At 70.0% G+C, this 56,058-nt stretch carries 53 protein-coding genes (2 of these 53 cut by a window edge); 24 read left to right on the forward strand and 29 right to left on the reverse strand.

Going from position 1 to position 56,058, the window contains the following annotated elements; all coding sequences use genetic code 11:
- Together ABZ848_RS00930 and ABZ848_RS00935 are read left to right on the forward strand one after the other, a co-directional pair.
- On the forward strand, nucleotides 1–840 hold the 3' portion of the coding sequence (locus ABZ848_RS00930; protein WP_360823123.1) for a 4-hydroxybenzoate 3-monooxygenase. It extends 336 nt beyond the left edge of the window; only the last 840 of its 1,176 coding nucleotides appear in the window; its start codon lies beyond the left edge, outside the window; it ends in the stop codon at nucleotides 838–840.
- 44 nt (nucleotides 841–884) lie between these two features.
- Nucleotides 885–2,519, forward strand: coding sequence for a methyltransferase (locus tag ABZ848_RS00935; RefSeq protein ID WP_360823125.1), 1,635 nt, complete (start codon nucleotides 885–887; stop codon nucleotides 2,517–2,519).
- 49 nt (nucleotides 2,520–2,568) lie between these two features.
- Here the strand turns inward: ABZ848_RS00935 and ABZ848_RS00940 are convergent, their stop codons facing one another.
- The 8 genes from ABZ848_RS00940 to ABZ848_RS00975 all read right to left on the reverse strand — a co-directional run bounded on the left by ABZ848_RS00940 (nucleotide 2,569) and on the right by ABZ848_RS00975 (nucleotide 12,754).
- Complete coding sequence (locus ABZ848_RS00940) at nucleotides 2,569–4,122, reverse strand: histidinol-phosphate transaminase (protein ID WP_360823128.1); 1,554 nt, start codon at nucleotides 4,120–4,122, stop codon at nucleotides 2,569–2,571.
- Between the two features lie 174 nt (nucleotides 4,123–4,296).
- The gene (locus ABZ848_RS00945) at nucleotides 4,297–5,451 is read right to left on the reverse strand and encodes an aldose epimerase family protein (protein WP_360823131.1); all 1,155 of its coding nucleotides are present in this window, start codon (nucleotides 5,449–5,451) and stop codon (nucleotides 4,297–4,299) included.
- Nucleotides 5,452–5,507: 56 nt separating this feature from the next.
- Nucleotides 5,508–6,755: a multiple monosaccharide ABC transporter permease gene (gene mmsB, locus ABZ848_RS00950; RefSeq protein WP_360823134.1), complete on the reverse strand. Its 1,248-nt coding sequence runs from the start codon at nucleotides 6,753–6,755 to the stop codon at nucleotides 5,508–5,510.
- A complete protein-coding gene (gene mmsA / locus ABZ848_RS00955; RefSeq protein ID WP_360823137.1) occupies nucleotides 6,752–8,302 on the reverse strand; it encodes a multiple monosaccharide ABC transporter ATP-binding protein in 1,551 nt (516 codons plus the stop codon). The genes mmsB and mmsA overlap by 4 nt, the downstream gene beginning before the upstream one ends.
- Nucleotides 8,303–8,355: 53 nt before the next feature.
- Complete coding sequence (chvE, locus tag ABZ848_RS00960) at nucleotides 8,356–9,462, reverse strand: multiple monosaccharide ABC transporter substrate-binding protein (RefSeq protein ID WP_360823140.1); 1,107 nt, start codon at nucleotides 9,460–9,462, stop codon at nucleotides 8,356–8,358.
- Nucleotides 9,463–9,509: 47 nt separating this feature from the next.
- Nucleotides 9,510–10,481, reverse strand: coding sequence for a hypothetical protein (locus ABZ848_RS00965; RefSeq protein ID WP_360823143.1), 972 nt, complete (start codon nucleotides 10,479–10,481; stop codon nucleotides 9,510–9,512).
- A gap of 114 nt (nucleotides 10,482–10,595) precedes the next feature.
- A complete protein-coding gene (locus ABZ848_RS00970; protein ID WP_360823146.1) occupies nucleotides 10,596–11,600 on the reverse strand; it encodes an alcohol dehydrogenase catalytic domain-containing protein in 1,005 nt (334 codons plus the stop codon).
- Nucleotides 11,597–12,754 (reverse strand): mandelate racemase/muconate lactonizing enzyme family protein, encoded by a 1,158-nt coding sequence (locus ABZ848_RS00975; protein WP_360823149.1) that lies wholly within the window; start codon nucleotides 12,752–12,754, stop codon nucleotides 11,597–11,599. The genes ABZ848_RS00970 and ABZ848_RS00975 overlap by 4 nt, the downstream gene beginning before the upstream one ends.
- 247 nt (nucleotides 12,755–13,001) lie before the next feature.
- Here ABZ848_RS00975 and ABZ848_RS00980 point away from each other — a divergent pair, with 247 nt between their 5' ends.
- Entirely contained in the window at nucleotides 13,002–13,832 is an 831-nt protein-coding gene (locus ABZ848_RS00980) for a hypothetical protein (protein WP_360823152.1), read from the forward strand.
- 51 nt (nucleotides 13,833–13,883) lie between these two features.
- Here ABZ848_RS00980 and ABZ848_RS00985 read toward each other — a convergent pair whose 3' ends face one another.
- Nucleotides 13,884–14,333: a MarR family transcriptional regulator gene (locus tag ABZ848_RS00985; protein ID WP_360823155.1), complete on the reverse strand. Its 450-nt coding sequence runs from the start codon at nucleotides 14,331–14,333 to the stop codon at nucleotides 13,884–13,886.
- Nucleotides 14,334–14,432: 99 nt separating this feature from the next.
- On the opposite strand from ABZ848_RS00985, the gene ABZ848_RS00990 reads away from it, so the two are divergent.
- Nucleotides 14,433–15,431, forward strand: a complete 999-nt coding sequence (locus tag ABZ848_RS00990) for an NADP-dependent oxidoreductase (RefSeq protein ID WP_360823157.1) — start codon at nucleotides 14,433–14,435, stop codon at nucleotides 15,429–15,431.
- Between the two features lie 115 nt (nucleotides 15,432–15,546).
- A complete protein-coding gene (locus ABZ848_RS00995) occupies nucleotides 15,547–15,966 on the forward strand; it encodes an organic hydroperoxide resistance protein (protein ID WP_360823160.1) in 420 nt (139 codons plus the stop codon).
- 64 nt (nucleotides 15,967–16,030) lie between these two features.
- On the opposite strand, the gene ABZ848_RS01000 is transcribed toward ABZ848_RS00995, so the two are convergent.
- On the reverse strand, nucleotides 16,031–17,182 hold the full coding sequence (locus ABZ848_RS01000; RefSeq protein ID WP_360823163.1) for a serine hydrolase domain-containing protein: 1,152 nt from the start codon (nucleotides 17,180–17,182) through the stop codon (nucleotides 16,031–16,033).
- Entirely contained in the window at nucleotides 17,179–19,728 is a 2,550-nt protein-coding gene (locus ABZ848_RS01005) for a M14 family zinc carboxypeptidase (protein WP_360823166.1), read from the reverse strand. The genes ABZ848_RS01000 and ABZ848_RS01005 overlap by 4 nt, the downstream gene beginning before the upstream one ends.
- Nucleotides 19,729–19,901: 173 nt before the next feature.
- On the opposite strand from ABZ848_RS01005, the gene ABZ848_RS01010 reads away from it, so the two are divergent.
- Together ABZ848_RS01010 and ABZ848_RS01015 are read left to right on the forward strand one after the other, a co-directional pair.
- Nucleotides 19,902–20,765 carry a hypothetical protein gene (locus ABZ848_RS01010; protein WP_360823169.1) on the forward strand — a complete coding sequence of 288 codons (864 nt, stop codon included), beginning with the start codon at nucleotides 19,902–19,904 and terminating at the stop codon, nucleotides 20,763–20,765.
- 33 nt (nucleotides 20,766–20,798) lie between these two features.
- Nucleotides 20,799–21,584 (forward strand): EI24 domain-containing protein, encoded by a 786-nt coding sequence (locus ABZ848_RS01015; protein ID WP_360823172.1) that lies wholly within the window; start codon nucleotides 20,799–20,801, stop codon nucleotides 21,582–21,584.
- On the opposite strand, the gene ABZ848_RS01020 is transcribed toward ABZ848_RS01015, so the two are convergent.
- Together ABZ848_RS01020 and ABZ848_RS01025 are read right to left on the reverse strand one after the other, a co-directional pair.
- The gene (locus tag ABZ848_RS01020; RefSeq protein WP_360823175.1) at nucleotides 21,574–22,851 is read right to left on the reverse strand and encodes a pyroglutamyl peptidase; all 1,278 of its coding nucleotides are present in this window, start codon (nucleotides 22,849–22,851) and stop codon (nucleotides 21,574–21,576) included. The genes ABZ848_RS01015 and ABZ848_RS01020 overlap by 11 nt on opposite strands.
- A gap of 138 nt (nucleotides 22,852–22,989) precedes the next feature.
- A complete protein-coding gene (locus ABZ848_RS01025; protein ID WP_360823178.1) occupies nucleotides 22,990–23,925 on the reverse strand; it encodes a LysR family transcriptional regulator in 936 nt (311 codons plus the stop codon).
- A gap of 58 nt (nucleotides 23,926–23,983) precedes the next feature.
- Between ABZ848_RS01025 and ABZ848_RS01030 the strand changes: the two genes are divergently transcribed.
- Nucleotides 23,984–24,373 carry a RidA family protein gene (locus ABZ848_RS01030; RefSeq protein ID WP_360823181.1) on the forward strand — a complete coding sequence of 130 codons (390 nt, stop codon included), beginning with the start codon at nucleotides 23,984–23,986 and terminating at the stop codon, nucleotides 24,371–24,373.
- A 24-nt stretch (nucleotides 24,374–24,397) separates the two neighbouring features.
- Entirely contained in the window at nucleotides 24,398–24,736 is a 339-nt protein-coding gene (locus ABZ848_RS01035; RefSeq protein WP_360823184.1) for a YrdB family protein, read from the forward strand.
- 9 nt (nucleotides 24,737–24,745) lie between these two features.
- Here ABZ848_RS01035 and ABZ848_RS01040 read toward each other — a convergent pair whose 3' ends face one another.
- The gene (locus ABZ848_RS01040; RefSeq protein WP_360823187.1) at nucleotides 24,746–25,324 is read right to left on the reverse strand and encodes a TetR/AcrR family transcriptional regulator; all 579 of its coding nucleotides are present in this window, start codon (nucleotides 25,322–25,324) and stop codon (nucleotides 24,746–24,748) included.
- Nucleotides 25,325–25,429: 105 nt separating this feature from the next.
- Between ABZ848_RS01040 and ABZ848_RS01045 the strand changes: the two genes are divergently transcribed.
- Nucleotides 25,430–27,871, forward strand: a complete 2,442-nt coding sequence (locus tag ABZ848_RS01045; RefSeq protein ID WP_360823189.1) for a glycoside hydrolase family 3 C-terminal domain-containing protein — start codon at nucleotides 25,430–25,432, stop codon at nucleotides 27,869–27,871.
- Between the two features lie 71 nt (nucleotides 27,872–27,942).
- Here ABZ848_RS01045 and ABZ848_RS01050 read toward each other — a convergent pair whose 3' ends face one another.
- Together ABZ848_RS01050 and ABZ848_RS01055 are read right to left on the reverse strand one after the other, a co-directional pair.
- Nucleotides 27,943–28,914, reverse strand: a complete 972-nt coding sequence (locus ABZ848_RS01050) for an aldose epimerase family protein (protein ID WP_360823192.1) — start codon at nucleotides 28,912–28,914, stop codon at nucleotides 27,943–27,945.
- Nucleotides 28,915–28,946: 32 nt separating this feature from the next.
- Nucleotides 28,947–29,831, reverse strand: a complete 885-nt coding sequence (locus tag ABZ848_RS01055; RefSeq protein WP_360823195.1) for an SGNH/GDSL hydrolase family protein — start codon at nucleotides 29,829–29,831, stop codon at nucleotides 28,947–28,949.
- A 280-nt stretch (nucleotides 29,832–30,111) separates the two neighbouring features.
- Between ABZ848_RS01055 and ABZ848_RS01060 the strand changes: the two genes are divergently transcribed.
- A complete protein-coding gene (locus ABZ848_RS01060; RefSeq protein ID WP_360823197.1) occupies nucleotides 30,112–30,606 on the forward strand; it encodes a DUF3145 domain-containing protein in 495 nt (164 codons plus the stop codon).
- A 66-nt stretch (nucleotides 30,607–30,672) separates the two neighbouring features.
- On the opposite strand, the gene ABZ848_RS01065 is transcribed toward ABZ848_RS01060, so the two are convergent.
- From ABZ848_RS01065 to ABZ848_RS01085, 5 genes are all read right to left on the reverse strand, one after another.
- A complete protein-coding gene (locus tag ABZ848_RS01065) occupies nucleotides 30,673–31,944 on the reverse strand; it encodes a beta-ketoacyl-[acyl-carrier-protein] synthase family protein (RefSeq protein ID WP_360823200.1) in 1,272 nt (423 codons plus the stop codon).
- An 82-nt stretch (nucleotides 31,945–32,026) separates the two neighbouring features.
- Nucleotides 32,027–32,275 carry an acyl carrier protein gene (locus ABZ848_RS01070; protein ID WP_015660680.1) on the reverse strand — a complete coding sequence of 83 codons (249 nt, stop codon included), beginning with the start codon at nucleotides 32,273–32,275 and terminating at the stop codon, nucleotides 32,027–32,029.
- 76 nt (nucleotides 32,276–32,351) lie between these two features.
- The gene (locus ABZ848_RS01075) at nucleotides 32,352–33,347 is read right to left on the reverse strand and encodes a ketoacyl-ACP synthase III (RefSeq protein ID WP_360823203.1); all 996 of its coding nucleotides are present in this window, start codon (nucleotides 33,345–33,347) and stop codon (nucleotides 32,352–32,354) included.
- Between the two features lie 21 nt (nucleotides 33,348–33,368).
- Complete coding sequence (locus ABZ848_RS01080) at nucleotides 33,369–34,286, reverse strand: ACP S-malonyltransferase (protein ID WP_360823206.1); 918 nt, start codon at nucleotides 34,284–34,286, stop codon at nucleotides 33,369–33,371.
- 89 nt (nucleotides 34,287–34,375) lie between these two features.
- Complete coding sequence (locus ABZ848_RS01085; RefSeq protein WP_360823209.1) at nucleotides 34,376–35,581, reverse strand: helix-turn-helix domain-containing protein; 1,206 nt, start codon at nucleotides 35,579–35,581, stop codon at nucleotides 34,376–34,378.
- Nucleotides 35,582–35,648: 67 nt separating this feature from the next.
- On the opposite strand from ABZ848_RS01085, the gene ABZ848_RS01090 reads away from it, so the two are divergent.
- On the forward strand, nucleotides 35,649–36,305 hold the full coding sequence (locus tag ABZ848_RS01090) for a pirin family protein (protein WP_360824299.1): 657 nt from the start codon (nucleotides 35,649–35,651) through the stop codon (nucleotides 36,303–36,305).
- On the opposite strand, the gene ABZ848_RS01095 is transcribed toward ABZ848_RS01090, so the two are convergent.
- Together ABZ848_RS01095 and ABZ848_RS01100 are read right to left on the reverse strand one after the other, a co-directional pair.
- Nucleotides 36,302–37,120 carry a serine hydrolase domain-containing protein gene (locus ABZ848_RS01095; protein WP_360823211.1) on the reverse strand — a complete coding sequence of 273 codons (819 nt, stop codon included), beginning with the start codon at nucleotides 37,118–37,120 and terminating at the stop codon, nucleotides 36,302–36,304. The genes ABZ848_RS01090 and ABZ848_RS01095 overlap by 4 nt on opposite strands.
- 19 nt (nucleotides 37,121–37,139) lie before the next feature.
- Nucleotides 37,140–37,610, reverse strand: a complete 471-nt coding sequence (locus ABZ848_RS01100) for a GNAT family N-acetyltransferase (protein ID WP_360823213.1) — start codon at nucleotides 37,608–37,610, stop codon at nucleotides 37,140–37,142.
- A gap of 111 nt (nucleotides 37,611–37,721) precedes the next feature.
- On the opposite strand from ABZ848_RS01100, the gene ABZ848_RS01105 reads away from it, so the two are divergent.
- On the forward strand, nucleotides 37,722–38,192 hold the full coding sequence (locus ABZ848_RS01105; protein ID WP_360823216.1) for a MerR family transcriptional regulator: 471 nt from the start codon (nucleotides 37,722–37,724) through the stop codon (nucleotides 38,190–38,192).
- Complete coding sequence (locus ABZ848_RS01110; RefSeq protein ID WP_360823219.1) at nucleotides 38,189–39,205, forward strand: aldo/keto reductase; 1,017 nt, start codon at nucleotides 38,189–38,191, stop codon at nucleotides 39,203–39,205. Before ABZ848_RS01105 ends, ABZ848_RS01110 begins: the two co-directional genes overlap by 4 nt.
- 89 nt (nucleotides 39,206–39,294) lie before the next feature.
- Here the strand turns inward: ABZ848_RS01110 and ABZ848_RS01115 are convergent, their stop codons facing one another.
- The 3 genes from ABZ848_RS01115 to ABZ848_RS01125 form a co-directional block, all read right to left on the reverse strand.
- A complete protein-coding gene (locus tag ABZ848_RS01115; protein WP_360823221.1) occupies nucleotides 39,295–40,155 on the reverse strand; it encodes a DUF4429 domain-containing protein in 861 nt (286 codons plus the stop codon).
- 57 nt (nucleotides 40,156–40,212) lie between these two features.
- Nucleotides 40,213–41,430 carry an alpha/beta hydrolase gene (locus ABZ848_RS01120; RefSeq protein WP_360823224.1) on the reverse strand — a complete coding sequence of 406 codons (1,218 nt, stop codon included), beginning with the start codon at nucleotides 41,428–41,430 and terminating at the stop codon, nucleotides 40,213–40,215.
- 92 nt (nucleotides 41,431–41,522) lie between these two features.
- A complete protein-coding gene (locus ABZ848_RS01125) occupies nucleotides 41,523–42,149 on the reverse strand; it encodes a TetR family transcriptional regulator (RefSeq protein ID WP_360823227.1) in 627 nt (208 codons plus the stop codon).
- A gap of 66 nt (nucleotides 42,150–42,215) precedes the next feature.
- Here ABZ848_RS01125 and ABZ848_RS01130 point away from each other — a divergent pair, with 66 nt between their 5' ends.
- Entirely contained in the window at nucleotides 42,216–43,835 is a 1,620-nt protein-coding gene (locus ABZ848_RS01130; protein ID WP_360823230.1) for an MFS transporter, read from the forward strand.
- Between the two features lie 261 nt (nucleotides 43,836–44,096).
- On the forward strand, nucleotides 44,097–44,375 hold the full coding sequence (locus ABZ848_RS01135; RefSeq protein ID WP_360823233.1) for a small hydrophobic protein: 279 nt from the start codon (nucleotides 44,097–44,099) through the stop codon (nucleotides 44,373–44,375).
- Nucleotide 44,376: 1 nt separating this feature from the next.
- Here ABZ848_RS01135 and ABZ848_RS01140 read toward each other — a convergent pair whose 3' ends face one another.
- Together ABZ848_RS01140 and aceE are read right to left on the reverse strand one after the other, a co-directional pair.
- Nucleotides 44,377–45,114 (reverse strand): potassium channel family protein, encoded by a 738-nt coding sequence (locus ABZ848_RS01140; protein WP_242760468.1) that lies wholly within the window; start codon nucleotides 45,112–45,114, stop codon nucleotides 44,377–44,379.
- A 34-nt stretch (nucleotides 45,115–45,148) separates the two neighbouring features.
- Nucleotides 45,149–47,896 (reverse strand): pyruvate dehydrogenase (acetyl-transferring), homodimeric type, encoded by a 2,748-nt coding sequence (aceE, locus tag ABZ848_RS01145; protein WP_360823237.1) that lies wholly within the window; start codon nucleotides 47,894–47,896, stop codon nucleotides 45,149–45,151.
- 365 nt (nucleotides 47,897–48,261) lie between these two features.
- On the opposite strand from aceE, the gene ABZ848_RS01150 reads away from it, so the two are divergent.
- The 6 genes from ABZ848_RS01150 to ABZ848_RS01175 all read left to right on the forward strand — a co-directional run bounded on the left by ABZ848_RS01150 (nucleotide 48,262) and on the right by ABZ848_RS01175 (nucleotide 52,683).
- Entirely contained in the window at nucleotides 48,262–48,693 is a 432-nt protein-coding gene (locus ABZ848_RS01150; RefSeq protein WP_133041255.1) for a DUF3052 domain-containing protein, read from the forward strand.
- Nucleotides 48,694–48,805: 112 nt separating this feature from the next.
- Entirely contained in the window at nucleotides 48,806–49,264 is a 459-nt protein-coding gene (locus ABZ848_RS01155; RefSeq protein ID WP_360823241.1) for a peroxiredoxin, read from the forward strand.
- Nucleotides 49,265–49,375: 111 nt separating this feature from the next.
- Nucleotides 49,376–49,951: a TerD family protein gene (locus ABZ848_RS01160; protein ID WP_242760480.1), complete on the forward strand. Its 576-nt coding sequence runs from the start codon at nucleotides 49,376–49,378 to the stop codon at nucleotides 49,949–49,951.
- Between the two features lie 116 nt (nucleotides 49,952–50,067).
- On the forward strand, nucleotides 50,068–50,646 hold the full coding sequence (locus ABZ848_RS01165) for a TerD family protein (protein WP_360823245.1): 579 nt from the start codon (nucleotides 50,068–50,070) through the stop codon (nucleotides 50,644–50,646).
- A 49-nt stretch (nucleotides 50,647–50,695) separates the two neighbouring features.
- A complete protein-coding gene (locus tag ABZ848_RS01170; protein WP_360823247.1) occupies nucleotides 50,696–51,844 on the forward strand; it encodes a DUF475 domain-containing protein in 1,149 nt (382 codons plus the stop codon).
- 101 nt (nucleotides 51,845–51,945) lie between these two features.
- Entirely contained in the window at nucleotides 51,946–52,683 is a 738-nt protein-coding gene (locus tag ABZ848_RS01175) for a Tellurium resistance (RefSeq protein ID WP_360823250.1), read from the forward strand.
- Between the two features lie 77 nt (nucleotides 52,684–52,760).
- Here the strand turns inward: ABZ848_RS01175 and ABZ848_RS01180 are convergent, their stop codons facing one another.
- Nucleotides 52,761–53,561 (reverse strand): TerD family protein, encoded by an 801-nt coding sequence (locus ABZ848_RS01180; protein WP_360823253.1) that lies wholly within the window; start codon nucleotides 53,559–53,561, stop codon nucleotides 52,761–52,763.
- 185 nt (nucleotides 53,562–53,746) lie between these two features.
- Between ABZ848_RS01180 and ABZ848_RS01185 the strand changes: the two genes are divergently transcribed.
- Together ABZ848_RS01185 and ABZ848_RS01190 are read left to right on the forward strand one after the other, a co-directional pair.
- Nucleotides 53,747–54,913, forward strand: coding sequence for an HpcH/HpaI aldolase/citrate lyase family protein (locus ABZ848_RS01185; protein WP_360823256.1), 1,167 nt, complete (start codon nucleotides 53,747–53,749; stop codon nucleotides 54,911–54,913).
- 26 nt (nucleotides 54,914–54,939) lie between these two features.
- Nucleotides 54,940–56,058: the 5' end (the start) of a phosphoribosyltransferase gene (locus ABZ848_RS01190; RefSeq protein WP_360824302.1), read on the forward strand. It continues 1,338 nt past the right edge of the window; only the first 1,119 of its 2,457 coding nucleotides appear in the window; it begins with the start codon at nucleotides 54,940–54,942; the stop codon falls past the right edge of the window.

Consider the following 56,058-nt stretch of genomic DNA (forward strand, 5'->3'; position numbering starts at 1 on the left):
CTCGTACGGGACCTGGTCGCCGAGTACCTGCGGCGCGGCGGTGAACTCCGGTTCGGGCAGGAGGTCGAGGAGATCTCCGAGGGCCGGGTGCGGGTGCGCGGCGGCCACGACGTGACGGCACGGTACGTCGCCGGGTGCGACGGCCACCGGGGCGTCGCACGCCGGACACTCACCGCACGAGGCACGCGCACCTCCCGCTGGGACCACGGCGTCTCCTGGCTGGCGGTCCTGGCCGAGGCCCCGCCGAGCATGACCGCCGTCGGATACGCCCTGCACGAGCGGGGGTTCGCCGGACACATGGCGCGTACGGCGAACATCACCCGCTACTACCTCCAGTGCCCGCGCGGCACCGACCCCGCCGAGTGGAGCGACGACCGGATCTGGACCGAGCTGGCGACCCGGATGCGCACGGCCGAGTTCGGCACGCTCCGCCAGGGCCCGGTCCTGGAGAAGGCGGTCGTCGACCTCCGCTCCGACGTACTGGAGAGCCCCGGCGCCGGGCGGCTGTGGCTGGCCGGCGACGCGGCCGGGCTCATCAGCCCCTCCGCGGCCAAGGGCGCCAATCTCGCCGTACTCCAGGCCGAGTTGCTGGCACGCGCCCTCACTCGGGCACTGACCCGCGGCGACGAGAGCGGACTCGCCCGGTACGCCGCGGACGCCCTGCCCCGCGTGTGGCGGGCTCACGAGTTCTCGCACTGGATGAGCGGCCTGCTGCACGGGCCCGCCGACGACGGCGCCGAGGCCCGCTACGGCCGCGCCCTCCAGTACGCCCGCCTGGAGAGCCTGCGCACCTCCCGCACCCACCAGGACTTCTTCGCCGAGAACTACACCGGCATCTGATCCCCAGCCCCCCGCATCCGTCCCACCATCCACCGGGAACCTTCATGAACCACCCCGTCGTACAGGCATGCCCGCTGGCCGAAGCCGACCTGCAACGGATCCGGCGCGCGGCCGACTATGTCCGTGCCCACGACACGGACCAGGTCCTGGCCGAACTGCTCCCCGACCTCACCGCCGAGGAACGGGCCGACGTCTCCCGCCACCTCGTCTTCGACCACACCGCGGTCCTCGTCTTCCCCGCCACGCTCGACGGCCTGCGCGAGGAACTGCGCCAACGCGGCCTGGAACCGGGCGAGTTGACCCCGAGCGTGGTCGTACGCGGCCGCCTGGCCCGCCGCTACGGCGCGGTGGTCGGCGAGAGCCCGGTAGGCATCGTCCATGTCGCCGTGGAGGGCCGCAGCGTCGAGGTCTTCGCGCTCCCCGTCCCGCCCGACTCCCCGTTGGAGGCGGTCGCCGCCGACGAACGCGCCGCGGGCCACGAATCACATCACGCCTTCGCCCTGACCTCACCTGGCCCGGTGGTCCCGGCCGGCCTGCGCACCCTGCTCCAGGAACGCGGCGGCGCGGTCCCGGACGGCGGTGGCCACAACGCCCACGAGAACGTGACGGTCCTCTACTTCCGCACCCGCACCCACCAGCGCTTCGAACTCCGCCTGCCCGGCCGCCACGCGCCCCTGCCCGACCCGGCGGTCTCCCTCCTCGGCGTCATGACCGGCGCGTGGGCCACGCAGGCGGTCGCCACGATGGCCGAACTCCACATCGCAGACCATCTGGCCGACACCCCGGGCGCCGGCGCGGACACCCTCGCCAAGCTCACGGACACCCACCCCGACGCCCTACGCCGCCTCCTGCGCTACCTCTCCACCCTCGGCCTGGTGACCTCGGCGGACGGCACCTACCACCTCACCGCGGCGGGCCAACCCCTGCGCACGGGAACGGACTTCTCCCTCCACCCCCTGGCCCTCCTCTACGGCGGCCTGTTCTACGACTCCTTCGCCGGCCTCACCCACGCGGTCCGCACCGGCGAGGAGGCCTTCGCGCACCGCTATGGCCGACACCACTTCACCTACCTGGCCGAACACCCCGAACTCGGCGACCTCTTCCACCGCGCGATGGCCGCCAGCACCGAGATGTTCGCCCCGGTACCGCACTTGCTGGACTTCACCGACGTCCACCAGGTGATCGACGTGGGCGGCGGAAACGGCGAGCTGCTGGGCCGAGTTCTCCGGGCCCACGCCCACGTGAAGGGCGTACTCCTGGAGCAGCCGGGGGCGTTGGAGGCGGCACGTTCCAACTTGGCGGACCTGACGTCCCGTTGCACCTTCATGCCGGGCGACTTCACGGAGGCGGTCCCGCCGGGAGGAGACGTCTACCTGCTGTCCCGGGTACTGCACGACTGGGACGACGACCGCTGCTTGACGATCCTCCGCAACTGCGCGGAGGCAATGCGCCTGGGAGCCCAACTCCTGGTAGTGGAACGCCTGTTGCCGACCCGAGAGGGCACACCTTCCCCCGCGGTCGCCTGGGACGTCCACATGCTGTGCAACGTAGGCGGCCGCGAACGGGACGAGAACCACTACCGACGGCTGTTGGAGGAAACGGGCTTCGAGATGCGGGATTGTTCTGCACTGCCACTAGGCGGATGGCTGATCAACGCCGTGCGAGTAGCGCCCCGTTAGGGGCGCGGGGAACTGCGCGACCAGCCCCCACACACCCGCACCCAACCGACTACGCCCCCGCCGCACTGGGCCAACTCTGCGCATTGGGCCACCCGGTAGCGGGAGCCGGAGCCAACCCCGGCCCGGTAGTCCCCCGAACCTGCGCCGCCGTAAGCCCCCCACGAGCCGGAACCCCAGGCGGCGTAGGCCCAGCAGGCATAACCGGCTCAGGCGCAGGCATGGGCATAGGCATAGGCGCCTGCATAGCAGCCGGCATGGGCGCCGCAGGCATAGGCGCGGGCATGGGCGTCGGCATGGGGGTCGGCATAGGCATAGGCGCCGCAGGCATCGGCGGCTGCATGGGAACCGGCTCAGGCGCCGCAGGCACAGGCATCTGCACAGGCATCTGAATCCCCGCCCCGTTCGTCTCGCCCACGATCCGGTCCACGGCCGCCGTACCCGAGCTGTAGCTGGTCCCGGCGCCCAGCTCGGGCACGGCGGCTCCCCTCCTGGTCCCGTAGAGCACCTGTTCCATGCCGGACACCAGGCGACGCACGTCCGTCTGGGGGCGCACCACGAGTCTCAGGAAGCGGCTGGACGAACCGATCTTGTTGCCGCACTCACGGACCAGGATGCGGTGCTCGGTGAGCAGCCGGTCCCGGACCACGGTGCCTTCGGCGCCCACGGGGAGGCGTACGAAGAGGAAGTTGCCCTGCGAGGGGTACACGGTCAGCCCCGGCAGCGCGGAGAGCTGGCTGGCCATGTCGAGGCGGTCCCGGCGCACCTGGAGCAGGCTCTGCGCGTACTCGGGCCCGTGCTCCTTGAGCATGAACACCACGTACTCGGCGAAGGCGTTGAGGTTCCACTTGGGGAGCATGGAACGGACCCGGCCGGCGAGCGCGGGGTTGGCGACCATGTAGCCGAAACGTATGCCGTGCAGGCCGAAGTTCTTGCCGAGGCTGCGCAGCACGATGACGTTGGGCCGGATCATCGCCTCCTGGACGACGCTCGGCTCCTGCTCGGCGTCGGCGAACTCCAGGAACGACTCGTCGATGATCACGAGGTCGAGGTCGGCCATCGCGTCCATGAACTGCACGAGCGCGTGCTTGTGGAGGAAGCCGCCGTCGGGGTTGTTCGGGTTGCAGATCACGGCGACCTTGGTGCCGCGGGCGCGGATGAACTCGGCGTACTGCGCGAGGTCGAGGGCGAAGCCGCTGGACTCCTGGAGCGGGAACATGTCGACCCGCTTGCCGGTCTCCATGGGCTGGTCGGTCCAGCGGCCGAAGGTGGGGACGGGGATGGCGAGGGACTCGCGGACCATCAGATGGTCGATCCAGGTGATGAGCTCGGTCGAGCCGTTGCCCATCGCCACGGCCTGCGGCGGGAGTTGGAGCAGGGTGCACAGTTCGGCGGTGATGGTGTCGGCGCTGCTCGGGTAGTACGTGACGATGTCCCGCAGTCGCGCCGACATGGTGTCCATCATGGCCGGGGTGGGGAAGTAGGGATTGCAGGGGATACAGAAGTCGATCGGGCCGGCCCCGTCGCCGCCTTCCCGGGTCAACGCCGCCATCGACGGGCTGTGAGCCGCGGTGCTGCGGAACAGCGAGGTGACGTTGTCGGCCATGGAACCTCCGTATGGGGCGGGCCCGGCCGGGGACTTCCGGGCCCGTCGTGTCTGGGTGGCCCGCGCGGGGGAGCACGGGCCGCCCTTACATACGGATGCCTGTGAGGCGCTGTTCAACCGCTGTGGGTTCGACGGGAAATTGTGAAGCTCCTGTGAACCCGGCGGGGTGTCCGCCTACGCGGAGAACGTGTGGACCGTGGTGGTCCGGTACGTCTGCCCAGGTCGCAGCACTGTCGACGGGAAGTTCGCGTGGTTCGGCGAGTCCGGGAAGTGCTGTGTCTCCAGGCACAGGGCATCACCCTGGCGGTAGGTCTTGCCGCCGGTGCCGGTGAGGGTGCCGTCGAGGAAGTTGCCGGAGTAGAACTGCAGGCCCGGCTGGTCGGTGGCGATCTTCAGGGTGCGGCCGGAGCGCGGGTCGCGCAGGGTCGCGACATGCTCGGGCTTGGCCGTGATGCCCTTGTCGAGCACCCAGTTGTGGTCGTAGCCCTTGGCCTGCACCTGCTGGACGTGGCCGTCGCGGATGTCGCGGCCGATCGTCTTGGTCTTGCGGAAGTCGAACGGGGTGCCGGAGACCTTCGCCAGTTCACCGGTCGGGATGAGGCCCGTGTCGGTGGGCGTGTAGCGGCCGGCGGCGATCGAGAGCTCGTGGTCCTCGATCGTGCCGCTGCCCTCGCCGGCGAGGTTCCAGTACACGTGGCTGGTGAGGTTGACCACGGTGGCCTTGTCGGTGGCGGCCTCGTAGTCGATGCGCCAGTCGCCGTGCTTGGTGAGGGTGTACGTCACCTTCGCCTTGAGCGTGCCCGGGTAGCCCATCTCGCCGTCGATGCTGGTGTAGTGCAGTACCAGACCGACGTCGGAGCCCTTGGTGAACGGCTCCACGTCCCAGATGTGCTTGTCGAAGCCCTGCGTACCGCCGTGCAGGCTGTTCACGCCGTCGTTCACGGACAGCTGGTAGGTCTTGCCGTCCAGGGTGAACTGGCCCTTGGCGATGCGGTTGCCGTACCGGCCGATCAGGGCGCCGAAGTACGGGGTCTTGGCGACGTAGTCCTCGATGTTGTCGAAGCCCAGGGAGACGTTGGCGTAGTGGCCGCGCCGGTCCGGGATCTCCAGGCCCTGGACCACACCGCCCCAGTTGAGGACCTTGAGCCGCGTGCCGCCGTTCTCCAGCGACCAGCGGTAGACCTTCGTGCCGTCCGCGAGCTTGCCGAAGAGCTCCTTCACCGGCTTCCTGCCTCCCGAGGCAGCCTCGGCCGTACCCGTGCCGAGGGTGGTGGCGGCGATACCCGCTGCCGCGGCGCCCGCGATGACTGTGCGTCTGTTCAGTTCCATGTGCGGCTCCCGTAAAGGGGTGGGGCCCCGCCGTGCGGACGGGGCCCGAGCTGGACTTACGAACCGGACTTGCGCTTGTTCCACACATCGAACCCGACCGCGGCCAGCAGGGCGAGGCCCTTGATGACCTGTTGCCAGTCGGTGCCGACGCTGAGGAGGTTCATACCGTTGTTCAGCACGCCGAGGACCAGACCACCGATGATCGCGCCCAGGACGGTACCCACACCGCCGCTCATGGACGCGCCACCGATGAACGACGAGGCGATGGCCTCGAGTTCGAAGTTCAGGCCCGCCTTCGGCGAGGCCGCGTTCAGACGGGCGGCGACCACCAGACCCGCCAGGGCCGCGAGCACGCCCATGTTCAGGAAGACAAGGAAGGTGACCTTCTTGTCCTTGACGCCGGACAGCTTGGCCGCCGGCAGGTTGCCGCCGATCGCGTAGATGTGGCGGCCGAAGACGGCGTTGCGCATGACGTAGCCGTACCCGACCACCAGCACACCGAGGACGATCAGGATGATCGGCGCGCCCTGGTAGCTGGCGAGGATCATGGTGACCGCGATGATCGCGGCGGCGATGGCGACGAGCTTGAGCAGGAAGGCGTTCCTGGGCAGCACGTCGAGGGAGAACTCCTGCTCGCGCTTGCGGTCGCGGACCTCCTGGTACACCACGAAGGCGAGGAGCACGATGCCCAGGAGGAGCGTCAGGTTGTGGTAGTTGGTGTTCGGGCCGACCTCGGGCAGGAAGCCGTTGCCGAGCTTCTGCAGACCGTCCGGGAACGGGCCGAGGGTCTGGCCCTGCAGGAAGATCTCCGTCAGACCGCGGAAGAGCAGCATGCCGGCGAGGGTGACGATGAAGGACGGTATGCCGAGATAGGCGATCAGGAAGCCCTGTAGTGAGCCCGCGACCGCGCCCACCAGCAGGCAGAGCACCAGCGCGACCGGCCAGGCCACGCTGTGCTGGACCGTCAGCACGGCGGCGAACGCGCCCACGAACGCCGTCAGCGAGCCGACCGACAGGTCGATGTGACCCGCGATGATCACCAGCATCATGCCGATCGCGAGGATCAGGATGTAGCTGTTCTGCAGCACCAGGTTGGAGACGTTGCGCGGCAGCAGCAGGTCGCCGCCGGTCCACACCTGGAACAGGACCACGATCAGGCCGAGCGCGATCAGCATGCCGTACTGCCGCATGTTGCGGCGCAGCCCGCCCAGGATCAGCTGCAGCAGGCTGCCGTCGGCGGTCGTCCCCCCGCTCTTGCCGGGCGGCGCCGAGGCCGGGACCTTGTCCGTCACTTCGGTGCTCATCGGGTTACCTCTTTGTCCTTCGTCATCTGGCGCATCAGCACTTCCTGCGTGGCCTCCGCGCGCGGGACCTCGCCCGTGAGCCGTCCGGCGGCCATGGTGTAGATGCGGTCGCACATGCCGAGCAGTTCGGGCAGCTCGGAGGAGATGAAGACGACCGCCTTGCCCTCGGCGGCCAGCTGGTCGATGACCGTGTAGATCTCGTACTTGGCGCCGACGTCGATACCGCGCGTCGGCTCGTCCAGGATCAGCACCTCGGGACCCGCGAAGATCCACTTGCTGAGGACGACCTTCTGCTGGTTGCCGCCGGACAGCCGGCCCACCGTCTCGAAGACGGTCGGCGCCTTGATGTTCATCGACTTGCGGAAGCGCTCGGCGACCTTCCGCTCCTCGTGCTCGTCGACCACACCGCGCCTCGCGACCTTGCCCAGGGCGGTCAGCGAGATGTTCCGGTTGATGTTGTCGATGAGGTTGAGGCCGTAGTGCTTGCGGTCCTCGGTGACGTACGCGATGCCGTGCTCGACCGCCTCGGCGACGGTCTTCGTGCGGATCTCCCTGCCGTCCTTGAAGACCTGGCCGCCCGCGTGCCGGCCGTAGGTGCGCCCGAACACGCTCATCGCGAGCTCGGTGCGCCCTGCGCCCATCAGGCCCGCGATACCGACGATCTCCCCGCGCCGCACGTTGATCGACACATCGTCGACCACCTTGCGCTGCTGGTCGATCGGGTGGTGCACGGTCCAGTTGCGGATCTCCAGGGCGGGTGCCGCGTCCGCCTCGCCCTCGTACGGGGTGCGGTCGGGGAAGCGGTGGTCGAGGTCGCGGCCGACCATGCCGGAGATGATCCGGTCCTCGGTGGTCTCCGGCGCCTTGACGTCCAGGGTCTCGATGGACCGGCCGTCACGCAGGATCGTCACCGAGTCGGCGACCCGCCGGATCTCGTTGAGCTTGTGGGAGATGATGATCGAGGTGATGCCCTGCTTCTTCAACTCCAGGATCAGGTCCAGGAGTTTGCCGCTGTCCTCGTCGTTGAGAGCCGCGGTCGGCTCGTCGAGGATGAGCAGCTTCACCTTCTTCGAGAGCGCCTTGGCGATCTCCACCAGCTGTTGCTTGCCCACGCCGATGTCGGCGATCCGGGTCTCCGGGTGGTCGGACAGACCCACCCGGCGCAGCAGTTCGGTGGCGTGCTTGAGCGTCTCGTTCCAGTTGATGAACCCGCCGGAGGCGTGTTCGTTGCCGAGGAAGATGTTCTCCGCGATCGACAGGAACGGCACCAGGGCCAGTTCCTGATGGATGATCACGATGCCGTGGTGCTCGCTCGCCCGGATGTCCTTGAACGAGCAGACCTCTCCCTCGAAGAGGATCTCGCCCTCGTAACTGCCGTGCGGATGGACGCCGGAGAGCACCTTCATCAGGGTGGACTTTCCGGCGCCGTTCTCACCGCAGATGGCATGGACCTCGCCCTGACGGACGGTCAGCGTGACGTCCGACAGCGCTTTGACGCCGGGAAAGGTCTTGACGATCGAGCGCATTTCCAGGACGGGTCCCGCCATGGTGTGCCCTTTCAAACCGTAGGAATGGCCGGTCTTCTCACCGGCAAGGACGACTAGTTGAGCTCGGCGGCCGTGTAGTAGCCGGTGTCGACCAGCGCCTCCTTGTAGTTGCTCTTGTCGACGCTCACCGGCTGCAGCAGGTAGGCCGGGACGACCTTGGTGCCGTTGTCGTAGGTCTTGGTGTCGTTGGTCTCCGGCTTCTTGCCGTTGAGCACGTCGTCGACCATGTTCGCGGCGACGTCCGCGAGCTTGCGGGTGTCCTTGTAGACGGTCTGCGTCTGCTGGCCCGCGATGATCGACTTCACCGAGGCGAGCTCGGCGTCCTGGCCGGTGATGACCGGCAGCGGCTTGCTGGAGGAGCCGTAGCCGTCCGACTTCAGGGCGGCGAGGATGCCGATCGAGATGCCGTCGTACGGCGAGAGGACCGCGTCCACCTTCGCGCTGCTGTACGTGGAGGTCAGGATGTCCTCCATGCGCTTCTGGGCGGTGGCGCCGTCCCAGCGCAGCGTGGTGACCTGGGTGAGCTTGGTCTGGCCGGACTTGACGACGAGCTTCTTGCTGTCGATGTACGGCTGGAGCACGCTCATCGCGCCGTTGAAGAAGTACTTGGTGTTGTTGTCGTCGTTGGAGCCGGCGAACAGCTCGATGTTGAAGGGGCCCTTGCCGCTCTTCAGGCCCAGCTTGTCGACGATGTAACTGGCCTGCAGCTCACCGACCTTGGTGTTGTCGAAGGACGCGTAGTAGTCCACGTTCTTCGTGCCGAGGATGAGGCGGTCGTAGGCGATCACCGGGATCTTGGCGTCCGCGGCCTGCTGCAGCACGTTGTTGAGCGACTTGTTGTCGATGGCGGCGACGATCAGGCCCTTGACGCCCTGCGTGATCAGGTTCTCGATCTGCGAGACCTGCTGGTCGGGGTCGTCCTCGCCGTAGACCAGCTTGGTCTTGTAGCCCTTGGCCTCAAGGTCCTTGACGACGTTCTTGCCGTCGGCGATCCAGCGCTCGGAGGACTTGGTGGGCATCGCGATACCGATGGTGCCGCCCTTGGCACTTCCCGAGCTCTCCTTGCTGCCGCCCTCACTGCTCTGACCGCAGGCGGACAGCGTGAGGGCGAGGGAGGCGGCTCCGGCTATGAGGGTGAGGGCGCTTCTACGAGTGCGCATGGTGATCAGTCCCTGTTCTTCTCGACGTTGAGAGGTGGAGAGGTGGTTCAGGCCTCGGTGGGAAAGCGGTTGAGCGTTCCGGGCAACCGGGAGCCGAGCGGCGCCATGTCGCCGTCCGCACCGTGCCGGGCGAGCAGGTCGAGAGCGAGACGGCCGCGCCGCACCCGCTCCCGGGCGGTGTCCAGGGTCACGTCCCGCAGGTGGGTGCCCCACGGGTAGATGCCGGGAGCCCTGGACAGACCGAACTTCAGGTAGAGCGGTGCGCCGCGCCGGATGAGCTCGGCGACCTCGTACATCCGGATGTAGCCGCCGAGGTCGTCGGGGGCCTCGATGTACATGTCCATGGGGGCGGCGGAGACCCGCCGGATCTCGGTGAGGTGATCCAGCGTCAGGTCGCTGGGCACGTTGAGCGAGTCGGCGCCGAGCCGCTCGTACACCGCGTAACTGGCCGGGTTCACCGGCCCGATGAGCGCCGACACCTTCAGCGTGGTGTCGGCCGGGACGATCCCGCTCTGCCGCGCCCGGTGCAGCGTCCACAGCACGCCCTCGTCCGCGACGAGCAGGCACTTGACGCCCAACTCCGTTGCCCGCACGGCGTCTTCGACACAGCCGGCGACGGCGTCGTGGCCCCGTGCGCGCAGTCCGGCCCCCCGCGAGTCGGAGCGCACCGAGCCACCGATGTCCCAGGTGCCGCGCGGGCCGGTGAACAGGCAGAGCTCGATGTCCCGTTCGCCGGTCGCCTCGACCATCTCGGTGATCTCGGAGTCGCTCAGCATCCACACGCCGCTGCCCTGGCTGATCCGGTGGATCGGCACGTCCAGGCGCGAGGACTCCTTGAGGACGACGGCCAGCGCTTCGGGACCCTCGCACGAGGGGATCTCGGTGCGCCACTTGCCCCCGCCGGGGAAGGTGTGCGGGGAGGCGTCGGCGGGGTCGAGGGCGGGCGCGCCCAGGCCGAGGGCGGCGAGCGCCTGCTCGCCGGGTCGGCGGGCCGCCGTAACGGAAGCGTCGGTCGTCACAAGCTGTCCTTCGTGTTCGGTATTTCGGACAAGGTTCGCGGCTCGGGGTATGAGAAGGCTCTGGGTGTACGCCGGTACGGGGGCCGTCAGGTCGCCCCCGTACCGGCGTACGTCTTAGGGGCGGAGCAGCACCTTGCCCACCTTTGGATCACCGGATCCGACCAGCTCGATGGCGTGCGGGAACTCGTCCAGCGGCAGCTCGTGGGTGACCAGCGGCAGCGGGTCGAGCAGTCCGGCGCCGAACACCCGCACCGTGTGCGCCCAGGCGTCCGGCGGCGCACCGAAGACGGTGTGCACCTCCAGCTGCCGTACGACCAGGTCCGTCGGGTCGAGACCCTCGGCACCCGGCGCCGGGATCCCGGTCAGGACCAGCCGTCCGCCGCGCCGGAGCAGCGAGGCGGCGGTACGCGCGGCGGACGCGGACCCGGCGGTCTCGATGACGACGTCGAAGTCGTCGGGGAGCTCCTGGTCCTTGGTACGGAAGTCGGTGGCGCCGAAAGTTTTCGAAAGCTCCGCGCGGTCGGGTCGCGTCCCCACCACGAGCAGCTCGGCCGGCGAGCCCGCCTTCAGGAACTGAACGGCGAACATCCCCAGCGTGCCCGTGCCGACGACCGCAACTCGCTCACCCGGCAAGGCGTTTGCCTTGATCGCGGCGGCCGCGATGCACGCGGCCGGCTCCAGCAGGGCGGCGGCCGTGAGATCGGCGTCCTCGGGCAGGGCGTGCAGCAGCCGCGCGGGCAGCGTGAGCGTGGTGGCCATCGCGCCCGGCTGGGTGAACCCGGTCTCCTCGTAGCCCGCGCTGCACAGCGTGGTCTCGCCCGCGTGGCAGCGGTCGCACACCTGGCAGTTGCGGAAGCCCTCACCGACGACCTTGCGGCCGACCAGGCTCGCGGGGACCCCGGCACCGACCGCCTCGACCGTCCCGGACCACTCGTGGCCGGGGGTGAGGGGGTAACGGACGTACCCCTCGGGCCGGTTGCCCTGGTACACCTCGCGGTCGCTGCCGCAGATGCCGACCGCGTGGACGCGCACCAGCGCCTCCCCGGCCTCCGGCCGGCGCGGTTCGTGCGAGGTGACCCGGTGCTCGCCCGGTGCCTCGATGACGACTTGGGAGGTCACTTCGTGCCCTTCGGCTTGCGCTGCTCCCAGCCCTCGGCCCACAGGTCGAACCGGGCCTGCTGCTGCGGGAACTCGGCGGCGGCGTCCGCGTCGAACTCGACGCCGAGACCCGGCCGGTCGGTCAGGTGGAAGTACCCGTCCACGACCTCCGGCGCGCCCTTGACGACCTTCTTGATCTCCGCGTCCGCGAAGTCGTTGAAGTGCTCCAGGATCTTGAAGTTGGGGGAGGTGAAGCCGACCTGGAGGGAGGCGGCGGTGAGCACGGAGCCGCCCACGTTGTGCGGGGCGACGAGTACGTAGTGGGTCTCGGCGGTCGCGGCGAGCTTGCGCGTCTCCCAGATGCCGCCGATGTGGCCGACGTCCGGCTGGATGACGTCGACGGCCTGGCTCTCGAAGAGCTCGCGGAACTCGATGCGGTCGTGGATCCGCTCACCGGTGGCCACCGGGATGTCGACCTTGGCGGCGACCTTCTCCAGCGCCTTCAGGTTCTCCGGCGGGCAGGGCTCCTCCAGCCACGCGGGCTTGAAGGGTGCGAGCTCGTTCGCGAGCCGGACCGCGGTGGCGGGGGAGAAGCGGCCGTGCATCTCCAGCATCAGCTCGGCGTCCGGCCCGATGGCGTCGCGCACGGCCTCGATGAGGGAGACGGCGTAGAGGGTCTGCTCGTGGTCGAGCTCGAAGTGGCCGGTCCCGAAGGGGTCGATCTTCAGCGCCTTGTACCCGCGCTCCATGACCCCCTGGGCGGCCTTGTGGTACGCCTCCGGAGTCCGCTCCGTGGTGTACCAGCCGTTGGCGTACGCCTTGACCTTGTCGGTGACCTTGCCGCCGAGCAGCTGCCACACCGGCACGCCCAGGGCCTTGCCCTTGATGTCCCAGCAGGCCATCTCGATCACCGCGATGCCGGACATCACGATCTCGCCGGCCCGGCCGTAGTCGCCGTACTTCATCCGACGCACGAGGTCTTCCACGGCGAACGGGTCGGAGCCCAGAATGTGGTTGGCCTCGGCCTCCCGCAGATAGCCGATCAGCGCGTCGGTGTGGCCCAGCATCCGGGTCTCGCCGACTCCCGTGATCCCTTCGTCGGTGTGCACCTGGACGTACGTCAGGTTGCGCCACGGCGTCCCGACCACGTGTGTGCTGATTCCGGTGATGCGCACGGAGATTGCCCCTCAGCTGTTCGAGATTTCGTCACACGTTCGAAATGCTGGCGTGACAGTAAGGACGGGGCGGTAGGAGTGTCAATGGGTCGAACGCATAACGGTTTCGACACTGCTTTCGGTACGGTTTTCGGCTGGGGTTTCGCAGATGTCCTCAACTCGCCGCACCGGAACGGGCAGTTCCCCACACAACTTTCACAGCTGTGGCTATGAACAGTCCCTGTGCGGAACTTACTCTTCCCGCGTCATGGACTACTGCCTCCCGTGCCGACGGCACCTCAACGGCGCCCTCGCCTGCCCGGGGTGCGGTACCTCTGCCGAAGAGATACGCGCCCAACAGGCACCCCCGCGGGTGCCCGCGCAGGCGCGTCATGAAGCGCGGCCGGAGCTCCAGCAGGCCGCTGTCGGGGCGGACCCCGGCGCCGCCGAAGCCTTCGTGACACCGGCGGGCGGCGGCCGTGCGGCGCGCCGGAAAGCCCGCGGGCGGTCCGCCGGCCCGCCGGAGCGGCGCGGCGCCGACACGGACGTCCTCATCCACGACGGCCCGGCCGACCCCGACGACGTCGATCCGGACGACGAGCCCGCCGTCGGCACCAGCCGACGCGACCGCAAAGCCGCGGCCCACCGCAGGCGCCGTCGCCGGACCCTGCTGATCAGTACGGCGGCCCTGCTCGCGGCCGCCGGCCTCAGCCTCGCGGAACTGGGCGTCGACGCCCCCTTCACCAGCTCCAAGCCGGCCGCGACCGGTGACGACTCGGCGGACGGCGGGGCCTCGGCGGAGGCGGGCCGCACGGCCAAGCCGGCCGACGGCAAGAAGGGCGGCGACGCGAGCAGCTCCCCGTCGGCGAGCGCCTCCGTGTCCCCGTCGGCCTCGGAGTCCAAGGACACCAAGGACGAGGACAAGCCGTCCAAGGACACCCAGTCGGCCACGACGGGCGCCAACCCGGGCACCTCGACGACGTCCCCGTCGGACACGACCCCGGCCCAGTCGCCCACCGCGACCTCGGCACCGACGACATCCGCCCCGAGCCCGGACCCGTCGCCGTCGTGCACGCGGTTCCTGTGGTGGTGCACCTGAGCCGGCAGGGCTCGCCCGCCGGGTGACCGGCCTCAGGAAATCAGCGTCCGCTCAGGAATCCAGCATCCGCCGCAGCAAATCCCGCAAAGACAGCCGCTCCTCGTCCGAGAGTCCGGCCAGCGGCTCGCGCGCGAAGCGCAGGCCGTCCCGCAGCTCGCGGGCGACCCGGAGACCCTCGCCCGTCGCCGCCGCGAGCTTCACGCGCCGGTCCGCCGGGTCGGGGCGGCGCTCGACCAGTCCGCGGGACTCCAGCCGGTCCACGATCCCCGTGACGTTCGACGGCTCGCACTTCAGCTTCTGCGCCAGCTTCCGCATGGGAAGCGGTTCGAGGGACAGGAGACTGAGCAGCCGTGCCTGCGCGCCGGTCAGCGCGTGCTCGCCCGCGGCCTCCTCGTAGTCCGCGTAGAACCGGGCCACGACGTCGCCGATCAGCTCGACGACCTCCATGGTCAGGGCGTCGGGACGGCGGGTCTTCGCTGGGCTGAACTGTGAGGTGGGCATGGCTCCAGGGTACCCCTTTACTTGACAACCTGAAATATTCAGGAGCATGGTTGTTTCAGGTACTGAAGTATTTTCCCCACGCCAGGAAAGGCACGTCTCATGATCAACCGCGAATGGCACCTGCTCAGCCGCCCCGAGGGCTGGCCGAAGCCCGAGGACTTCGCCCTGGTCGAGGCGGAGGTCCGGCAGCCCGGTGACGGGCAGGTCCTCGTGCGGAACAAGTACCTCTCCGTCGACCCGTACATGCGCGGCCGCATGAGTGCCGCCAAGTCGTACGTCGCCCCCTTCGAGCTCGGCAAGGTCATGCAGGGCGGGGCGGTCGGCGAGGTCGTCGAGTCCAATGCCGAGGGCATCGCGGCCGGCGACCACGTCCTGCACTTCGGCGGCTGGCGCGAGTACGCCACCGTCGACGCCAAGCAGGCCGTCAAGGTCGACCCCGAGGCCGCGCCCCTGTCGACGTACCTCGGCGTTCTCGGCATGACCGGCCTCACCGCCTACGCCGGCCTGCTGCGCACCGCCTCCTTCAAGGAGGGCGACTCGGTCTTCGTGTCCGGCGCCGCGGGTGCCGTGGGCAGCCAGGTCGGCCAGATCGCCAAGCTGAAGGGCGCCTCCCGCGTCATCGGCTCGGCCGGCTCCGACGAGAAGGTCAAGCTGCTCGTCGAGGAGTACGGCTTCGACGCGGCGTTCAACTACAAGAACGGCCCGGTGAGCCGGCAGCTGCGCGAGGCCGCGCCGGACGGTGTCGACGTGTACTTCGACAACGTCGGCGGCGACCACCTGGAGGCGGCCATCGGCTCCCTCAACCAGGGCGGCCGGATCGCGGTCTGCGGCATGATCTCGGTCTACAACAACACCGAGCCGGCCCCCGGCCCGCGCAACCTCGCCCGCCTCATCCAGACCCGCGGCCGCATCGAGGGCTTCCTGGTCGGCGACCACTACGACCTGCAGCAGCAGTTCGTCTCCGAGGTCGGCCCGTGGGTGGCGTCCGGGCAGCTGAAGTACCGCGAGACGGTCGTCGAGGGCATCGAGAACAACCTGGAGGCGTTCCTCGGAGTTCTGCGCGGCGACAACACCGGGAAGATGATCGTCAAGCTGTAGGTCTTCCGAGGCCGAGAGGCCTCTTCCCTGCTGTTTCCGGCATGCGGTAACTTCTTTCCGAAACCGTCGTCGATCGTGGGCGCGAGTCGCGGCGGGCCGAGGAGGAAGACACCGCATGTCCATCCAGCAGACCGACGTCCTCTACACCGCCGTCGCCACCGCGGAGAACGGCCGTGACGGCCGGGTCGCCACCGAGGACGGCCGGCTCGACGTCGTCGTGAACCCGCCCAAGGAGATGGGCGGCAGCGGCGAGGGCACCAACCCCGAGCAGCTGTTCGCCGCCGGGTACAGCGCCTGCTTCCAGGGCGCGCTGGGCGTCGTCGCCCGCCAGGAGAAGGCCGACATCGCCGGCTCCACGGTCACCGCGAAGGTCGGCATCGGCCGCAACGACGACGGCTTCGGCCTCATCGTCGAGATCTCGGCGACGCTCCCGAACGTCGACACGGAGACCGCGAGGGCGCTGCTGGAGAAGGCCCACGAGGTCTGCCCGTACTCGAAGGCGACGCGGGGGAACATCACCGTGACGCTGGTGTGACACCGGTCGTTGCGTACGGCAGGGGCCGCACCCTAGGACGTGGGGTGCGGCCTCACCCCGTTCGTCAACCGGCCAGCGCCGCCGTGTGCACGGCCCTCACCAACCGGTCGTTCTCCGGCGCCGCCCCGCCCGGGTAGGCGTAACGGCGGCGCGTGTAGCCGTAGGCGAGCCCGCTGCGGGGGTCGGCGAAGGCCTGGGAGCCGCCCGCGCCGGAGTGGCCGAAGGCACCCGCGCCCAGGTACGGGTACACGTAGTCGGCGACCGCCTGGAAGCCCAGCCCGAAGGACTTGTGGACCCGGGCCACCAGGTCGTACCCGGTGGAGTGGATCTGGCCGACCTCGGCCACCGTGTCCGGCTTCAGCAGCGGCGGCCGCTCGGCCATCTCACTGATCGCCGCCGCGTACATCCCGGCGAGCCCGCGCGCCGCGGCCACCCCGCCCGCCGACGCCGGCCCCTTGGCGCGCACGGTACGGGAGTTGGGGTGGTTCACCAGCTCCGTCGGCTCGGTCACATGCGCGTTGAACGCGATCGAGGCCAGCGAGTGCGGCCCCCTCGGAATCGCGTCCAGCTCCGCCTGCTGAACCGGCGTCGGAGCCATCGGCTGCACCGACCGGAAGCGCGGCTCGAGCGCCGCGGGCAGCCCCAGGTAGAAGTCCAGCCCGTACGGCGCCCGCACCCGCTCCTCGTACACCTCCTGGAGCGTGCGCCCGGTGGCCCGCCGCACCACCTCGCCGGTGAGCGCGCCGATGACGAACGCGTGGTAGCCGTAGGCCGTGCCGGGCCGCCAGAACGGCTTCTGGTCCGCGAGCCGTTCGGCGATGGCGCGGTCGTCGGCCAGTTCGTCCGCGGTGAAGCCCGCGTCCAGACCGACCACCCCCGCCCGGTGCGAGATCAGCTCGCGCAGGGTCAGCTGCCCCTTGCCCTCGGCCCCGAACTCCGGCCAGTAGTACGTCACTTTGCGGTCCAGCTCCAGCGTGCCGTCCTGGACGAGGAGCGCGACCACCAGATGGGCGGCGCCCTTGGTCGACGAGAACACGCCGTAGAGGGAGTCCGGTCCGACCCCCTCCCCGGCCCACAGATCGACGACTCTGCGGCCGTGGTGGTACGCGCACAACTGGCCCTCGTAGTCCGGCAGTTCCCCCGCCACGAACGCGGCGAACTCCTCGCGCACCGCCTCGTAGCCGTCGGCGACGGTGCCGTGGATCTCCTGAGTCATCCGCTCTCCTCACCTGAACCGCTGTTCCCGGCCATTGTGATCAACGCCCGTCCGACCTGCGCGAGTTCCCCCTTCGGATGGTCCCGGAAGAGGGGTTCGGTGCCGAACAGCACGGCATGCGGGGCGCTGACGACCGAGGCCTGCCCGGCCGCCGCCGCGGGACCGCCGGAACCGTCGGCCAGCGGCCTCCAGTGCCCGGAGAGCAGCAGCCCGCTCGCCGCGTACGACTGCTCCACCCGCACTCCGGGCCCCAGGTCCGTGAACCACACCGGTGCGTACACGAACCCGTACTCGGGAGCGCCCGCGGTCACCGGCCCGGAATTCACCAACCTCACAACGCCGTTGGCGTCCCCGTTCCCCTCGACCGCCTTCACCGCCAGCAGCCCGGCCGCAGAGCTGAGGTCCGCCCCCACGCTCCCTCGCCCGACGAAGCCGTGACCGCCGGCCAGGAAGGCGTCCAGACCGGTACGGGCGCGGTCGTTCAGCCCGCCGTACTCCAGCCCCGCCGACACGAACAGCACATCGGCCGACGACCAGTCGAAACCGGCGTTCAGCACGTCCGTCGACACCGGCGTGACGTCGAACCCCATCTCCCGCAGCGCGAACAGCTCACCGGGCGTGACGGCGGCGGCAACACGGAGACGGGGGAAGGGAGTTGTCCCGGCGGCCGTCACCCCGTCGAGGACGACGTCGTACGCCTTCGCCGCCACCGCGGCCTTCGCACGCGCCGCCGCCGGTACGACCGCACTGCCGTCGGCTGCCCGTCGTACCGGAACGCCTTGCTGAAGAAGGGAGTTGAGGGCCGCGAACTCCTGCGGGTCGGTCAGCCGCAGCCGCAGATCGCCGCGCGGAGCGACACGGCCGACGGGCGTCGCCGCGTCAACGGCCCGCAGAGGTACGCCCGTCAGGCTCCCGGACGTGACGGGCGTGACCGTCGCGCCCCACAACCGCCCCAGACTCCAGCCCGAGATGTCGTACATCACCGAGACCTTGCCGCTGATGTCCCGCCCGTCCGCGAGCAGGACATTCGCCAGGCCGCGCTTCGGCTGGTGCATGTCGACGACGTACGTGCCCTTCGGGTACGACCGCCCGCCGAGCCGGAAGGGGCCGGCCGCGCGGGAGACGCGCACGTCGTTGGCGACGAGGTGGTCGACGAGACGGGCGGCGGCGGTGGAGCCGGCCGGAATCACGTACGCCCGGGGGAAGCCGGTCGTGTAGACGTCCTCGGGCCCGATCCCCGGCACCCCCGGCACGGTCTCCGCGCTCACCGGCACCTGCGCGGCCCCCGCCGCCCCGCGCCGGAACTCCTCGATCTGGTCGGCGACCAGTGAAGTCCTCCTGCTCTGCACGAAGTTCAGCGTGGCCTGCATCGCGGCACCGGCGACGGCCACGTTGACCGCGGACCGGCGGCGCAGCTCGGCGACCGGCAGGCTGTCGTACTCCTCGTTGTTGACGGCGAGGGGGATCTCCACGGTGTGCGCGGCGACCGTGCCGTGGAAGGCCGCGTACTGCGGGGTGAAGATCGGCGGCCAGTCGTCCCAGCCCTCCTGCTGGTCGCGGAAGGGGATCTGCACGGGCTCCACGCCATCCTTGGCGGGCGTGTATCCGAGCCCGTTGACGGCCGCTTCCATGCCGAGGGCGTTGGCGTAGGTGTTCTTGAGGAAGAGGTCGTACTCGTAGTTCTCGCCGTGCGGGGGAGTCGTCGGCTCGATCAGGGTGCCGTTGACGTAACCGTGCAGGTCCAGCATCACGGCCGGCTGCTTGTCGATCGCGATCTGCCGCATCGCCCGCACCTCGGGCTGCGAGGCGGTCACGAAGTCCCGGTTCAGATCGAAGCCGTTGGCGTTCTCGCGGGTCCCGGCGATACGGCCGTCCGGGTTCGCGGTGATGTTGAAGTAGAGCCGGGTGTGGGCGAGGAGGTCCTTGGTCTTGGAGTCCTCGGCGGTGGCGAGCTGCGAGATGAGCGCGAGGGAGGCGTCGGTGCCCTCCCACTCGTTGCCGTGGATGTTGTTGTTGAAGAAGACCGGAGCCTTGTAACTCGCCCTGATATCAGGTGATTTGGCGGCCGAGGCGGGCGCGTTCTCGATCAGCTCGCGCATCCGCTCCTGCGCCTGGGCCTCGCGGGCCGACTCCGGCGCGGTGACGGTGACGAGATACAGCCGGTGCCCGCCGGCCGAACGGCCCGTGACCTCGACGCTCACCCGGTCGCCCAGCGCCTGCAGGGCGTTCAGCTTCGGGGCAATGGCGTGGTACGGGGTGAGGCCGAGCTTGACCGACTTGTCGGCCGGGTTCTCCGGGTCGGGGGAGAGGACCTGCCGGCGCGGATAGCCGCGGGTGGCGTCGAGCGCGGGGGTGACCGGGGTTTCGAGGGCCCGTAGCGCCGCCGCCTCCGGGGCCTTGGCCGCCCTGTGGTCGGCGGCCGAGCCCTCCCGGACCGGGGGCTTGGGGCGGGCGTCGGCGGCGTAGGGGGTGAGCAGGAACGAGCCGGTCAGGGCGACGGTGGCGATCAGTGCGGGTCTCGCAAGGACGGTTCTCGTGGTGCGCACGCGTACCTCCTCCGGGGCTTCCGTAGATCGGTACGGCGAGGTGTACCTGTTCGACTCAACCTCAACAAGAGGGAGTCGGCGTCACGGATACCCCGGATGGCGCATACCGGGCGCCCCGAAGGGGGCATGCTGAGGGCGGACCGCCGGCGACGCCCGCGAGGCGAGGAGAGCCCATGGCTACGATCCCTTCGCTCCCGACCAGGGACGACGTGCTGCGCATGGCACGGAACACGACCGACATCACCGGCCAACTCCTGGACACGGCCGGGAACATCACCAGGATCGCGATCAACACCTTCGACCCGCGGGACGGTTCCGGCGCGGAGGTGCTGCGGGTGCTGCGCGAGACCACCGCGGAGCTGGCCGAGGCGAGCGCGTCGCCGCAGGCCCAGGAGGCCTTCTACCGCATCGTCGACACCCTCACCCGCCTCGGCACGACCGGCGCCCCGCTCGCCGTCCACCCCGTCAGCGAACCCGCCCAGGCCCTCCTGACCGCCCTCGGCGACAGCCTGCTGCCGGTGCTGGACGCGGTGGAACCGGCGGTCGAGGAGTTCGCGGACGCGATGGGCGACCTGGTCGAGGCGACGTCCCCACTTCTCCCGGCCGCGGCGGGCGTGGCGGCGGGCGCACTTCTCGCGGTGACGCCGATCCTCCGGGCCGCGGCGGACGTCCTACGGGACTCGTCCCCCGAACTCCGCCGCATAGCAGACGCGTTGACGGCAGCCCTGGCCCCCTTGATGCCGCTCCAGGTGGCCCTCGCGGAACGCGCGGCGGCAGCCGGAGCAGGCGTGATCCGAGCCACCCTCCCACCCTTGGCCGACCTAACAGAGGCAGCAGCGGCAACGACGAAGGCGGCCCGCCCGGTACTGATAGCGGGCGAGGAACTGGTGGTCTCGGCCCTGGAACAACTCCAGCCCCTGCTACTGGCGGCAGCCAACCGAGCGGGCCGCTTCGCGAGGGCAACGGCGGTACGGGTGTCGGCGGCGGTGAGCCCGGCAGGTGAGCAGGGGATCGTGGTCGCGGTTTCCCCGGCATGAGGATGTGCGGACCCTCCCCGGTAAAGTCTCCCCATGCGCGATCTTGGGGCAGGCTTCACGTACCTCCTGAAGGGCCAACGCTGGGTAGCCCGCCACGGCAAGCAGTACGGCTTCGGCCTGCTGCCGGGCCTGATAACCCTCGTCCTGTACATCGCCGCGCTCGTAGCACTGGCGGTGTGGGGCGAGGACTTCGTCGGCTGGGCCACCCCCTTCGCAGACGACTGGTCCAGCCCCTGGCAAGCCCTCTTCCGCGGCTTCCTCACAGCCGTGCTGTTCGCCCTCGGCCTCCTCCTCGCCGTCCTCACCTTCACCGCCGTAACCCTCCTGATCGGCCAGCCCTTCTACGAGAACCTCTCCGAGAAGGTCGACCGCGAAGTCTCCCCCGACGGCACCGCCCCCGAGTCCGGCCTCCCGCTCTGGCGCGAGCTGTGGATCTCGGCCCGCGACAGCCTCCGCGTCCTCGTACGCGCCCTGCTCTGGGGCATCCTGCTCTTCGCCTGCGGCTTCCTCCCGCTCGTCGGCCAGACGGCCGTCCCCGTGCTCGGCTTCTTCGTCACCGGCTTCTTCCTCACCGAGGAACTCACCGCCGTCGCCCTCCAGCGCCGCGACGTCGAACTCCGCGCCCGCCTCGCCCTCCTGCGCTCCCGCAAGACCCTGGTCTGGGGCTTCGGCACCCCGCTGGCCCTCGCCTTCGTGGTGCCGTTCGTCGCGGTGTTCCTGATGCCCGGCGCGGTCGCGGGCGCCACGCTGATGGCCCGCGACCTGCTGGGCGAGGAGATCACCGAGGACGAGGAAGAGGATCAGCCGATCACTTCCTGAACGTCACGTCCGCAGCCACCGTGATGATGGCCCGCACCTGGGCGATGATGTCCACCCGGTTCTGCACGAACTGCGGATCGGTGACCTCCGTCGTGTTCCCGGCCCCGAACTCCAGCACCGGCGTGTGCACATGCCCGCCCGGCAGCGTGTCGTGCAGCCCGAGCCGGTCCCGCAGCAGCGTCGCGCGGTAGGCGATCTCGTTGGAGAGGTAGTTCCCGCCGCCACCGGCCCGAGCGGTGGACCCCTCGGTCGGCCCGTCCGGCCGCACCACCGCGGTCGTACCGCCCGCCGGTATCTCGGTCACCTCGGTGTGGTCGTACACCGGGAAACGCCCCGTGTTCGCGGCCACGATCTCCTTGTACGGCAGGGTGGTTGTCGTCCACTGCGGCTGCGAGGCCGGGTCGCTCACCGGGATGGTCTCGGTCCGCCCGATGTTGTCGTTGTCCGGGAACCCGCCCCGCCAGGCTCCGTTGGTCCGCTCCACGTCGAACCGCCCGACCCGCCCCTGGCTCACGGTCGTGAACAGATCCACGTCCTTCAGATACGGCCGCAGCGTCCGCTCCACCGTCCCTCCCCCAGTGCCGAAAGCCTGGGAGGTGCCCCCAGTGAAGTCCTGCCAGCGCACGGGGAACACGACCGTCTCGATGCGCGCCGGCCCCTCGGCGGTCCGGATCACCGTGCCGTCGAGGGCGAGAGCGGTGGCCCCGGACGGGTTGGAGATACGGATGTCCCGGTCGAGCGTGAAGGGGTCGAAGCCGGTGACGAGGATCCGCTTGATCCCCTTCTTGCCGTGCGGATACCGGACGTCGGTCTGCCCGCGCGAGGTCCGCTCCAACTGGTCGAGCAGCGCGGCCCGTTGCCCGTCACTCAGCCCGAACTCCGGCTCCCAGGTCCGCACTTCCCGCGTCATCCCGAGCCGCGCCCAGTACAGCGGCCGGTCGTCGTCCCGGCTCAGATCCCCACCCGCCGGACCACGCCCCTGCGCCCGGTCCACGGCCCGCCGCCACAGCGCGGACCCTTCGTGCACGAGAATCCGCCGCGCCTGCGCGTACGACTCGGCGCCTCCCAACTCCCGTTCCAGCCGCGGCGCCACGTCGTCGAACCCGGACCGGCGGAGGATCTCCTGCGGTACGGCCTTGTCGAGCCGCTGTTCCTCGACGGTGGGGGAGGGGGCGGCCGACGGGGCCGCCGTCGCCGGTGCGGGGGAGGCGAGTCCCGCCGTCAGTGCCAGTCCGAGGACGAGCATCCGAACACGTATGGAGGTCAAGGGAGTTCAGGTCCTTCCGTCGCCGAGGTGGGGGAGCGTGGTGCGGACGGACGCAGTATCGCGTGACGGAAGTGGTCTACGCCATGGGTGGGGTTCAGGGCCGGGGTCGAAGCTGGTCCGGGGCCGGGGCCGAAAAGGTCACTGCGCGGGGATCTTCCCGGCCGCCTCCCGCAGCGCCCCCACGAAGGCCTCGGCCGCCGGGGCCGGCGTCCGTCCCCGGGCCGACGCCGCGTACACCGCCCGCGCCGGGGCGCCCTCGTCGAGCACCGGCAGCAGGACGACGTCCGGCCGGACCGACTCGGCGGCGAGCGCCGGGACCAGGGCCACGCCGAGGCCCGCGGCGACGTAACCCTGCTTGGCGGTCCACTCGCCGACGACGTGCGCGATGCGCGGGCGGAAGCCCTGGCGCACGGCGGCGTCCAGGAGGGTGCCCTCGGGGCGGGGGCTGCCGGAGATCCAGTCGGCGTCGGCGAGCCGGCCGAGCCGGACGGGGCCGGACCGGGCGAGGGGATGCCCGGCTGGGACGGCGACGTACAGGGACTCGTCGAGGAGGTGGTGGAGGTCGTACGACTCCAGGGACGCGCCGGGTGTCGTGGAGACGACGGCGAGGTCGAGGTGGCCCGCGGTCAGGCGGTCCAGGAGGCGCGGGGTGAGGCCCTCCTCGCGGGAGAGGCGGACGCGGGGGTGGCGGGCGCGGAAGGCGGCGAGGGCGTGCGGCACGAGCGCGGCGTCGGCCGTGGGGAACGCCCCGAACCGCAGCCGCCCGCCCGCGACTTCACGCAGCGCGGCCAGCTCGCGCCCGGCGCCGTGCACAGCCTCGGCGACGGTCTCGGCGTACGGCACGAGCACCCGCCCGGCCTCGGTCAACCGCACCCCACGCGGCAGCCGATCGAACAGCGCACCACCACCGAGCGCCGCCTCCAGCGCGGCAACCTGCCGAGACACGGCGGACTGCGTCCACCCGAGCCCCCGCGCGGCCACGGTGAACGACCCGTGCCGGGCGACCTCCAGGAACACCCGCAACCACACGGTGGACAGCTCCGGTTCACGATCCGACTGATGCGGTTTCGGCATGCCACCCATGCTAGACATTCGCTTGTCGCATTCCGTGGCCCCGCCTAGCGTCACCACCATGAAGGTCACGCTGAACAACCCGCCCGCAGCACCGCAGCCGGCCAGCCCCTACTACTCCCAGGTCGCCCGCGTCGAACACCCCGACGGCAGCGCCCTGTTGTTCGTCTCCGGCCAGATAGCCGAGGGCGAGACCGTGGCCGACCAGACCCGCGGCATCTTCGACGGACTGGACGCGTTGCTCCGCGCCCACGGCGGCACCCTCGCCGACGTCGTCAACATCCGCACGTACCTGACCGACATCGACGAACTCCCGGAATACGGCGCCGTACGAAGGGAGTTCCTAACGGGCACCCCGCCCACGAGCATGACCTTCGAGGCCTCCCGTCTGTTCCGTCCCGAGGCCCGGATCGAGATCGAGGTCGTGGCCGTCGTACCCGCGCCGGAGTGATCGATTCAGGGTGATACTGCGCGCATGAAGACCGCGAAGGCCGTCAACCTGGGTGTCCTGTTCCTGATCGAACTGGGCGCCCTCGCGGCCGTCGCCATCTGGGGTATCACCTATGACGCGGCGGCCCCGGTGCGCTGGCTGCTCGGCCTGGCCGCCCCCGCCCTGCTGATCGTGCTGTGGGCGCTGTTCGGCTCGCAGAAGGCGCGGTACAAGACACGCGGTGCCGTCCGTGTCGGATTCGAGGCGCTGTGGTTCGGGGCCGGCGTGCTCGCCCTGTACGCCGCCGGAGACCTCGCCGGGGCGATCCTGCTCGCCGCGTTCGTCGTGGTCAGCAAGGCCCTGGCCGTCCTCTGGCATCAGTAGCCCGGTACTTCAGGCCTCCTCGCCCAGCAGCGCCAGGAAGTCCCGGAACGCGCCCGGCATGTCCACCGAGTCCGGGTCCAGCAGCCACTGGTACTGGAGGCCGTCCATCACCGCGACCAGGAGGGGGGCCGTGCGTTCCGGGGTGAGGCCGTTCGGGAGGCTGTCGCCGTACTCGGTTCGGAGGACTGCCGCCATGCTCTCCCGGACCTGGCGGTAGCGGTCCGTGAAGTATCCGCGCGCCGGGTGCCCCTCCGTCACGCTCTCGCCCAGCAGCGCCGAGAAGGTCTGGATGATCGCGGGGCGCATCGCGTTGTACTCGACCAGGGACGCCAGCAGGTCGATCCGCCACTGCGTGGCCGGCACCGCGTCCCACTGGTCCCGTTCCTTCAGCACCGCGACCAGCAGCGCCTCCTTGGTCGGGAAGTAATGCAGCAGCCCCTGCTGGGTGAGCCCGACGCGCTCCGCCACCGCGGCCAGGCTCGCGCCCCGGTAACCGCGCTCGGCGATCACTTCCAGCGCCGCCCGGACTATCTCCGCGCGCCGCTCCTCGCTCCTCACCCTGGCGTTCATGGCGTCACCGTACGGCATCCCCGTACCTCTGATATTACGGCACTATAACGAAACCTACCGCGTTACAGGTAACGGGTGCACGATGGCTCCCAGGACGACATGACTCGACGAGGAGGCACCGCGATGGCGGCTACCCCGGGAAACCAGGCCGATCAGGCCCGCGAGGCCGCCGTGGACGCGGCCCTCGGCAAGCTGGACCTGGCGGCGAAGACCCGGCTGCTGGCCGGCCAGGACATGTGGTCGCTGCCCGAGCTGCCGGAGATCGGCCTGAGGTCGATCGTCATGTCCGACGGGCCGATCGGCGTCCGGGGTGTGCGGTGGACCGCCGACGATCCCTCCATCGCCCTGCCCTCCCCGACCGCCCTCGCCGCCACCTGGGACCCCGGGCTCGCCCGCCGCGCCGGCACGCTCCTCGCCCAGGAGGCCCGGCGCAAGGGCGTCCATGTGTTGCTCGCCCCGACTGTGAACCTCCACCGATCGCCGCTCGGCGGACGGCACTTCGAGGCCTACAGCGAGGACCCGCACCTGACGGGACACATCGGCGCCGGGTACGTCACGGGCGTGCAGGAAGGCGGCGTCGGCACCACCGTCAAGCACTTCGTCGCCAACGACGCCGAGACCGACCGCTTCACCGTGGACAACCTGGTGAGCGAACGGGCCCTGCGCGAGCTCTACTTGAGGCCCTTCGAGATCATCGTCGAGAACGCCCACCCCTGGGGCATCATGACCGCCTACAACACGGTCAACGGCACGACGATGACCGAGCACCGGTACCTCGTGAACGAGGTGCTGCGCGGCGAGTGGGGCTTCGACGGGTACAACGTCTCCGACTGGATGGCCGCCCGGTCCACGACCGGCGCCATCGAGGGCGGGCTCGACGTCGCCATGCCCGGCCCGCAGACCGTGTACGGCGAGGCCCTCGCCCAGGCCGTCCGCGACGGCCGGGTCGAGGAGGCCACCGTCGACGAGGCCGTGCGCAACGTCCTGCGGCTCGCCGCCCGCGTGGGCGCCCTGGACGGCGCCGAACCGGCCGTCACCGAACCGCCCGCCACCGTCGACGGCGAGGCCCTGGCCCGCGAGATCGCCCGCCGCGCCTTCGTCCTGGTGCGCAACGAGAACGGCGCTCTGCCCCTCAGGCCCGGCACCGTCGCCCTCATCGGCGCCGCCGCCCGCGACGCCCGGGTCCTCGGCGGCGGCTCCGCCACCGTCTTCCCGTCCCGGATCGTCTCCCCGCTCGACGGCCTCACCGCCGCCCTCCCCGAAGGCACCCTCAGCTACGCCGTCGGCGCCGACCCGAACACCGAACTCGCCGTCGCCGACAAGGGGTTCAGCCTCAGGGCGGTCTGCCGCGACGCCGGCGGGGGCATCATCGGCACCGGCTCCGCCCCGGGCGGCCAGCTCCAGTGGATGGGTTCGGACCTCCCCGAGGGCGTCACCCACGACCGCCTGCACACCGTCGAGCTGACCGGTACCTTCACCCCGCGCGAGTCCGGCCCGCACACCTTCGGCATCAAGGGCACCGGCCACTTCACCCTCACGGTCGCGGGCACCACGTACTACGACGACGTCCAGCGCCCCGCCGACGACAGCGACCCCTTCGAGGCCTTCTTCGGCTCCCCGGTGCCCCGCGCCCAGGCCGAACTCACCGCGGGCGAACCGGTCGAGGTCTCCCTCACCTACGTCTTCGCGCTCCCCGAGGAGATCCCCTTCAAGGTCGTCGCCTTCGCGCTGGCCCACCAGGAGCCGCAGCGCGACGCCGACGAGCTGATCGCCGAGGCCGTCGAGGCCGCCCGTGCCGCCGACACGGCCGTCGTCGTGGTCGCCACCACCGACCGCGTCGAGTCCGAGGGCTTCGACCGCAAGGACCTCGCCCTTCCCGGCCGCCAGGACGACCTGGTCCGCGCGGTCGCCGCCGCCAACCCGAACACGGTCGTGGTCGTCAACTCCGGCTCCCCGGTCGAGCTCCCGTGGCGCGACGAGGTCGCCGCCGTACTGCTCAGCTGGTTCCCCGGCCAGGAGGGCGGTGCGGCCCTCGCCGACGTCCTCACCGGCGCGCACGAGCCGGGCGGCCGGCTGCCCACCACCTGGGGCTCCCTGGCCGACGCCCCGGTGACCCGGGTGACCCCGGCCGACGGCCAACTCCCGTACAGCGAGGACGTCTTCATCGGCTACCGCGCCTGGGAGAAGGAGGGCCGGACCCCCTCGTACCCCTTCGGTCACGGCCTCGGCTACACCGACTGGAACTACGAGTCGGCGGAGGTCGAGGGCATCACGGTCCGGGTGCGCGTGCGCAACTCCGGTCAGCGGGCGGGCCGGGAGGTCGTGCAGGTGTATGTGGCGCCGATCGAGGCCGATGCCGGGCGGCCGGGGCGGTGGCTCGCCGGGTTCGCGAGCGTGGAGGCCGTGCCGGGGGAGAGCGCCGAGGCCGTCGTCGAACTGCCCCGGCGCGCCTTCGAGGTCTGGGACGAGACGGCGCGTGCCTGGTCGTTTGTGAAGGGTTCGTACGAGATCCAGGTCAGCCGCTCGATCACGGACCGCCGCCTCACCGCGACGATTAACGTCTGATCCGGGACAAGCAACCCCACGAACAGCCCCGGCCCGGGACCTGACCCCTGGGCCGGGGCTCGTGTGTGTCGCTAGCGGGTCGTGAAGCCGTACACCGTCTCCGAACGGAACACGCCGCCCGGCCGCAGCACCGTGGTCGGGAAGTCCGGGCGGTTCGGGGAGTCCGGGAAGTGCTGGGTCTCCAGCGCCACGCCGTCGCCGGGAGCGAAGGGCTCGGGCAGGTGGTCGGCGGTGTACAGCTGGAGGCCGGGCTCGGTGGTCGTCACGGTCAGGACGCGGCCGGACGCCGGGTCGTACAGCTCGGCCACCTCGCGCGGGGCCTGCGTCACCCCGCCGGTCAGCACGAAGTTGTGGTCGTACCCCGCCCCGACCTTCCGCGCCTCCCGGAAGTCGAAGCGGGTCCCCGCCACCTCCGCGAGCTCACCGGTCGGGATCAGGTCCGCGTCCACCGGGGTGTAGCGCGAGGCGTCGAGCCGCAGTTCATGGCCGCCCGCGTTTCCGGAACCGCTCAGGTTCCAGTACGAGTGGTTCGTCAGGTTCACGATCGTCGGCGCGTCGGTCACCGCCTCGTACGCGATCCGCAGCGAGCCGGTGTCGTCGAGCGTGTACGTCGCCGAGACCTCCAGCGTGCCCGGGAACCCCTCCTCCCCGTGCGGGCTCACCCGGGACAGCCGGATCCCGCCCGCCACCGGCGTCACGTCCCACACCCGCTTGTCGAAGCCGCGCCCGCCCCCGTGCAGGGAATTGGGCGCGTTGTTCGGCTCCAGCGCGTACGTCACCCCGTCCAGCGGGAAGCGGGCGCCGGCGATCCGGTTGGCGTACCGGCCGATCAGGGCGCCGAAGTACGGCCCCGGGCAGCCGAGGTAGGAGTCCAGCTCGGCGAACCCCAGCACCACGTTCCCGGTACGGCCGTCGCGGTCCGGGATCTCCACCGACTGCACGATGCCGCCGTACGACAGGATCCGCACCCGTACGCCGGCCCGCTCCAGGGTCCAGCGGTGCACCTGGGTGCCGTCGGAAAGTGTGCCGAAGTGTTCGCTCATGGGCGGAACTCTAGGTCACCGGCCTGTCCGGCTCACGACTCCTTCGCCGTGACGGCGTGGTAGGCGATCTCCGCGAGCCGCGCCTGACCGTTGATGCTCGGATGGAACCAGTCCCAGTGGCTCAACTGGTCCGTCCCGAACCGGTACGCGTACACCGCGCCCCCGTCGAACCGGCACCGCCGGTCCTTGCCGCACACCTCCTTCAGCACCTCGTTGTACGCCTCCACCCGCTTCTGCACGGTGTCCCGGCGCAGGGTCGCCGCCGAGTCCAGCGCGTCCGCGTCGCCCAGCATCGAGGGGCAGATCCCGAGCTTCCAGACCTGCTTGCCCAGCGGGTTGGTCCGCCCCTCGGACCACAGCCGCTTCAGGTTCGGCACGCTCGCCACGTACACCTGCGCCTTCGGCAGTTTCTCGCGCAGGGTGCCGAGCGCGTCCTCGAAGTCGGTACGGAACTCGGCCACCGAGGTCATCGCCGAGGTGGAGGACCGACACGCGTCGTTCGCCCCCACCATCACCGTCACCAACTGCGGCTTCCTCACCACCGCCTGCGCCATCTGCCCGGGCAGATCGGCCATCCGCGCCCCGGTCACCGCGTAGTTCCAGCTGGCCTCGGCCGCCCGCGCCTTCCCCAGCAGCCGTACGGCGAGCGAGTCGACCTTCGCGCTGCTGCCGGTCGCCCAGGACACCTCCGGGCAGTCCGACAGCACCGTGCACGCGTCGAAGCCGCGGGTGATGGAGTCCCCGACGGCGGCGACCGACGCCGGGCTCGCGTCCCACGCCGGTGCCGTCGGCTTCGCTCTGTGCGCCTTGGCCCCGGTCGGCCCGGCGGAGTTCCCGCCGACGGCGTCACAGCCGACGGCACCGCCCAGCACGGCCGCCGCCGCGACGCTCGCGAGCAAAGCCCCAGGCTTTCGCATCCCCTGCTGATCCCCTCGGTCGGCGCACATGGACGTACACAGACGTCCCCCCACATAACAACGCGCGAGGGTTCCCGATCCACACACCATCCTCGGACCGTGCAACGGTTCACACCCGTACAAGCGTCCTGCCGGGTGAATGGCGGGCGTTTCGGCGCATCGGGACCGACGGTACGTCACACTCCTTGCGCCGCCGCACGGTAGCCTCGCCATCAACGTGGCTGCCCGGCCACACCGTCCGCCAGTTCGCAAGATCGTCCTGCTCTGCCCGGAGGTCCCGGTGACGACACGTGGAGTTCTGTACGTGCACTCCGCTCCGCGCGCGCTGTGCCCGCACGTCGAGTGGGCCGTCGCCGGAGTGCTCGGCACGCGCGTCAACCTCGACTGGATCCGGCAGCCGGCCGCGCCCGGCACCTGGCGCTCCGAGTTCTCCTGGAAGGGCGAGGTCGGTACGGCCTCCAAACTGGCGTCGGCCCTGCGCGGCTGGCACCTCCTCCGCTTCGAGGTCACGGCCGAGCCCTGCCCCACGGCCGAGGGCGAGCGCTACAGCTGCACCCCCGACCTGGGCATCTTCCACGCGGTCACGGGCATCCACGGCGACATCCTGATCCCGGAGGACAGGCTCAGGGCGGCGCTCACCCGCTCCCAGCGCGACGAGACCGACCTGGAGGCGGAGATCGCCAAGCTCCTGGGCAAGCCGTGGGACGACGAGTTGGAGCCGTTCAGGTACGCGGGCGAGGGCGCGCCGGTCCGCTGGCTGCATCAGGTCGTCTGAAGTTCCGTACATGCCGAACGGCCCCCACCGGCTGGTGGGGGCCCTTCAGTTGCGTACGAGCGATTCTCAGACCGTCCGGAACGCCAGCACCACGTTGTGCCCGCCGAAGCCGAACGAGTCGTTCAGCGCGGCGATGCGGCCCTCCACGGGCAGCTTGCGGGCCTCGCCGCGGACGACGTCGGCGTTGGCCTCCGCCTCCGGGTCGAGGTTCTCGACGTTGATGGTCGGCGGAGCCACCCGGTGGTACAGGGCGAGCACGGTCGCGACCGTCTCGATACCGCCCGCGCCACCGAGGAGGTGACCGGTCATCGACTTGGTCGCGGAGACCGCCATGTGGTCCGCGTCGTCGCCGAACACCTTCCGCAGCGCCTTCAGCTCGGCGATGTCACCGGCCGGCGTCGACGTCGCGTGCGCGTTGACGTGCACGATCTCCGCCGGGTCCAGGTCGGTGCCCTCCAGCAGGTGCTGCAGCGCGGCCGAGATGCCGCGGCCCTCCGGCTCCGGCTGCACGATGTCGTGGCTGTCGGCGGAGATGCCCTGCCCGACCGCCTCGGCGTACACCCGGGCACCGCGCTTGGCGGCGTGCTCGGCGGACTCCAGGACGATCACGCCCGCGCCCTCGCCGAGGACGAAGCCGTCACGGGCGGTGTCGTACGGACGCGACGCACCCTCGGGGTTCTCGTTGTTCTTGGACATCGCCATCATGTTGCCGAACGCGGCGATGGGAAGCGGGTGGATGGCCGCCTCGGTGCCACCGGCGACGACGACGTCGGCGCGGCCCGTGCGGATCATCTCGATGGCGTAGCCGATGGCCTCGGCGCCGGAGGCGCACGCGGAGACCGGCGTGTGCACGCCCGCGCGGGCGCCCACGAGCAGACCCACGTTGGCCGAGGGGCCGTTCGGCATCAGCATGGGGACGGTGTGCGGGGAGACGCGGCGGACGCCCTTCTCCTTCAGCACGTCGTACTGGTCGAGCAGCGTCGTCACGCCACCGATGCCGGAGGCGATGACCGCGCCGAGGCGGTCGGGGTCGATGTTCCGGTCTTCGCCGGCCTTGCCTTCGAAGCCGGCGTCCTTCCATGCCTCCTGGGCCGCGACCAGCGCGAACTGCGCCGAGCGGTCCAGACGGCGGGCCTGCGGACGCGGGATGACCTCGGTGGGCTCCACGGCGACCGGCGCGGCGATACGGACCGCCTGCTCGGCGGCCCACTCCTGCTCCAGGGGCTTCACACCGGACCTGCCGGCGATCAGACCCTCCCAGGTAGAGGCTGCGTCGCCACCCAGCGGTGTGGTTGCGCCGATACCGGTGACGACCACGGTGCGATTGGTCGGGCTCACGGGAATTCTTTCTCCAATTACGGGGATGAAGCGGCGCCACCGCCGGGTGGCGGGGCCAGGCAACCGGGGCCTAGAGGGTGACTCAGGCCTGGTGCTTGAGGATGTAGTCGGTCGCGTCGCCGACAGTCTTGAGGTTCTTGACGTCCTCGTCCGGGATCTTGACGTCGAAGCGCTCTTCGGCGGCGACGACGACCTCGACCATGGACAGCGAGTCGACGTCCAGGTCGTCGGTGAAGGACTTGTCCAGCTGGACGTCCTCAACCGGGATGCCGGCGATCTCGTTCACGATGTCGGCGAGACCGGCGACGATCTCTTCCTGAGTGGCGGCCATGGTGGCGCTCCTTCGTTTTTATCCAGAGGGTTGGCAGTGCTTCCCGCACCGGACCGGTCGGTCCGGCACGGAGTGCCTAGGGGAGGGTAACGACAGTGGCGGCGTAGACGAGACCCGCCCCGAATCCGATGACGAGCGCGGTGTCGCCGCTCTTCGCCTCACCGGTCGCCAGAAGCCGCTCCATCGCGAGCGGAATCGAGGCGGCCGAGGTGTTGCCGGTGGTGCGTACGTCGCGCGCGACCGTGACGTGCTCCGGCAGTTTCAGCGTCTTCACCATCGAGTCGATGATCCGCTCGTTGGCCTGGTGGGGAATGAAGACATCCAGGTCGTCCGCGGTGATCCCGGCCGCGTCCAGCGCCTGCTGGGCGACCTTCGCCATCTCGAACACGGCCCAGCGGAACACCGCCTGGCCCTCCTGCGTGATCGCAGGGAACTTGCCCGTGGAGTCGTACTCGGTCCACGGCACGGTCTGCTTGATGGTCTCCGACTTGTCGCCCTCGGAGCCCCAGACCGTCGGGCCGATCGCCGGCTCCTTGGCGGGGCCGACCACGACCGCGCCCGCGCCGTCGCCGAACAGGAAGGCCGTCGCCCGGTCCTCCAGGTCGGTCAGGTCGGACAGCCGCTCGACGCCGATGACGAGGACGTACTCCGCGGAACCCTCGACGATCATGCCCTTGGCGAGCGTGAGGCCGTAACCGAAGCCGGCGCAGCCCGCCGAGATGTCGAACGCGGCGGCCTTGTTCGTGCCCAGCTTGTCGGCGATCTCGGTCGCGACGGCCGGCGTCTGCTTGAAGTGCGAGACGGTCGAGACGATCACGCCGCCGATCTGCTCGGCGGAGATCCCGGCGTCGGCGATCGCCTTGCCGGACGCCTCGATCGACATGGCGGCGACGGTCTCCTGGTCGTTCGCCCAGTGCCGGGTCTCGATGCCGGAGCGCGAACGGATCCACTCGTCGGAGGAGTCGATCGTCTCGAGGATCACCTCGTTCGGCACGACCCGGGTCGGGCGGTAGCCGCCCACGCCGAGGATGCGCGCGTACGGGGCGCCCTTGCTGGGCTTGATCTTCGACATGTTCGTACGGCTCCTTAGGCGTCAGGCTGCTGCGTGCTCGGCGATGAGCGCGCGGGCCGCGTCGAGGTCGTCGGGGGTCTTGAGCGCGAGGGTTTGCACACCGGGCAGCGCGCGCTTGGCGAGGCCGACCAGGGTGCCGCCGGGGGACACCTCGATGATCGCGGTCGCGCCGAGCTCCTTGAAGGTCTCCATGCACAGGTCCCAGCGGACCGGGTTGGCGACCTGGCCGACCAGGCGCTCCACGATCTCGGCGCCGACGGCGACGGTCCGCCCGTCCTTGTTGGAGACGTACGTGACCTTCGGGTCCGCGGGCACGAGCTCCTTGGCGGCCTCGGCCAGCGCGTCGACCGCGGGGGCCATGTGGTGCGTGTGGAAGGCGCCGGCGACCTTCAGCGGGATCACCTTGCGGACGCCCTCGGGCTTGTCCTCGTTCAGCGCGGCGAGCTGCTCCAGGGTGCCCGCGGCGACGATCTGGCCCGCGCCGTTCACGTTCGCCGGGGTCAGCCCGAGCTTCTCCAGGTGCGCCACGGAGACCTCGGGGTCGCCGCCGAGCAGCGCCGACATGCCGGTCTCGGTGATCGCGGCGGCCTCGGCCATCGCCAGGCCGCGCCTGCGTACGAGGGTGAGCGCGGCGGTGTCGTCGAGGACACCGGCGAAGGCGGCGGCGGTGATCTCGCCGACGGAGTGCCCGGCCACCGCACCCGGCGTGATGTCACCGAGTGCCGCGGCGGACAGGATTCCGGCCGCGACCAGCAGCGGCTGGGCCACCGCGGTGTCGCGGATGGCGTCGGCGTCGGCCTGCGTGCCGTAGTGGGCGAGGTCCAGTCCGATGGCGTCCGACCAGGCGGCGACGCGGTCGGCGGCACCGGGGAGGTCGAGCCAGGGAGTCAGGAAGCCGGGCGTCTGGGCGCCCTGGCCGGGAGCGACGAGTACGAGCACTCTCACACTCTCTCTTGTGGACGGCCACGGCCGCCCGTGGGGACAGGGACGAAGAACACGAGGGGGTTTTGTGGACCCCCGACAAAAGACTAGGCGGGGAGATCTCCATCGGCCAGACGCCCCAGGATCAGCGCGATCCGCAGCGTGAACGCCGAACGTACATCGGAAGGCGACCAGCCGGTGACGTCAGTCACACGTCGAAGCCGGTAGCGCACGGTGTTGGGATGGACGAAGAGCATCCGGGCCGCGCCCTCCAGACTGCTCGCCTGTTCGAGATAGACGGAGAGCGTCTCCAGAAGCGCCGACCCGGCTTCCTCCAGCGGTCTGTAGATCTCCTCCACCAACTGCTCGCGCGCGCTCGGATCCCCGGCGATGGCACGTTCCGGAAGCAGGTCGTCCGCCAGAACCGGCCGCGGGGCGTCCTGCCAGGCGGAACACGCCTTGAGCCCGGCGGCGGCGGCCTGCGCGGACCGGGTCGCGGCGAGCAGATCCGGTACGACGGGCCCCGCGACCACCGGCCCGGCCGCATAAGGCCCGATCAGCGACTTGGCGACCCCGATGGGATTGTCGCTGCCACCGGCGATGACGACGAGCCGGTCCCCGAGCACACCGGTGAGCACCTGGAGCTTGGCATGCCGAGCGGCCCGCCGGATCGCCTCCACCGTCAGCTCGGAGTCCCCGTCGGGAGCCGTCCCCAGCACGACACACACATGCTCGGGCGCGTTCCACCCGAGGGCGGCCGCCCTGCTCACGGCCCCCTCGTCGGCCTCCCCGCTCAGCACGGCGTTGACGACCAGCGACTCAAGCCGCGCGTCCCAGGCACCGCGTGCCTCGGCGGCCTGGGCGTAGACCTGCGCGGTGGCGAAGGCGATCTCACGGGCGTAGACGAGCAGAGCCTCGCGCAGCACACTCTCGTCACCGGGAGCCGCCACCTCGTCGATGGCGCTCTCCATGACCTCGATGGTGGTGCGCACCATCTCGACGGTCTGCCGGAGCGTGATGGCCCGGGTCAGCTCGCGCGGCGCGGTCCCGAACACGTCCGTGGAGATGGCCTGCGGGGCGTCGGGATGCCGGAACCACTCGGTGAAGGCGGCGATACCGGCCTGGGCGACAAGGCCGATCCAGGAACGGTTCTCCGGGGGCATGGCCCGGTACCACGGCAGCGACTCGTCCATGCGCGCGATGGCCTGCGCGGCGAGGGACCCCGAGGACTTCTCCAGCCGCTTCAGGGTCGCGGCGTGCGGATGAACGGCGGGCGGTACGGCTTCACGCTTGCTGGCTTCGGGTTCGGGCACGGGGACAAGACTGCCTTATCCGGACGGGAGTGTGCGTAGCCGGGGCACCGCTACCGTGGGGTACGTGATGGACGTACGGCGCGCCGCTGAGCGCTACCGGGGCGGCGACCCCGCGGCAGGCATCGACTCGTACCACGCCTTCTCCTTCGGTCCGCACTACGACCCGGACAATCTCCGCTTCGGCGCGGTGATCGCCTGCAACGAGGAGCGGCTCGCGCCGGGCGCGGGGTTCGACGAGCATCCGCACAGCCACACGGAGATCGTGACGTGGGTGGTGGAGGGCGAGCTCACCCACCGCGACTCGGCGGGCCACGAGACGAGGGTCCGCCCGGGCGACGTCCAGCGCCTGAGCGCGGCGGCGGGCGTCCGCCACGTCGAACGCAACGACGCGGACACCCCGTTGACCTTCGTCCAGATGTGGCTGGCCCCGCTGAAGCCGGGCGGCGACCCGTCGTACGAGATCGTCCACGGCATCGCGGACTCCACCCCGTACGCGGTCCCGGAGGCGGGCGCGATGCTGCACGTACGCCGCCTGGGCGCGGGGGAGCGGACGGCGGTACCGGACGGACCGTACGTGTACGTCCATGTGGTGCGCGGCGAAGTCCGGCTGGAGGGGTGGGAGTTGGGGCCGGGCGACGCGGCGAGGATCACCGACGCGAAGGACCTGGAGGCGGTGGGGGTGACGGCGGCTGAGGTGCTGGTGTGGGAGATGGCGGCGGTCTAGCCGATCTCGGCCAGCACCGCGTCCGTGAACGCCGGCCACACCTCGACCGCCCACGGCCCGAAGGCGCGGTCCGTCAGGGCCACGCACGCCAGGCCCGCGTCCGGGTCGAGCCACAGGAACGTACCCGACTGGCCGAAGTGACCGAAGGTGCGCGGGGAGGAGGAACTGCCCGTCCAGTGGGGGGACTTGGAGTCGCGGATCTCGAAGCCGAGGCCCCAGTCGTTGGGGTTCTGGTGGCCGTAGCCCGGCAGGACGCCCTTCGTGCCGGGGTACTGGACCGTCATTGCGGCGGCGACCGTCCGCGGATCCAGCAGGCGCGGCTGCTGGACCTCCGCCGCGAAGAGGAGCAGGTCGGACACCGTCGAGACGCCGTCCTTCGCGGGGGAGCCCGCCAGGGACGTGGACGTCATGCCCAGCGGGGCCAGGACCGCCTGCCGGAGGTACTCGGCGAAGGGAATGTCCGTCGCCTTCGCGATGTGGTCGCCGAGCTGCTCGAAACCGGCGTTGGAGTACAGGCGGCGCTGGCCGGGAGGAGCCGTCACCTTGTGTTCGTCGAAGGCCAGGCCGGACGTGTGGGCCAGCAGGTGGCGCACTGTCGACCCCGGCGGGCCGGCCGGCTCGTCGAGTTCGATCGCCCCCTCCTCGTACGCGACGAGCGCGGCGTACGCGGCGAGCGGCTTGGTCACCGAGGCCAGCGGGAAGCGGTGGTCTGCCGGCCCGTGGGTGCCCAGGGCCGTGCCGTCGGCGCGCACCGCGCCCGCCGCGGCGGTGGGAACCGGCCAGTTCTCGATCAGCGCGAGGCTCTTCAGCGACATGCCGTCGAGCCTATGCGGCTCAGAGCCTCAGAATCATCGTGGGGTCCGGCTTGTGGGCGAAGCCGAGGGACGCGTACAGCGGCTCCGCCTCCGCGGAGGCCGTGAGCATGACCTGCCCGGCGCCCCGCTCGCGGAACCAGACGAGCAACTCCTCCATGCACGCGCGCGCGTACCCGCGGCGCCGCGCCTCCGGGTCGGTCGCGACGCTGAAGACGTAACCCGCCAGCCCGCGCGGGTTGCCCGCCTTGCCGATCCGGTAGTCGACCGTCCCCACCACCAGCGCCCCGAGCGCCCCCGGCCGCTCCGGATGGTCGACCACGAACGCCGCGAAGTCCCCGTCCGCCTCGCCCAGCCGCTCCCGCAGGCCGGGCAGCGACTCCTCGTGCCATCCTGTGGAACCGTCCGACCCCGGCATCGAGTCGATCATCACCTGGCGCAGCCGCAGTACCTCGGGCGCGTCCTCCGGCACCGCACGTCGTACGAGACTCATGGCCCGCACGCTAGCGACCGTCACCGCGCGATGTCGTGCCGATTTCTGCTGTGCCTATTTCTTACGGGTTCCGCTTGCTTGGAGTGCACTCCAAGGCCATAGCGTTGAGGCATGACGGTGATGGAGACCACCCCCACCAGGACCGACGCCTGCGGTGCCCCGCCCCACCCCCACCGGCGCCCGGAAGGCCAGGACAGCTACACGATCAGCGAGGTCGTCGCCTTCACCGGGCTGACCGCGCACACCCTCCGCTGGTACGAGCGGATCGGGCTCATGCCGCACGTGGACCGCTCGCACACAGGTCAGCGCCGCTACAGCAACCGCGACCTGGACTGGCTGGACCTCGTCGGCAAGCTCCGGCTCACCGGCATGCCGGTCGCCGACATGGTGCGCTACGCCGAGCTGGTGCGCGAGGGCGACCACACCTACGGACAGCGGTTCGAGCTGCTCGAAGCGACCCGCCGGGACGTCCTGGCCCGGATCGCCGAGCTGCAGGACACCCTCGCGGTGCTCGACCGGAAGATCAGTTTCTACGCGGACGCCGAGCGCGTCCGTACCTATGAGGGGGAGAAGGTCCGATGACGGACAGCAGCATCCCGACCGCCCGACTCGGCGAGACCGGCCCCGAGGTCGGCGTCCAGGGGCTCGGCTGCATGGGCATGAGCTTCGCCTACGGCCCCTCCGACGCGAAGGAGTCGCGGGCCACGCTGGAGCGGGCGCTGGAGCTCGGCGTCACGCTCTACGACACGGCGGACGCGTACGGCCAGGGGGAGAACGAGAAGTTCCTGTCGCCGTTCTTCAAGGCCAACCGCGACCAGGTCGTCATCGCGACCAAGTTCGCCCTGTCGATCCCGCCGGGCGAGCCCACCCGCCGGGTCATCCGCAACGACGGGCCGTACATCCGCCAGGCCGTCGAGGCGAGCCTGAAGCGCCTCGACGTCGACGTGATCGACCTCTACTACATGCACCGGCGCGATGTGAACGTGCCGATCGAGGAGACCGTCGGCGTCATGGCCGAGCTGGTCCGCGAGGGCAAGGTCAAGCACCTCGGGCTCAGCGAGGTCACCGCGGACGAGCTGCGGGCCGCGCAGGGCGTGCACCCGATCGCCGCCGTGCAGTCGGAGTGGTCGCTGTTCAGCCGGGACATCGAGGCGCGGGTCGTGCCGGCCGCGCGCGAGCTGGGCGTGGCCCTGGTGCCGTACTCCCCGCTCGGGCGTGGCTTCCTCACCGGGTCCTTCGCCAACGCCGACACGGATCTCGGCGCCGACGACTTCCGCCGCCAGCAGCCCCGCTTCACCGGCGAGAACGCGGCCGCGAACCTGACCCTCCTGGACCCCATCCGCACGGTGGCCGAGGCCCACGGCGCGTCCCTGGGCCAGATCGCCCTGGCTTGGGTCCAGCAGCAGGCGACGGTCCACGGCCTTCCGGTGATCCCGATCCCCGGCACCCGTAAGCCGACCCGCGTGGAGGAGAACACGGCGGCGGCAAGGATCGTACTGACGGAGGACGAACTGGCGGCCCTGGAGCCGATCGCGTCGAAGGTGGCGGGCGATCGATACGCCGATATGCGGTTCTCCTCGGCGGGCCGCGAGTAGACCCACCTAGGGGCGCGGGGCCGTATCGATATGCGGCTCCGCCGCGCGGGCGCGAGCAACCCACCACGGTCGGCACCCGACCACGCACCTCAGAGCTCAGCCAACAGTTCCGCTTTCTTCGCCGAGAACTCCTCATCCGTCACCAGCCCGGCCTGATGCAGTTCCCCCAGGTGACGGATCCTCTCGGCGACGTCAGCAGGATCCCGCCGCACCGGCCCGGAGGGCACCGCTGCCGCGGTTCCGCTGCTGCGTACCGCCTCCAGCACCGCCGCCGCGAACGGCAGCGACTCGTGCACCGGCCCGTATCCCAGCCCGAACACCACCGCCGCCGGATCCTGGTCCGGCTGGGCCGGCGCCGCCACCCCGTCGCGTCGCAGCAGCCGTAGATGACCCTCGAAGACCTCGGGCGAGCGCCATTCCACCCCCGCCAGCTCCGCGACCGGGAAGCTCTGGTCGCCGGCCTTCCACTTCGCCGACGACGCGCCCGTCCAGAACCACCGGAAGGCGACCGTATTGCCGTCGAAGGACGCCTTCGCGTCGTACGCCTTGAACTGCCGCGGCGCCTCGGGCGCGGTCACCAGGAAACCGTCCGCCGCAGCCGAGCCGTCGCTCAGCATGGACTTCAGCTCGTCGGCGTAGTACTCGGCGAGTGTCTCCTTCTCGGCCGGCAGCACCAGCCGGTACGGATCGCACCCTTCCTTCAGCTGCCCCGCAGCCGCTTCCAGCAACGGATCGGCGCCGGCGCGCAGTTCGGCCCGCAGTACGACCGTGCCGCGCCTGCCCGGGGTCAGCGTCACCCCCGAGATCGCCTCAAGAGGAACACGACGCTCACCAAGTGCCTGGAAGAGCTTGGGTGTTCGCATTCCCCGTTCGTAACGGATGAGCACGGAGTCGGACTCGAACTCCCAGGCGGCATGAAATCCGGCCAGTACGTCACCCATGCGGCTCATCGTATGCGTGACCCGCTCCTTCGTCGCCACCCCGCGCAGACCGCAGTTCCTGCGGCGCTACGCGCGTCCGGCCGCGGCCGCGCCGGACAAACCCGCGCGGCACACCTGATCCTCGTGCTCACACACGACCGACTGGTACGCGCCAACACCGATGTCCGCGAAGTTCAGCAGACTTGCCGTGCCGGGCTCGAAATAGCCCGCGTGTCCCTTCGCCCCCTCCGCGGACAGCACCCGCGCACCGAACGCCCGCGACACCGGGTCCGCGCCGTGGCCCAGCCCGCCGACCTCCATGTACGGCACGTCCTGGATCCAGTCCGTGGCGTCCCGCATCGCCCACACCCGCGCGCCGGTGTGCAGGCTTGCGGCCTTGGACACCCGCATGCCGGGGCTCGCGGCCACCGCTATGTCGGCCACCCGGCCCGGCAGCGTGTGCGCGGCGACCCCGCACACCACGGAGCCGTAGCTGTGGCAGAAGAGGGAGACGGGTGCCTTGCCGGGAAGGGCGCGCAGCAGCGCGTTCAGCCGGACCGCGCCGTCCTGCGCGCGCATCGCGGTCGCCGAGTCGATGCCGAGGCCGGCCGGAGCCGTGTAGTCGGCCCAGGCGATCACGGCCGTACGGGTCGAGGGGCTCGCCGCCTTCTCGGCCGCGTACAGCGACTTGGCCATGCCGACCGGCGCCGTGTACATGCGGTTGGTCTTCTGGAAGGTGAGCAGGTCGGTGTCGACGCCGGGCACGATCACCGACACACGCTCGGCGTGCTGCAGGCTGCCGAACACCTCGGCGACCCGGCCCGTGCCCTCGGGGTCGAAGGCCAGGATGTGCCGGCCCTCGTGCATCAGGGACTCGTAGCGGTGCATACGGCGGCCCGCCTCCTGCTGCCCGGAGGGCGACAGGCGCGGATCGTGCATGCGCTTGAGCTCGACCTTGCGCTGCGCGGCGAGCGCGAGCTTGTTGGCCCGGTAGCGCAGGGCGACCGGGGCGCCGTTCATGTTGCCGACCGCGAGTGGGTAGCGGCGGGCGAGCTCGGCGCGCTCCTGGACGGTGAGCGAGGCGAAGAAACGGGACAGACGCGCGGGGGTCGCGTCGGCGTCCGGCAGCCGGTGCCCGTGCAGGCGGCCATGGTCCCAGGAGGAGATGGAGGCTTGCAGCGGAGTGCTGCTCCGGTGGGTGCGCAGGGCCGTCCAGCCGGTGGTCGCCAGCATCACGAAGACGACGGCCAGAGCGAGCAGCGCGCGCCAGACGTTCAGTTGCGGGGAGGTGTCGAAGGAAGTCACTGGGAGGACACACTAGGAGAACGAGCGGGTCTCGCGTGAGCCGAGTGACGGGTATCACGTTTCGATAAACGTGGCGATGACCTCAGTGTGTCTCAGCGTGTCCGCCAGTTCTCCGTGAGTGCCGGACCCACCTGTTCGAGGTACGAGATCGTCAGCTCGCGCATCGCCTCCAGGCTGAAGTCCTCGCCCGTGCTCCACGCCCGCTCGGTCACCCGCATCACCCCGCCGAACACCGCCACCGCCAGCCGCGGCCGCGGATCGGCGTCGACCTCCAGCCCCTCCCGCTCGGCGAGCACCCGCGCGAGGGCGTCCTCGGCCTCCAGGTCCCGCCGCAGATGCGCCGCGAGCAGCACCGGGGTCGACTCGATCACCCGGTACATGCGCAGATACGTCTCCACCGGTACGACGGCCTCGATCACCTCGTTGAGGGTCTCCCAGCCCTGCAGCACCGCCTGCCGCAGCGCCTCCAGGGGCGCCTCCGCGGCCGGCCGCCCGCGCACCGCCTCCACGAACCGCGCCACCACCAGCTCCTGCAGGGCGAGCGCGGCCTCCTCCTTGCCGGCGAAGTAGCGGAAGAAGGTGCGCTGCGAGACCTCGACGGCCTCGGCGATGTCGTCGACGGTCGTGCCCTCGTACCCGCGCGTGGTGAACAGCTCGACGGCGGCCCTCAGCAGGGCGTCCCGGGTGCGCTGTTTCTTGCGTTCGCGCAGCGTTTCCATAGGCGTCAGTTACTGTCTTGTGAATTGGTTTGTCAACTGTCAGCGGCTGACATTAGCCTCGATCGCATGACTAGTCAGACCATCGACACGACGGGGTCGGGGGGCGGCAAGGCGCCGGAAGCCCCGTCGGACGGGTCGCCGTCCTCCGGGCTGCGCGGCCATCCCTGGTTCACCCTCATAACCGTCGCCGTGGGCGTCATGATGGTGGCCCTCGACGGCACCATCGTGGCCATCGCCAACCCGGCCATCCAGAAGGACCTCAAGGCGAGCTTCGCCGACGTCCAGTGGATCACCAACGGTTACTTCCTGGCCCTCGCGGTCTCCCTGATCACCGCGGGCAAGCTCGGCGACCGCTTCGGCCACCGCCAGACCTTCCTGATCGGCGTCACCGGCTTCGCCGCCGCCTCGGGCGCGATCGGGCTGTCAAGTTCCATCGCCGCGGTCGTCACCTTCCGCGTGCTGCAGGGCCTGTTCGGCGCCCTGCTGATGCCGGCCGCGCTCGGCCTGCTGCGGGCCACCTTCCCGGCCGAGAAGCTGAACATGGCCATCGGTATCTGGGGCATGGTCATCGGCGCCTCCACCGCGGGCGGCCCGATCCTCGGCGGCGTGCTCGTGGAGCACGTCAACTGGCAGTCGGTGTTCTTCATCAACGTCCCGGTCGGCGCGATCGCCCTGCTCCTGGGCCTGCTGATCCTGCTCGACCACCGCGCGGAGAACGCGCCGCGCTCCTTCGACGTGCTGGGCATCGCCCTGCTCTCCGCCGCGATGTTCTGCCTGGTCTGGGCCCTGATCAAGGCTCCCGCCTGGGGCTGGGGCGACGGGAAGACCTGGGCGTTCCTGGCCGCCTCGGTCCTCGGCTTCGCCCTCTTCTCCTTCTGGGAGACGAAGGTCAAGGAGCCGCTGATCCCGCTCGGCCTGTTCCGCTCGGTCCCGCTGTCCGCGGGTGTCGTGCTGATGGTCCTGATGGCCATCGCGTTCATGGGCGGCCTGTTCTTCGTGACGTTCTACCTGCAGAACGTGCACGGTATGAAGCCGATCGACGCCGGGCTCCATCTGCTCCCGCTCACCGGGATGATGATCGTCGGCTCCCCGCTCGCCGGGGCCATGATCACCAAGCTCGGCCCGCGCATCCCGCTGGCCGGCGGCATGGCGTCCGTCGCGATCGCCATGTTCGGGATGTCCACGCTGGACACGGACACCGGCAGCGCGGTCATGTCCCTCTGGTTCGCCCTGCTCGGCCTCGGCCTCGCGCCGGTCATGGTCGGCGCCACCGAGGTCATCGTCGGCAACGCGCCGATGGAGCTCTCCGGCGTCGCCGGCGGCCTCCAGCAGGCGGCGATGCAGATCGGCGGCAGCCTCGGTACGGCCGTGCTGGGCGCGGTCATGGCCTCCAAGGTGGACGGCGACCTCGCGGGCAACTGGAAGGACGCGGGTCTGCCGGCGCTCACCCCGGCCCAGCTGGACCAGGCCTCCGAGGCGGTCCAGGTCGGTGTCGCGCCGGTCGCCAAGGGCACGCCGCAGGCGATCGCCGCGAAGATCACGGACGTCGCGCACGACACCTTCATCTCGGGTATGAGCCTCGCCTCCCTCGTCGCCTGCGGAGTCGCGGTGGTGGCCGTCTTCGTCGCCCTGCTCACCAAGCGCGGCGCCAACGCCGAGGCGGGCGCGGGCGTCGGTCACATCTGAGCCGCCCGACCGGTCACCCCTGGGCCGCCGAATTCCCCGGAAATTTCAGGGACTTCGCCTATCAGGGTGAAGAGGCTAAAGATCGCTCGCTCCCGGCACGCGCCGCAGGTCACAGTTAGTCAAGCCCTCCGGAGAGGGCGGACCGGCGCTGCGGCGCGCTGCCGGAGGGGGACAGCGCGCCGCGCGCCCGGTGATTAAGCCGCGCACGCGGGGTACCCGCACTCTCAGCACCCCGAACACACCCCGGGGACCAGGGAGTTGATGATGGCGGGCTTCGGACACGGAACGCGCAGGCACCCCCGGTCACGTGGCCGGACGTGGTCACGGGCAGGGCAGGATCGCGCGACACTCGGCATCGTCGGAGCCGTGTGCGCCGTCGCGGGCCTCTTCGTACTGGGCATCATCCTGGGCCCGGTGGCGATCGTCTGCGGCTGGCTGGCCATGGGACGCCGCTGGGCGGGAGCCCGCCCGGTGCCGGCCCTCATCGCCCTGGTCCTGGGCGTGATCGACACCGTCGCGGCGCTCATGTGGCAGTTCTGACTCAGGTCCTGCCCGACACCTCGCGCAGTTCGGCGACCTCGGCCCGCAGCGCACGCACCTCCGCGGTCAGTGCCTCGATGGCCTCCGTCTGACGGCGTTCCTCGACGTCGTCCTTCTCGAACCGGGCGATGAACCAGGCGGCGATGTTCGCGGTGATCACACCGAGCAGCGCGATCCCGGAGAGCATCAGCCCGACCGCGACCATCCGGCCCAGACCGGTGGTCGGCGCGTGGTCCCCGTACCCCACGGTCGTCATCGTGGTGAAGGACCACCACAGGGCGTCACCCAGCGTGCGGATGTTCCCGTCCGGGGAGTCGCGTTCGGCCGACAGCACGGCCAGCGAGCCGAACATCAGCAGACCGACGACGGCCCCCGCGACATACGTCGTCAGCTGGATCTGCGAGGCCATGCGGGCCCGTCGGCCCACGAGTATGAGCGTGGACACCATCCGCAGCAGCCGCAGCGGCTGGAGGATCGGCAGCACCACCGCGCACAGGTCCATCCAGTGCGTCCGGACGAACTCCTTGCGGCGCCGGGCCAGCCCCACCCGCACCACATAGTCGGTGGCGAAGGTCGCCCACACCACCCACTCCACCACCGTGCACGCGTACGTCAGCCGGTGACCCGCGGAGTTGTCCACGATCGGCACGGCATACGCGACGGCGAAAGCCACCGCGAGCGCCAGCAAGGGGCGTTGGGTGAGCTGCTCCCAACGCCCCTGAGCCGTTTGTTGCTTCATGCCCGCATCGTAGGGAACGGGCGGGACCTGGCGGTTACGCGTCTCCGCCGGCCGCCCCCGGATCCGCGGCCGACACGTCCAGCAGCTGGTAGCGGTCGATGGCCTGCTTCAGTGCCGAGCGGTCCACCTTCCCCTCCTTCGCCAGCTCGGTCAGCACGGCCACCACGATCGACTGGGCGTCGATGTGGAAGAACCGCCGCGCCGCACCCCGGGTGTCCGCGAACCCGAACCCGTCGGCGCCCAGCGACTGGTAGGTCCCCGGCACCCAGCGCGCGATCTGGTCCGGCACCGCCCGCATCCAGTCGGACACCGCCACGAACGGACCCTGCGCACCCGACAGCTTCCGCGTCACGTATGGCACCCGCTGCTCCTCCTCCGGATGCAGCAGGTTGTGCTCCTCCACGGCCACCGCGTCGCGCCGCAGCTCGTTCCAGGAGGTCGCCGACCACACGTCGGCGCGTACGTTCCACTCCTCGGCGAGGATCTTCTGCGCCTCGATCGCCCACGGCACCGCGACACCGGACGCGATGATCTGCGCCGGGACCGAGCCCGAGGTGCCCTCGGCGAGCCGGTGGATACCCCTGACGATGCCCTCGGCGTCCACGTTCTCCGGCTCGGCCGGGTGCTGGATCGGCTCGTTGTAGACGGTCAGGTAGTAGAAGACGTCCTCGCCGTGCGGGTGCTCGGCGTCACCGCCGTACATCCGCCGCAGACCGTCCTGCACGATGTGCGCGATCTCGTACGAGTACGCCGGGTCGTAGGCGACACAGCCCGGGTTCGTCGAGGCGAGCAGCTGCGAGTGGCCGTCGGCGTGCTGCAGGCCCTCACCGGTCAGGGTCGTACGTCCGGCGGTCGCACCCAGCACGAAACCGCGCGCCAGCTGGTCCGACATCTGCCAGAACTGGTCGCCGGTGCGCTGGAAACCGAACATCGAGTAGAAGACGTACACCGGGATGAGCGGCTCGCCGTGCGTCGCGTACGCCGAACCCGCCGCGATCAGGGAGGCCGTGCAGCCCGCCTCGGAGATGCCGTCGTGCAGCATCTGCCCGGTCGGCGACTCCTTGTACGCGAGCAGCAGGTCGCGGTCGACGGACTCGTACTGCTGGCCGAGCGGGTTGTAGATCTTCGCGCTCGGGAAGAAGGAGTCCATGCCGAAGGTGCGGTACTCGTCCGGCGCGATCAGCACGAACCGCTTGCCGATCTCCTTGTCCCGCATGAGGTCCTTGAGGAGCCGGACGAAGGCCATGGTCGTCGCGATGGACTGGTGACCCGAGCCCTTCTTCACGGTCGCGTACGTCTTGTCGTCCGGCAGCGGCAGCGGCTTGGAGCGCACGACGCGGGTCGGGACGTAACCACCCAGCCCCTTGCGCATGTCGTGCATGTACTGGATCTCCTCGGAGTTCCGCCCCGGGTGGTAGTACGGCGGAAGCCCGCTCTCCAGCTCCTTGTCGGAGATCGGCAGGTGCAGTCGGTCGCGGAAGCCCTTGAGGTCGTCGACCGTCAGCTTCTTCATCTGGTGCGTGGCGTTGCGGCCCTCGAAGTTCGGGCCCAGCGTCCAGCCCTTGATCGTCTTGGCGAGGATGACGGTCGGCTGGCCGGTGTGCTCGGTGGCCGCCTTGAACGCCGCGTAGATCTTCCGGTGGTCGTGACCGCCGCGCCCCAGGTGCAGGATCTGGTCGTCGGTCATGTTCTCGACCATCGCGCGCAGCCGCTGGTCGTCGCCGAAGAAGTGCTCACGGATGTAGGCGCCGGACTCGGTGGCGTACGTCTGGTACTGGCCGTCCGGCGTCGTGTTCATCCGGTTGACCAGGATGCCGTCGCGGTCCTGGGCCAGCAGCGGGTCCCAGGAGCGGTCCCAGATCAGCTTGATCACGTTCCAGCCGGCGCCGCGGAAGACGGACTCCAGCTCCTGGATGACCTTGCCGTTGCCGCGCACCGGGCCGTCCAGGCGCTGCAGGTTGCAGTTGACGACGAAGGTCAGGTTGTCCAGGCCCTCACGGGCGGCGATGGTCAGCTGGCCGAGCGACTCCGGCTCGTCCATCTCGCCGTCGCCGAGGAACGCCCACACATGCGACTTGCTCGTGTCCGCGATCCCGCGCGCGTGCATGTAGCGGTTCATCCGCGCCTGGTAGATCGCGCCGATCGGGCCGAGGCCCATCGACACCGTCGGGAACTCCCAGAAGTCCGGCATCAGCCGCGGGTGCGGGTACGAGGACAGGCCGTTGGGCGCCTTCGACTTCTCCTGGCGGAACCCGTCGAGGTTCTCCTCGGTCAGCCGGTCCAGCAGGAACGCGCGCGCGTAGATGCCCGGGGAGGCGTGGCCCTGGAAGAAGACCTGGTCGCCGCCGAGACCGTCGTCCTTGCCGCGGAAGAAGTGGTTGAAGCCCACGTCGTAGAGGGACGCGGAGGAGGCGAAGGTGGCGATGTGGCCGCCGACGCCGATGCCGGGGCGCTGGGCGCGGGAGACCATCACCGCGGCGTTCCAGCGGGTCGCGTTCAGGACCTTGCGCTCGATCTCCTCGTTGCCCGGGAAGAACGGCTCGGCCTTGGTCGGGATCGTGTTCACGTAGTCCGTGCTGCGCATCTCGGGCACGGCCACACGCTTCTCGCGGGCCCGCTCGATCAGCCGCAGCATCAGGTAGCGGGCCCGCTCACGGCCGCGCTCGTCGACGGCGGCGTCGAGGGAGTCGAGCCACTCCTGGGTCTCCTCGGGATCGAAGTCAGGAACCTGACTCGGAAGGCCGCCAATGATGATCGGGTTGCGATCGGATCCGGAAGCCACGCTGTTCCTTACCTGTCAGAGGGCTGCTGTGAGCTCTGCTTCGAGCTGCTTTTCGGTATGCCTGCACCGTTCCCCATCGTGTACCTCGGGGAAGCAAACGTCATCTCTACTGAGAGGTAACCGAGACCTGCGTCAGCTCCCCCGGGTTCCCAATGCCACAAAGGGGGCAGAAAGGTGTGGTGTAGGTCACTTGCCGCGCGGACGGCGTGCCTGGAGTTGCGGTGACACGGCCAGGAACGTCACCGTTTCGGCGGTCTGAACGGCCGGGTACTTGCGCGATCCGCCCCGCCCGTGTGGACTACGGCCAATGCTTCGCGCACGCGCGTGGCTGAGAGATACCCAAATACAAGATCAGGAGGCAACCCGTGAGCGCGACCGCGGACCACGCGGAGACGAGCCCTGCCGTGAGGCTGGGGTTCCAGCCCGAGCAGGTGGTCCAGGAGATCGGCTACGACGACGACGTAGACCAGGAACTCCGCGAGGCCATTGAGGAAGTCATCGGCAGTGACCTGGTGGACGAGGACTACGACGACGTCGCCGATGCCGTGGTGCTCTGGTTCCGCGACGACGACGGCGACCTGACCGATGCGCTGGTGGACGCCACCACGTACATCGAGGAAGGCGGGTCGATCCTGCTCCTCACGCCGAAGACCGGGCGTGACGGATACGTCGAGCCGAGCGACATCTCCGAAGCCGCGACGACTGCGGGGCTGTCCGCCTCCAAGAGCGTCAGCGTGGGCAAGGACTGGAGCGGCAGCCGGCTGGTGACGCCCAAGGCGGCCAAGTCCAAGAAGTAGCCTCGCCGGACGGGCCGGGCGGTGTGCCCGGCCCGTCCGCCGGCTTTCGGTGATCGCTGCGTAGGGTTGGTGCCACCACCCGAACAGCCCCACCGAAAGGGACGTATCCGCGATGGCGATCCAGGTCGGCGAAAAGGCCCCCGACTTCGAGCTCAAGGACAACCACGGCGCCACCGTGAAGCTCTCCGAGTTCCGTGGCAGCAAGAACGTCGTCCTGCTCTTCTACCCCTTCGCCTTCACCGGCGTGTGCACCGGTGAGCTGTGCGAGGTGCGCGACAACCTGCCGCAGTTCTCCGACCGCGACACCCAGGTGCTCGCCGTCTCCAACGACTCCATCCACACCCTGCGCGTCTTCGCCGAGCAGGAGGGCCTCGAATACCCGCTGCTCAGCGACTTCTGGCCGCACGGCGAGGTCTCCCGTGCCTACGGCGTCTTCGCCGAGGACAAGGGCTGCGCGGTGCGCGGCACCTTCGTCATCGACAAGGACGGCGTGGTGCGCTGGACCGTCGTGAACGCGCTGCCGGACGCCCGTGACCTGAACGAGTACGTGAAGGCGCTCGACACCCTGTGATTGTTGGTCCCCAGGGCCTGCGAGGGCCGGGAACCCGTCACTAGGATCGAATCGTTGATCCGGTATCAGAAGCACGGCGGGGCTCCCCGCCCCTAAACCAATGGAGGACTCGTGGGAGTCAGCCTCAGCAAGGGCGGCAACGTATCGCTGACCAAGGAGGCCCCGGGCCTGACCGCGGTGCTCGTCGGTCTCGGCTGGGACGTCCGCACGACGACCGGCACCGACTTCGACCTGGACGCCAGCGCCCTGCTGCTGGACTCGTCCGGCAAGGTCAGCAACGACCAGAACTTCGTCTTCTTCAACAACCTCAAGAGCCCCGACGGCTCGGTCGAGCACACCGGCGACAACCTCACCGGTGAGGGCGAAGGCGACGACGAGGTCATCAAGGTCAACCTCGCGGGCGTCCCGGCCGACATCGAGAAGATCGTCTTCCCGGTCTCGATCTACGACGCCGAGAACCGCCAGCAGTCCTTCGGCCAGGTCCGCAACGCGTTCATCCGCGTGGTGAACCAGGCCGGCGGCACCGAGATCGCCCGCTACGACCTGAGCGAGGACGCCTCGACGGAGACCGCCATGGTCTTCGGCGAGCTGTACCGGCACGGCGCGGAGTGGAAGTTCCGCGCCATCGGCCAGGGCTACGCCTCGGGCCTGCGCGGCATCGCCCAGGACTTCGGCGTGAACGTCTGAGACCGGCTGGTCTCGTCCCCGGCGCCGCACCGCCCGCGTGCGGCGCCCCGGGGGTGCCCCCGCCGGGGGGAGCGCACGACAACCAAAGAAGCACCATCTCGGGGAGGACCAGCATCATGGGCGTCACGCTCGCCAAGGGGGGCAACGTCTCCCTGTCCAAGGCCGCACCCAACCTCACTCAGGTGATGGTCGGGCTCGGCTGGGACGCTCGCTCCACCACCGGGGCCCCGTTCGACCTCGACGCCAGCGCCCTGCTGTGCGGCGCGGGCAACCGGGTCCTGGGCGACGAGTACTTCGTCTTCTACAACCAGCTCAAGAGCCCGGAAGGCTCGGTGGAGCACACCGGCGACAACCTCACCGGTGAGGGCGAGGGCGACGACGAGTCGATCCTGGTCGACCTGGCCAAGGTGCCGGCCCACTGCGAGAAGATCGTCTTCCCGGTCTCGATCCACATGGCCGACGAGCGCAGCCAGACCTTCGGTCAGGTGAGCAACGCCTTCATCCGCGTCGTCAACCAGGCCGACGGCCAGGAACTCGCCCGCTACGACCTCAGCGAGGACGCGTCCACGGAGACCGCGATGATCTTCGGCGAGGTCTACCGCTACCAGGGCGAATGGAAGTTCCGCGCGGTCGGCCAGGGGTACGCGTCGGGGCTGCGGGGCATCGCTCTAGACTTCGGAGTCAACGTTTCGTAAAGCCGAGTGCGGCACGGGGGGACCCGTACGCCGAGGATTGGGTTAGCCAGTGCTTCTGAAAACCTTCGGCTGGTCGTTCGCGATTACCGCGATCGGCCTGGCCGCGGCCGTCCTCTACGGGGGGTGGGAGGCCTTCGGCATCGTGGCGATCCTCTCCATCCTCGAGATCTCGCTGTCGTTCGACAACGCGGTGGTCAACGCCGGAATCCTGAAGAAGATGAGCGCCTTCTGGCAGAAGATCTTCCTCACCGTCGGTGTCCTCATCGCCGTCTTCGGCATGCGGCTGGTCTTCCCGGTCGTCATCGTCGCCATCAGCGCCAAGATGGGCCCCATCGAGGCCGTCGACCTCGCGCTGAACAACAAGGACCGCTACCAGGAGCTGGTCACCGACGCCCACCCGGCGATCGCCGCGTTCGGTGGCATGTTCCTGCTGATGATCTTCCTCGACTTCATCTTCGAGGACCGGGACATCCAGTGGCTGCGCTGGATCGAGCGCCCGCTGGCCAAGCTCGGCAAGGTCGACATGCTGTCGGTCTGCATCTCGCTCATCGTCCTGCTGATCACCTCCTTCACTTTCGCCACCCACGCCCACCAGCACGGCGGCGGACATGCCGACAAGGCACAGACGGTGCTGATCTCCGGCATCGCCGGCCTGATCACGTACATGGTCGTGGGCGGTCTCTCCGGCTACTTCGAGGACCGTCTAGAAGCGGAGGAGGAACGGGAGCACGAGGAGGAGGAAGAGGCCGAACGCACCGGCAAGAAGAAGCCACCGATCGTCCTCGCCGGCCAGGCCGCGTTCTTCATGTTCCTGTACCTGGAAGTCCTGGACGCGTCCTTCTCCTTCGACGGCGTGATCGGCGCGTTCGCCATCACCAACGACATCGTGCTGATGGCGCTGGGTCTGGGCATCGGCGCGATGTACGTCCGTTCGCTGACCGTGTACCTGGTGCGCCAGGGCACCCTCGACGACTACGTCTACCTGGAGCACGGCGCCCACTACGCGATCGGCGCCCTGGCCGTGATCCTCATGGTCACCATCCAGTACCAGATCAACGAGGTCATCACCGGCCTCGTCGGCGTCGTCCTGATCGGCTGGTCCTTCTGGTCCTCCGTGCGCCGCAACCAGAAACTGGCGGCGGCCGAGGGAAAAGCGACGGGCTCCGACGAGAAGACTGAGGTCTCGTCCGGAGTGTGACGCACCCGCGGGTGAGGGAACGCTCTGAGCGGGGCGGCCGGGCCTCCGGCCGCCCCGCCGGTCTTTGGGTTGGGTGGATACGTGGATACGTGGGGGCGGGAATGGGTTTCTTCGACGGTCTGCTGGGATCGCGCACGGCCGACTTCGACTCCGGCAGCGCGGCCACGAACTCCATCGAGCTGACCAAACGGCACAACCAGGTCTCGCTCACCAAGCAGGGGGCGGCGACCGGGCATCTGCGGGTCAACCTCAGCTGGCGGATGCGGACTTCGGACATAGGCGGCTCGCAGCGGGAGTCGCTGCTGCGGCACCCCTTCAAGGCGCTGAAGCCGCCGGAGGTCATGGGGCACAGCCAGAGCATGGTCAACGTCGACCTCGACCTCGCGTGCCTGTACGAGCTAACAGACGGCACGAAAGGCGTCGTACAGCCGCTCGGGAACTACTTCGGGGACGTGAACGCGCCGCCGTACGTCAAGCTCAGCGGCGACGACCGGTTCGGGTCGGCGTCCGGCGAGACGATGTACGTCAACCTCGACCACCGGGACGACATCAAGCGGTTGCTGGTGTTCGTGTACATCTACGACCAGACACCTGCGTTCGACCGGACCCACGCGATCGTGACGCTGTACCCGAGCAACGGGCCGCGGATCGAGATCCACCTGGACGAACGGCATCCGCAGGCGCGGTCGTGCGCGGTGGTGATGATCGAGAACGTGAAGGGCGAGCTGGTGGTCCGGCGCGAGGTGAAGTTCGTGTACGGGTTCCAGGCGGAGCTGGATCGGTTGTACGGGTGGGGACTTCAGTGGGGACGGGGCTACAAGTCGAAGGTGGAGAAGTAGTCGCCTGAGAGCTCGGGGGCTGTGTGGTGCGGCGGCTGCGGGTGCGTCGTGGCTTGTCGCGCAGTTCCCCGCGCCCCTCAAGGTCGGATGAACTGAGGCCCCTGAGGAGGGAGCCGGACGTCCGGGGCCGGGAGGGTCGTCACCGGGGGCGGGTAGCCGTAGCCGGACTGGGCGGCTGCCGCTGCTGTCGTCGCCGGCTGGGGGTAGCCGTAGGCCGGCTGGGTCGTCGGGGGGCCCTGGGGGTAGCCGTAGGCCGGTTGTGCGGGTACCGCGGTCGGCTGTTCCGGGGGGAGGGGCTGGGCGGAGAGCTCCGGCGCGGCCTCGCCCGTCGCCTCCGACTCGTCCACCGAGATGCCGTAATCCGTGGCCAGGCCCTTCAGGCCGTCCGTGTAGCCCTCGCCCAGCGCGCGGAACTTCCACGTCTCGCCGCGGCGGTAGAGCTCGCCGCAGATCAGCGCCGTCTCGCCGCCCGTCTCCGGCTTGATGTCGAACGTGATCAGCGGCTCGCCCTCGGCGATCCGGGCGTCGTACAGCAGGATGCGCAGCCCCGGTACGCGGTCGAAGGTGACGTCCTCCGCCGAAGCGACCAGCAGAATCCGGCTGACATCAGACTCGACGCCGGCCAGATCCGTCTGGATCGTGTCGGTGGGACCATCGGCGAGGCGCTTCTTGCCGAGCCACCAGATCTTCCCGGAAGGATGCCGGGGCTGGTTGTAGAAGACGAAGTCCTCGTCGGAGCGCACACGACCGTCGGGGCCGAGGAGCAGCGCGGAGGCGTCGACGTCCGGAACCCCCTGCCCGGGCGTCCAGCGCAGCACGGCCCGCACCGTCGTGGCCTCGAGCGGGACGTTCGACCCCTTCAGCATCGCGTGCGTCATGCGGTCATCCTGCCCTCTCGGTCCTGGTCACGACAACGTGGGGTACCGCAGCCGACATGGCTGTTCACGTCCTGCGTTACCTGAAGTTCATGCCCGGTGGGAACCCCTGACATGGGTTTGTACGTACTATTACCGGCCACCTGTTACCCAATCCACAGGCTTACCTTGCGTCACGGGGGAGTTCTATGCGTCATTTCGGGCACATCGCCCCGGAGGTGCGGCAGCGCCTCTTCCATCAGGAGCCGTGCGTGTTCGACGCGGACTCCCCGGCCCGGCTGCTCTCCGCGGCCCTGGGCGCCACGCTCTACAGCCCGGCCACCAGGCCGCGGCTCGCCGACGACATCGTCAAGCAGGCGGGACTCGGCGTGGTCTCGATGGTGCTGTGCCTGGAGGACTCGATCGACGACGCGGACGTGGTGGCGGGCGAGGAGAACCTCGTCCGCCAGTTCGCCGACCTCGCCGCGCGCGAGGGCGACTGCGTGCCGCTGCTGTTCATCCGGGTGCGCACACCCGAGCAGATCCCCGATCTCGTACGACGCCTGGGCGCATCCGTGCGGCTGCTGTCCGGGTTCGTGTTCCCGAAGTTCACCGAGGAGCGCGGCGTCCCCTTCCTGGAGGCCCTCGCGGGCGCCGAGGTGGCGAGCGGACGCCGGCTGTTCGGGATGCCGGTCCTGGAGACGCCCGAGCTGATGTACCGGGAGTCGCGCGTGGAGGCCCTGGAGGGCATCGCCCGCGCCGTCGAGAAGTACCGCACCCGCGTGCTCGCGCTGCGACTGGGCGTGACCGACTTCTGCTCCTCGTACGGCCTGCGCCGGGCCCCCGACATGACGGCGTACGACGTCCAGATCATCGCCTCCGTGATCGCCGACGTGGTGAACATGCTCGGCCGAGCCGACGGCTCCGGATTCACGGTGACCGGCCCGGTCTGGGAGTACTTCCGCGTCCCGGAGCGCATGTTCAAGCCGCTCCTTCGCACCAGCCCCTTCCTGGAGGGGCAGGCGGTCGAACTGCGAGAGAAACTGATCGAGCACGCAATGGACGGCCTGCTGCGGGAGATCTCCCTCGACCAGGCCAACGGTCTGCTGGGCAAGACCTGCATCCACCCCACCCACGTCCTGCCCGTGCACGCGCTGTCCGTCGTCAGTCACGAGGAGTTCAGCGACGCGGCGGACATCCTGCGGCCCGAGCGGGGCGGCGGGGGCGTGCTGAGGTCGGCGTACACGAACAAGATGAACGAGGTGAAGCCGCACCGCGCCTGGGCCGAGCGGACCATGCTGCGGGCCGAGGTGTTCGGCGTCGCCCGCGAGGACGTCAGCTTCGTGGACCTGCTCGCCGCGGGCATCCCCGGCTGAGCCGCACAATCTCTACTTTGGGGCACATCATCAACGCAGTGAACAAGGGGATCTGGTCCGGCAGTTGGGTCGCCGACCGGCTCGGTGTCGAGCTCGTCGGCGACCAGAAGCTGACCGACCTGCTGGGCCTGGCCCTGCGCCGCAACCCCAAGCGGGCCCACCTGCTCGTCTCCAACGTCCTGGGCAAGCACGTACCCCAGTCCCCGTCGGTGGTGTACGGCTACGGCTTCGCCCTGGGCCGCAGGGTCCGGGACCTCCTGGGCACCGGGGAGGCGGCCGGGTCGGTGGTCCTCGGCTACGCGGAGACGGCGACGGGCCTCGGCCACGCGGTCGCGGACGGCGTGGGCCTGGCCCCGTACCTGCACTCCACCCGCCGCCCGGTACCGGGCGTGGCGGCAGCGGGCGGCTTCGAGGAGTCCCACTCCCACGCCACGTCCCACCTCCTGCTCCCGGAGAACCCGGCCCTGCTGGCCGGCGACGGCCCCCTGGTCCTGGTCGACGACGAGTTCTCGACAGGCAACACGATCCTGAACACGATCAGAGACCTGCACGCCCGCTATCCCCGCAGCCGGTACGTGGTGGTCGCCCTGGTGGACATGCGCTCGGCGGCGGACGCGGGCCGCCTGGAGGAGTTCGCCCGCGAGATCAACGCGAGGGTGGACTTGGTGGCAGCGGCTTCGGGCACCGTAAGCCTGCCGGAGGGGGTCCTGGAGAAGGGGCAACAGTTGGTGGCGCGGTTCGAGGGCAGCGCCCCTTCAGGGGCGCGGGGAACTGCGCGACAAGCCCCCACACACCCGCACCCGGCAACGCACCGCCTAGACCTCCTGTGGCCCCGAAACCTCCCCGACGGAGGCCGCCACGGTTTCACCCCGGCCCACCGAATACGCCTGGACACCGCCCTCCCCGCCATGACGGCCCGCCTGGCAGAGGCACTCCCCCCACACGCCCACCGCGTACACATCCTCGGCTTCGAAGAGCTGATGTACGCCCCTCTCCGCCTGGCCCGCGAACTGGAGCAGATAACAGACGCCGAGGTCACCTACTCCACCACCACCCGCTCACCCGTCCTGGCCGTCGACGACCCCGGTTACGCGATACGCACCCGCATAACCTTCCCGGCCCACGACAACCCCGCCGACGGCCCC

This window comes from Streptomyces sp. NPDC047081, assembly GCF_040643775.1.
GTDB lineage: Bacteria > Actinomycetota > Actinomycetes > Streptomycetales > Streptomycetaceae > Streptomyces.

Coding starts and splice junctions, on each gene's coding strand:
- ABZ848_RS01135 (WP_360823233.1), top strand. CDS start 44,097: ATGATGGCGGGCTTCGGACACGGAACGCGCAGGCACCCCCGGTCACGT.
- ABZ848_RS01180 (WP_360823253.1), bottom strand. CDS start 53,561: ATGACGCACGCGATGCTGAAGGGGTCGAACGTCCCGCTCGAGGCCACG.
- ABZ848_RS01015 (WP_360823172.1), top strand. CDS start 20,799: ATGCGCGATCTTGGGGCAGGCTTCACGTACCTCCTGAAGGGCCAACGC.
- ABZ848_RS01100 (WP_360823213.1), bottom strand. CDS start 37,610: ATGAGTCTCGTACGACGTGCGGTGCCGGAGGACGCGCCCGAGGTACTG.
- ABZ848_RS01055 (WP_360823195.1), bottom strand. CDS start 29,831: ATGCGAAAGCCTGGGGCTTTGCTCGCGAGCGTCGCGGCGGCGGCCGTG.
- ABZ848_RS01140 (WP_242760468.1), bottom strand. CDS start 45,114: ATGAAGCAACAAACGGCTCAGGGGCGTTGGGAGCAGCTCACCCAACGC.
- ABZ848_RS00990 (WP_360823157.1), top strand. CDS start 14,433: ATGATCAACCGCGAATGGCACCTGCTCAGCCGCCCCGAGGGCTGGCCG.
- ABZ848_RS01030 (WP_360823181.1), top strand. CDS start 23,984: ATGAAGGTCACGCTGAACAACCCGCCCGCAGCACCGCAGCCGGCCAGC.
- ABZ848_RS01025 (WP_360823178.1), bottom strand. CDS start 23,925: ATGCCGAAACCGCATCAGTCGGATCGTGAACCGGAGCTGTCCACCGTG.
- ABZ848_RS00940 (WP_360823128.1), bottom strand. CDS start 4,122: ATGGCCGACAACGTCACCTCGCTGTTCCGCAGCACCGCGGCTCACAGC.
- ABZ848_RS01075 (WP_360823203.1), bottom strand. CDS start 33,347: ATGTCGAAGATCAAGCCCAGCAAGGGCGCCCCGTACGCGCGCATCCTC.
- ABZ848_RS01010 (WP_360823169.1), top strand. CDS start 19,902: ATGGCTACGATCCCTTCGCTCCCGACCAGGGACGACGTGCTGCGCATG.
- ABZ848_RS00945 (WP_360823131.1), bottom strand. CDS start 5,451: ATGGAACTGAACAGACGCACAGTCATCGCGGGCGCCGCGGCAGCGGGT.
- ABZ848_RS01165 (WP_360823245.1), top strand. CDS start 50,068: ATGGGCGTCACGCTCGCCAAGGGGGGCAACGTCTCCCTGTCCAAGGCC.
- ABZ848_RS01095 (WP_360823211.1), bottom strand. CDS start 37,120: ATGTCGCTGAAGAGCCTCGCGCTGATCGAGAACTGGCCGGTTCCCACC.
- ABZ848_RS01090 (WP_360824299.1), top strand. CDS start 35,649: ATGGACGTACGGCGCGCCGCTGAGCGCTACCGGGGCGGCGACCCCGCG.
- ABZ848_RS01035 (WP_360823184.1), top strand. CDS start 24,398: ATGAAGACCGCGAAGGCCGTCAACCTGGGTGTCCTGTTCCTGATCGAA.
- ABZ848_RS01125 (WP_360823227.1), bottom strand. CDS start 42,149: ATGGAAACGCTGCGCGAACGCAAGAAACAGCGCACCCGGGACGCCCTG.
- ABZ848_RS01110 (WP_360823219.1), top strand. CDS start 38,189: ATGACGGACAGCAGCATCCCGACCGCCCGACTCGGCGAGACCGGCCCC.
- mmsA (WP_360823137.1), bottom strand. CDS start 8,302: ATGGCGGGACCCGTCCTGGAAATGCGCTCGATCGTCAAGACCTTTCCC.
- ABZ848_RS01045 (WP_360823189.1), top strand. CDS start 25,430: ATGGCGGCTACCCCGGGAAACCAGGCCGATCAGGCCCGCGAGGCCGCC.
- ABZ848_RS01130 (WP_360823230.1), top strand. CDS start 42,216: ATGACTAGTCAGACCATCGACACGACGGGGTCGGGGGGCGGCAAGGCG.
- mmsB (WP_360823134.1), bottom strand. CDS start 6,755: ATGAGCACCGAAGTGACGGACAAGGTCCCGGCCTCGGCGCCGCCCGGC.
- ABZ848_RS01185 (WP_360823256.1), top strand. CDS start 53,747: ATGCGTCATTTCGGGCACATCGCCCCGGAGGTGCGGCAGCGCCTCTTC.
- ABZ848_RS00980 (WP_360823152.1), top strand. CDS start 13,002: ATGGACTACTGCCTCCCGTGCCGACGGCACCTCAACGGCGCCCTCGCC.
- ABZ848_RS01050 (WP_360823192.1), bottom strand. CDS start 28,914: ATGAGCGAACACTTCGGCACACTTTCCGACGGCACCCAGGTGCACCGC.
- ABZ848_RS01040 (WP_360823187.1), bottom strand. CDS start 25,324: ATGCCGTACGGTGACGCCATGAACGCCAGGGTGAGGAGCGAGGAGCGG.
- ABZ848_RS00995 (WP_360823160.1), top strand. CDS start 15,547: ATGTCCATCCAGCAGACCGACGTCCTCTACACCGCCGTCGCCACCGCG.
- ABZ848_RS01175 (WP_360823250.1), top strand. CDS start 51,946: ATGGGTTTCTTCGACGGTCTGCTGGGATCGCGCACGGCCGACTTCGAC.
- ABZ848_RS01105 (WP_360823216.1), top strand. CDS start 37,722: ATGACGGTGATGGAGACCACCCCCACCAGGACCGACGCCTGCGGTGCC.
- ABZ848_RS01070 (WP_015660680.1), bottom strand. CDS start 32,275: ATGGCCGCCACTCAGGAAGAGATCGTCGCCGGTCTCGCCGACATCGTG.
- ABZ848_RS01115 (WP_360823221.1), bottom strand. CDS start 40,155: ATGAGCCGCATGGGTGACGTACTGGCCGGATTTCATGCCGCCTGGGAG.
- ABZ848_RS00985 (WP_360823155.1), bottom strand. CDS start 14,333: ATGCCCACCTCACAGTTCAGCCCAGCGAAGACCCGCCGTCCCGACGCC.
- ABZ848_RS01000 (WP_360823163.1), bottom strand. CDS start 17,182: ATGACTCAGGAGATCCACGGCACCGTCGCCGACGGCTACGAGGCGGTG.
- chvE (WP_360823140.1), bottom strand. CDS start 9,462: ATGCGCACTCGTAGAAGCGCCCTCACCCTCATAGCCGGAGCCGCCTCC.
- ABZ848_RS00935 (WP_360823125.1), top strand. CDS start 885: ATGAACCACCCCGTCGTACAGGCATGCCCGCTGGCCGAAGCCGACCTG.
- ABZ848_RS01155 (WP_360823241.1), top strand. CDS start 48,806: ATGGCGATCCAGGTCGGCGAAAAGGCCCCCGACTTCGAGCTCAAGGAC.